We start from the raw sequence: 56,462 nt of genomic DNA, 5'->3' as shown, positions 1-56,462 counted from the left end.
TCTCAACCAACCCGGTCAATGCGATAGTGGGCTTGGTCATCGTGGTTTCTCTGGTGAGTGTTTGGTCTTCGCAAACTCAACGTAAGCCAAGAACCACGATGACCATCCTCTTTCACCCTCAGGGCGCCTTCGGTTGGTTCAGTTACACCACTCCCCGGGACACGATCACCAGTTCTGTCAGATACGCAGCAGTTCCGCGGGATCTGGTTAGCAGCCAATGCTCTATCAGCTACGTGGAATGCCTCATACGCAGATTTTCTAACGCCAGAATGGGTAATACAACCAAAGCAACACCAATAAGCTGCGACTCGTTCAAGCGTTCACTCAAAAAAATCATGCCAAGCAAAACTGCCGTGATTGGGGAGGACAGCTCTAACACAGATGCATAGCTTGCCGATACGTGTTTCAGGCCTTTATAAAAAGCCCATGTGGGAACGGTGACTGTGACAAACGTTAGGATGAATACTGTAGGGAGGAAAGGTGTCCGATAGGGCCACTGCGCGACAGTTGAACTATAACTCGAGAAATCAACTAGTGGTATTAGCAACGACGAGCCTATAAAATACCTGAAGAAGGTCATTTGAGCAGCCGAAGGCGAGGCATCCATGATAGTTAGACGCCTCCCGATAACGCCACTAAAAGCCCACCCAAGCGCACTAGCTAACGCTGCCAGCAGACCAATGATAGTCATGTGCGCAGTCTCAAAGATTTTCATCGGCTCTGGCACCGCCACCAAGAACGCACCCAAAATGCTTACAACTGATAAGAGTATCTCCGTCCGCGTAAGGCGTTCTTTAAGGAAAACATAAGCACATATAATGACAAATACGGGCTGCAACTTTCCGACGACGCTCGCAACCGAGAGGCTCAGGTGGTCTATCGCAATATAGAGCATGCTCGTCCCAATTGAGTTTCCGAAAAAGGCCATAGCTATGAGAAGATATGGGGCTTCACGAAAGCTGTTCCACAATTCAGATGGCCTGAACCAAACAGAAACTAGGCTTATACATACAAAGGCCGAGTTAATCACGTTAAGAAACAGTGGATCGACATACAGCAGAAGATATTTTTTCGTAAACGCTGAAAATCCCCAAAGAATTCCAGACAATATTATTAGGGTCGGCCCCCACGAACTGTTCATCGGCATCCTTCTTTTCATTGGCTGTGTATGTGCCTCCCTGATTGAAGGCACATAGTATGGTAATCGTCCGGGACATATGAAATTAATTATTTGCCAACCAGTTCTGAGTTTTCCCGCAGAACATTCTGTATAGAGCCAAGGTGCAAATAACGCTCGACAGTTCTCTGTGCTTGCGTAATCCGTTGGTCGCGAAGAGCCCAAAGTGGATTAAGTAAATCCGCGTTGAAGCCGTTCCGCGTAAGCGCTGCGGCAGCTGCCCCAAGAACCATCGAAACAGCATCCGCGGGATTGAATTCTCCGAAATTTCTGTCAACTAATACAGCGTCGTAACCGAACTGCGCTACTCTTCGGATGTTCTCCTTCGAAAACCTGTCTGGTAGGATCGGGAATTCCGCATCCGACAAAATAATTCCAAGACTAAGCGCGGCGTAGGCCGCGTGCATCCTTAGATCATTGGTAGCGTCAAATAGGGTTATTTCTTTTCTGTGATGTTGGTCGTCACGGTAGTAGATTGTATTGCGTGTGAAAGTCCTACGGTAAGATCGCTCTGAGTGAGCCTGCACACCCATAGGCGTCCACAGTTCGCCCAACCGAAATGGAGTATTCGCCGCGAGGATAACCATAACCGGTGCTGCGTATGAGAAACGCAGATCCAAAGCAAGCCTATCCAGCGCGTTTTCGCGATCGTCTGGCATGCTAATATTTATGGCTAGCCCCTGAGTGGTCATAGCCACTTCAGCCGATGACCACCCGATTAGATCCCGCTCGCCTTTTTCACCCACGTAAGCGGGTTGAAAAGGGTGATTTCCGTGGCAGCAAAGTCTAAGTCCGGCTTTAGAAACTTTTGCCTGCAAGCTGTTATAGAGCCTCTCGAAGGATTGAACGGATTGCTCAATCGAGAAATCAATCGGAGTCCTAATTTCGACCCCTTTGACGTCAACACGAGACGCAACCTTGCCACTTGTCTCTGTATCGTATCCTTCTAAGTAATAGGGGCCCTGCCCGGATCCAGTGTATTTTTCCACTAGGTAATCAGCGCTCTCATTTGTAATTGAGTTAACACTGTCTCGGAGAATTTCAAACGGCATCTTATCCCCGAATAGCGGATTATAATCATGATCGGTAACCATGACCTCCGCTTCCCATCCGAATTTAAACTTGTCGGAGTTTAGCTCATAAAATGTCGACATTTGTTGAACCTCGAGCAAATAAGGAAAATTTAATTAAGTGAAAATGACATACGTCAAATGGCGCTGACCTGATCAATCCAAACCGAATATACTGTCGCCGCCCAAAGCGCGAAGGATGCGTTTCTGCTAGGATTGCTTCCCTGTTCGGTTAAAAGGCTAGACAAACGCTCGGTATCGAACGGTGTATCCTCACGCATGCGCTTAGTTTTCACTGCTTCATTTACGAAATCATAGAGGCGGCTTCCTTTGTGCATGAGACTTGTAATAGGGAGCGTGAAAGGCTGTTTTGGACGATCCATTACCGAGATCGGGAGAACGCCCTTAGCAGCCTCGTATACAACAGCCTTTCCTCTCGCGGCGTTTCGTAAGTTGATATTATCTTCAAGCCTTCGCGCAAAGTCGACTACGCGAGGCTGGCAGAATGGAATTCTTACTTCCACACCTGACGCCATAGCCAACGGCTCCGCGCGATGCAGAACATAATGGCAAAGGTTGCGGTTTTGCTCAAAAGTTTTAACAGCCTTCTCCCGCGTCCCTGTGAAGGACAATAACTCGTCGGTGAACTCCCGATCAATCTTTTCGTTGTGATCTGATAGTGATCTGAGGAAGTCAGCCTTAAAAAGAGACGCTCGCGTCTCCCGCGAGCAGGGAGCCATGCCGTCGAGATATGCAGTGGGCCAATCACTACCCTCGTGGGATATGGATTTAACCATCCTCGTGTAACCGCAAAAGAGTTCGTCGGCGCCTTCACCAGTTAGCGCTACGCGATAACCACGATTGCCAACTTCTTGAAACAGGCAAAATGCACTCAGTGCGTGCGGAGCGGCATTTGGTTGCCCAAGATGGTAAACCATTTTAGGCAAAAGGTCTGGTATACGATCAGGATCAAGTACGGCGTCGTAATGGTGTCCGCCACTAATTCGAGCCACGTCCCTTGCATAACTGCGCTCATCGAACGGCCAGTTTCCTTTACAAGAAACATGAAACGATGGAAGGGGCTGCGGGGATCTGTGATTCGCAAGGATTGTTATTAAACTTGAGTCTAACCCGCCGCTATTCACTGAGCATACATTGGCATCGGCGATTTTGAGACGATTGACTTCCCAAGCAAGAAGTTCTTTGAGCGCCTGGCCTGCCTCAGGTAGTGACTTCGGAATGCTTTCTCCATAGACTATGCGAGATTGATAACGCATTGTGCGAAGAGGCTCACCTTGTCTCTGCGAAACTATAGTAGAAGGAGGGATGCTTGAAACGTTTTCGATGAAAGTCTGTCCATCGCTAATCGCTCGAACAGTCATGTATTGGTTCACCAAATCGTGACGAATGCGAGTTGGATTTAAGCCGAAACGCAGGAGGGCGAGCAACTCAGTTGAGAATACGACACTGTCACCACCCGGCGAGCGACCGTAGTAGACTGGTTTCATTCCAACACAGTCAGTAGCTAATATGAGAAGCGGCTTATCACTCCTTTTATCGAGAACAGCAATCGAGAACATGCCATCGAGATATTCAACGAATGAAGGGCCATATTCGACGTACATAGCCGGTAGAATTGATCCATCGCATTGATCGCCAAAGCGATAACCTTTATGCTCGAGTTCCCGCCGAAGATCATCATGGTTATATATTTCGCCATTTAAACAGACATAAATGTTTTGAATGCTCGCATAGGGCTGACGACCGCCGCTAGGGTCAGTAATCGCTAGGCGGTTGGCTCCAATGCCGCAATTTGGAAAAGACACATACGATTGCGCATCTGGGCCCCCGTGCTTTTGAGCCTCTGAAACACTTTGCATTCGGTATTGAAGGGAATTGTTGGAACTTGTCAAATAACCGAAAATCCTACACATATAAACTCCAGCTAATTAGTAAAATATCTGCATTCAATGCTCGGTCAATTGACCAAATAGTTTGGTCAAAAACTCATCATTTCATGCGCTTGTCTCGAACTATTGGCCGCGCTGTAACCAGCAATGCGTCCAAAAACCGTGCCTGACGTGAGGCCGGCTCCACTTGGGTATCCATTGAAAAAAACGCCACCGACGATCTCACCGCAGGCGAAAAGTCTCGGAATTATAGCGCCGTCTCGATTAACAACCGCACCATCTGCGTTGATCTCAATGCCGCCGTATGTGAAGGTAATCCCTCCAGTAACAGGATACGCTCTGAATGGCGGTGTATCTAAACATTGAGCCCAATTGGTCCGTGGCGGGGTCAACCCGCGCGCACCTTTCCCGTCTTTCACGCTTGGATCGAAGACCACAGCGTCATCGACCGATGCATTAAATTCAGAAATAGTTTTCAATGCAATTTCGGCATCAATATTATTAATTTGACTTATTAGATCGTCCAGGGACTCACTTTCGAAGTAATCAATTTTGGATAAATTATATTCATCATATAGATGCGGTATACTCTTAGCATCAAAAAATTGGTAAGCGACACTGTCGCTCTGGAGCATTATATCGCGACCATATTGAGCATACGTGCTATTGCGAAAGTCGGCACCTTCGTTGACAAACCGGCGCCCCTCTTTGTTCAGCATCACGCCTAAATGATAGCAAACCTTTCTAGCTCTTAAGCGTTGTTTCTTAGAGAGACCTTCGAACGACCCATTCTCTACGGTAATTCCTGTTGGCACTATATGGCATCCTTCATAAATACCGAAGGGATTAGCGCCAGCCTTAAATGCTATCCTTAGTCCGTCGCCAGTGTTGTGCCTGGTACCGCGTACCAAAGCATTGCTGACATCCGCTCCAACAAACTGAGAAAGCATTTCTTTGTTAGCTCCAAAGCCACCTGAAGCCAAAATTATCGAATGTGCCTTCAAAACGCTTTCGCTTTCATCACTATTTTTGACTCGAATTCCCGTTATCCGACCGTCAACGATAACGAGATGCTGTGCAGAACATGAATAACGCACTGCCCCACCCTTTTCCAAAAATGCGAGGCGTTGAGACTCAGCTAATCCCAAACCTTCACCAACACAGCGAAAGATAGAGCCTCCCCAAAAAGAATATCCGCCCTCAGTTTTTGTAGCTTGAGCATCGTAATTTGGCTCAAAAAGAACCCCCTTCGAACGCAGCCAAAGTAGCGCTTCGTACGAAGCGTCGACGAGCTTGAGCTGATTGGAAGTCGGTGGCGAACCGTTGTTGTACTGAGTTAAGTCTGCAAGAAAATCATCGCGTGTGTAAATCGGGAATCGCGTAACTGAAAGTCTCGGATCGGCATATCCATCGATCAACTGGTTTATGGAAGCGGTGTTATCTATCGTGCACCGCATCGACCCAGCCGAATAGGCAGTGTTACCGGACGCATCCTCGAAGCTGGCTTTCTCGATCACAAGAACACGCTCGGTAATTTCTAATGCCGCGAGCGCCGCGCTCATGCCAGCATTGCCTGACCCAACTACAATTACATCATAGATTGTATTCATAAATTTTGCTCCAACATGATATATATCAATGAGCATCGTACTCGATAGCCAAACATAACATTTGGAATCGTATTGGCGATGGCCGATGCCGCCCTTGAAGCCATGACGAGGGAACTCTCGAGAATGGCTCCGGCGCTTCTGAAAACCATGACCCATGATCAAGGCAGCGAGATGGCAAAACACGCCGAGCTCACGGCTCGCACGGGAATCTGATATTTTTTCAGTATCTCTTCAATGCGAATAACTCTGTAAAAATGGCTAACCCTAGAGATTATATCTAAAGGTACCACCTCTCTATAAGCCAGAAGAGCACTAAACTGCTTTTAAGATTCCACAAGCACAACCAATTCATTTAACTCTTCTTGCTCAACATTACTCCCATGGTGCTTATTATTTTCGCAAAGATTAACTCTTCTATTCGTCGTCGATTTTACTTTATCGAGATAACACCTCTTACGCATATAATATGCATTCGCCTAGCCAAATGGCGCGCGCAAAGTCCAACAAAGAATTAATATCAGAAAAAATATCTGCGTAATTATCTGCCTTCACAGAACACATAGAAGTTACTCCATGAAACACGCCTTATAGTAGTTTCACTAATTCTGACTACACCAGCGACCCCTTATAAGGCCTCGCTGGATGAGCGTACAGTTTCAGATCCGAGGGATGTTATGAGCAAAGCCAGTCTTACGTAATAAGAAGAGGCCCGTGCAAGTGATCAATGCTGCGGCGCTTAGATAGTAGGACACCACCATATTGTCGCCGGTCTTGCCGAGTAGAGCGGTGACGATAAGAGGCGTGAATCCACCGAACACAGAAACTCCCAACGCATAGGAGAAGCCTACACCCGTTGCCCGAAAGGCTGTGGGGTACAAGTTGCTTAAGACCGTGGAGGCGCACGCTGCGTGGCATGCGAGTAGCAAGGCAATGACCATTTGTGCAGCAACCAGTGTTGGCAAGCTAGGGTATTTGGTGAGGACGTAGAACAAGGGATAAGCACCTATGACAGTCAAGCCTGCGCCAAAGAGCATAGGCCTGAAAGGTCCCACGCGGTCAGCCAAACGACCCACCAGCGGGCAGGCACAAATCATGACCAAGCTATAGCAGATCTGGCCAATGAAGCTGTCAACCGGGGTCAGATGCAGTTGCCGAACAGTATAGGTTGTGAAGTAATTGGAAATATAAGTCGCTACGGTCCAGAACACCATCACCGACAGGCCGAGGACCAACGAGCGTCGATAGGTGATGAACTGCCCTAACAACGGTAGGTTTCGCTCCTCGGCGGAGGTTTTGCTGAACAGCATCGTTTCAGGCACTGAGCGCCTTATATACCAGCCTACCGGACCGATCAGCAGGCCAAAAGCGAAGGCAATTCGCCAAGCGCCATCGAGTATTTCCTGCTCACTGAAAACCGAATTGAGCGCCAAGCCCATGCAACCTGCCGTTAGCACGCCTGCACCTTGCGCTGCCTGCTGGAGCGAAGCATAGAAAAAGCGTCGATGTGGCGGTGCGTTTTCGACCAGCATGCACACCACGCCGCCTATTTCACCTCCTGCTGAAAACCCTTGGAGCAGGCGTCCCAGAAGAATGATGATAGGGGCTAGTACGCCTAGCGTTGCATACGCCGGACAAATGGCTGGAACGACTGTGCCGGTAGCCATCATTAAGAGCGTGAGGGTCAAAGCCTTTTTACGTCCGACCCTATCGGCATACCGCCCCAGTACCAACGCTCCGAGCGGTCTAGCGAGAAAGCCGGCTGCAAAGGTGCCCATGGTCAACAGTATGGCGTTGAGTTCGGACACAGCGGGAAAGAACACTTTTGAGATGGGAATTGCAAAAATTCCGAAGGCGATGAAGTCATAAATCTCCAGCACATTGCCCACCGTCGCCGCCGTTGCGGCGCGGCGCAGATAGTCTGGTGCAGACTGCTGTTCGAGCGTATCGGCTACTGAATCCATGAACGCTCCTTGAAATGTGCCAATCATTTTAAAAAATCATTCAGCACAAAATATTCCATTATTTCACCCGTTTTTCTGATCCTGAATGTAGGCAAGCAATTGTTACTGAGCAAATACTATTGACATCCCTACCCTATACTTGCCAGGCATACCAAAACTAATTAGTCTTGCGCGATGTTCAGTGGTGCACTTAATCGTAGCAAGCACCAAATGCGGGCGTGTTGGCTGAGTAGCTTCCTTCACGAATTTTTCATATTTAAATTTTCCCAGGGTGATCCATATGGAACTACGTCATTTGCGCTATTTTGTAGCCGTTGCAGAGCATCGAAGTGTGGCTGAGGCCGCACGTCATTTGCATATCGTCCAGCCAGCGCTTAGTCGACAGATTCGCGATCTGGAACAAACGTTGGGCGTGGATCTATTCCGACGAAGCTCCAAGGGCGTAGAGCTGACCCTGGCTGGCCAGCACTTCATTCGTGATGCTCAAGCCATCCTATCTGACCTGCAAAGAGCACGTGAGCGTATTACCCGAATCGCCAATGGCCAGTCTGGCGCACTGCGTATCGGTATCGCACCCAATTACAGTTGGCACCCATCAGCCCTTCAGCCATTGCGCGAGTTCAAACGAGAGCATCCCGATATAACCCTCATGCTGGAGCCAGCTCTTTCGGCGCGTCAACAAGTGAAGATAGCCGAAGGCACACAGGATGGTGGTTTTCTGGCTTGGCGTGATCCGAAAGATCCGGCATTTTCCGGGCTGGCGATGTTCTATTGCCGACTTGTACTGGCGGTGCCTCGTGGCAGCGAGTTGCATTTGAGTCCGCCTACGCACCTGGCCGACCTTCAATACCAGCAGTGCGTCTGGTTCTCCCGGGATCAGGCGCCGAGCTATTACGATTTTTTGATTCACAGCTGCCATGTCGCTGGCCTATCCCCGCAACTGGTTCACCTGGGAGCGGATATCAGTACGGTGTTGGGCCTGGTGGCAGCTGGCATGGGTTATTCAATTGTGCCGGATTCTTCACAGTTCAATTGCCCCAACGATGTGGTGCTGTTGCCGCACCCTGATCTTACGGGACTCTATCCCGTCGAGTTCGTTTGGCGCAGTGATTCGGACGACCCGGCGCTAATGCGCCTGGTCGAACACTTCAAAATAGCTGCCGGCGCAATCTAACCTGGTTGGTCCAGAAAAGCCTGCACGAGACGTACGAAGTAGGTGGCACCTACCGGGAGCAATTCGTCATTGAAATCGAAACTGGCGTTGTGCAGTTCGCAAGGCCCGTTGCCGTGCTCTTGGCCACGATGCTCGCCGCTTCCGTTGCCCAGAAAGGCATAGCAACCCGGCACCTTCTGTAGCAGAAAAGAGAAGTCTTCCGAAGGCATGACCGGCTCGATTTCCCCTATGACCTTATCCGCGCCGAGCACCTCCCGCGCTACATTGGCAGCGAATGCAGACTGGCTGGCGTCGTTGATCGTTGGTGGATAAACGCGGATGAAGCTAAGCCGAGCAGTACAGCCAAAAGCCGTCGCCAGGCCGGTGGCTATTTCTTGCATGCGCCGTTCAATCAAGTCGGTTACTTGATCATCAAATGTGCGCACCGTACCGCTCAGCCAAACGCCTTGGTCAATCACATTATCCGAGCTTCCAGCGTGGAACTGGGTAACGGAAAGAACAGCAGGATCAATTGGCCGCTTACTTCTGGTCAGGATCGCTTGTAGCGCGGTTACGATCTGCGCGCCGGCCAGCAACGGGTCATGCCCCTTATGCGGCATGGCAGCGTGAGCGCCGACTCCATCGATATCGATACGGAACCGGTTGCTTGAAGCCATCAAAGCCCCGCCGCGGGTAGCCATAGTGTTGGCTGGCATTCCGGGCCAGTTATGAACGCCAAACACCGCATCGATCGGAAAGCGTTCGAGCAGCCCTTCGTCGAGCATAGCTTTGGCGCCTGCGCCACCCTCTTCGGCGGGCTGGAAAATGAACTGCACCGTGCCATGAAATTGCCGATTCGCCGCGAGGTATTGCGCCGCACCGAGCAACATCGCGGTATGACCGTCATGGCCGCACGCATGCATAACACCGGCGTTGCGGGAGGCGTGGGCAATGGTATTGATTTCCTGGATCGGCAGCGCGTCCATGTCGGCGCGCAAGCCAATGGACCGGGCACGCGAAGCGCCTTCTAGCGAGCCCCGCAGGGTACCAACTACACCGGTTCCCCCAACATTGCGGGTGACTTCGATGTTCCATTTCTCGAGAGTTAACGCGACCAGTTTCGCGGTTCGATGCACTTCATACCCGAGTTCGGGGTGCGCATGGATATCGTGGCGTATGCGGCAGATGCCGGCGCTATCTGCTTCGATCTGGGGTATCAGGTTCATCTTGCCCTCGTGCGGTTATGGCATGGGTTCATTGCCTTAGATGCGCACGTTAGATAAAAGTCTCCAACCTCTCAAATACAAACGAGTGTCCTTGGTAATGCCTAAAAGGTATAGGCAGAAAAATGAATGGTTTTATCGCACGCAAGGTCGATGAATCATGCCGTTGTTTAACTAAAATGCTCTAGGCCATGGCCAGATGATTCCAAACTGGTTGTCCACATATTTTTTTTCATTATTAAAGCTGGGCGGCCTCAGGTTTCAAGTGCAACAGTCAGTTAACTGTATTTAGCCGGTTTGTCGCCAGCAGCTGCAAGTGATCCGTCAATATCTCCACAGGAAACTTCCATCCCAGTGTCTGGCGAGGCCGAGTATTCAACAGGTCAGTAATCTCATCCAGACGCTCCTGAGTGACCGAAGACAAATCGGTGCCATTGTGTTGGCGCCGATGCCTAGTTAACCCAGTTGCCGAGAATTCACTGACCCAGTCTGACTCCTAGTCAATCATTGTCTGCGCTGGATGTTTTGCAGGTTTGGAGATGGGGCAGTCTTGCATCGGCAACTGGGTCAGTCCTGGGTCAGCACCAACAGAGAAACCACTCAATGTGGTGAGTCGGTTCTTAGGCGATGGTCGTGCCTGAGTTCAGGCGAGCGGTAAATCCGACTTTTTCAACAGAATCGGCCAAAAGCAGCCCTTCGAGGTTTCTACACAAGTGGGGATGATTCATCTACCCACACAAGGCGGAGCTCGAAAGAGTTCTAGCTCATCGCGACTTTTAATCGGTGGCATCTCCCCTAGAGGCCACGCAACCCCGGTATCTAATCCATAAGTAGATGCAAGCTCGCTCTGCAAGTCGACTAAAGCCGCGATGTCTTCCATTTCATAGATACCTACACATGACATATCCATTCGGTCCCCTGGACCGTCATGGTTAACATCGCCTAGACCATCGATCATACCTAGTGCCTTTTCATAAGCCAGGTCTCTATCAGATGCAACGAACAGCGATGCATTCAGAAAATACCTGACTACAGTCCGCTGTGTTTCGAATGGAGGTTGCTTCGCAAGCCAGCGGTCTTCTATCTTGATGACGAAGTGGACACTATAGACACGCATCATTAGCACTCAAAAAGATGATTTTAGGGTATTTCAGCTGTTGGCCGATTGATGCCCTTGCCGAGCGGCGACTCACGCCAATGACTACCGGCACCAGAAGCTGTTGAACATCCCCCAGTCATACCAGCCGAGCGAGCGATCCGACGGGCAATGCGTTTGTCGCTTCCAGTTCAGTCAGGTGCTGAATAGTCTGCTGGCGCTCACTCTTCGGGGTGATCGGGTCAAAGATCATGTAGTGCGCCTCAATCCAGAGGCGTATTTGCTCAAGCCAATAACTCGCATTGGCCTGCTTCTGGAACTGCACCAGCAGAAATTGCACCTGGCCCCACGTGGGCATAACCCTGTGAAGAGCTCGCCTGCGAGCCGGTTGCAGTGTCTCCCACTCGCGCTCAAGCCTGGAATCGCGCCACACCAGTAAATGAGCCCCTTTGACGGCTACATCGAATACGCATTGGGACGGGTCATTGAGCCCCGCCACCAGAAGCTCCGGCCTGTGGCTGCCCTCAATGGCCAGTACCAGCGAACGAACGGCGCCACAACGTTGGTTTATCCCAGGGCGGACCCACTGCTCAGGTACTCGCACACTCAGGTTTTGCGCAAGACCCAGCCCCCCCAGCCATTGTGCTTTGGAGACTGGCATGTCACCGGCCAACCGCTCGAGAAGAGTCTGGGAAGGATCAACGCCGTGCTGACTGGCAGCCCACAGTGCGGCAGACCTTGCCGCCGGCGACGGGTCTGTCAGAAACTGCTGAATTAAGCGAATACGGCCATTCTGAAATCGCATTGCCGCACGGAACGCTTGGGTCCTGAGGATACCGCTTGCGTTGTTCAACCCGATCGCAATGACCCTTTGTGCAGGTCCTTCGGCAAGGTCCTGAGTTTTGGCGATCGCCATCTGCCGAGCCGCCAGATCCGGGTGGCGCATGGTCTCGACCAGAAACAGGGTGAGATCATCCTCCACCTTGGTTTGAACCAAGACATTGAAGAGGAATCGAGCCGAAGCGCCTCGGCTCGCCCAGAAGGCCTCATTGCAGTGAGCGAGGCACTCTTTCATCGCCAGCGCCGTTTCAAGCTTCCTGATCGTCGGGGTGTGATCGGCGCGCTTTCGGTTTCCTAACGCCATGATGGCGGGCATTTGCGCAATGAGCGACTCGGCATGCTGCGGCGTCAAATAGTCATCAAGCGCCGCCACCGCTGCGACACGGACTTGAGGCACCCAATCGTTGAGACGCTCGAGGACAGCGGCCAACCGTATCGTCGACTGGGATGATCTGATCGCCTGCAGCCCGGACTCACGGCGGAAACCATCCCAACTGCTAACCAGTACCTGCCAGTCTGTCGTGGGGAGTGGAGGCGCCTGCTCTGGCGGTAGGGGGACATTGGGCTTAGCCACAACAGCATCTTGACGATTACGAGTGAGTCCTTTCAGCCAAAACTTCCACATCAACACTGTCCCTACATATGAATTCTCCAAGCATATAGGCCTCTATCACGACGGCGCCACCCAGGTTCTTTTGGTGAGCTACAGACGACCCTACGTGGAGTCGACCATACGGCCCATTGCACTCGCAGCCCTCACGGAAGCCTGCCATTTCAGCGACCCGCAAGAGAACTCTCTTTCCCTTGAGTGAAATTTCCTAGAAAATCCTGACCGCTTGTTTGCGCCTGATTCCACCGCTAGGCTTTGACTCGTCACTGCTCATCAGTGATCGGGTTTAGTCGCCCGGTATCTTCACATTGGGCGCACAAGCATCACCCTCCAGTTGGGCACGTTTTTTCATGCCCCTCTTTATGGTGGCTGTGCGCAGGGCGCTTTCGGGCGCGCCGGGTTCCCAATGTTCCGGTCGACTAACCTGCGTACAGCTGCCACCCCTTCGTTTAGTCGCGATATCTGGCAGTTCCACTTAACATTGGAAGTGCATAATTATGTTCAAAGTAACCCCCAACCCACCGGCAACGCCCAACGTCGAATCTATCGACCCTCGCATCGTCGACCGGGCTTTGTCTCACTACAACCTTGGTCCAGACGCAGGCTCGAAACCACCCCCTGCCATCGCGCGGCATGATCCTCTGAATGAACCCCTGAATCAGGAAGACGCCCTCGTCAACGTCTACTCCATTCTGAAATCCGCCGCTGCAACAGCCTATGAAAACGCAGACAACCAAACAGGCTCGAATCGCCAGGTGGCGATGGGTGTGGTGCACCTGATTGAGCTGGCGCAACTGAGGATGGACTCGGTGCTGGATAGGCAGGCCGTCAGCGTCAACGGTTGACCGCACACCCATGATCAAAGAACGGGAAGTGAGGCTTCCCGTTCATTTGAGTATGAAACGCTACAGCCGTGTCAGCCTCCCCCTCAGGCGATTGCCTGACACCTGCTCAGACCCAGATAAGAAACCCAGCCCAGTTGAGCCACAACACCTCTCTGGCCTTGAGATGTGAACGTCATCGTTCAGCACAGGAGCATCCGCCTAGTTGGCGAAATGCGTGCAAAGAAACGCGACGAAAGCACTCACTTTAGGGCTGACGAGACGACGTGAAGCATGCAGCACCCAGCCCTCAATAGCAGGGGCCTGTGCAGCCCCCCACTCGATCAAACGACCTGAAGCAAGTTCTTCGGCGACGGCAGATCGAGGCACGAGGGCGGCGCCGGCGCCCGCAAGTACCGCATCACGCACCAGCAAAGGCGTCGATAAGCACAGCACGGGCTGCGGGAGATAGGTGCGTACACAACCCTCGGCGTCGACGATGGTCCAAGGAGCAACGTCTGTGCGACCCACACGAACGACCGCCGGTAATTTTGACGGTGTATTGGCGGGCGGCGGGCGGCATAGGTGTGGTGGCGCGACAAGCACGAGTTGATCGCTCAAAAACTTGCGGCCGACCAGCGTTTCGTCCGGCCGTGGATTGAAGCGCACCACGACGTCGTAGCCATCACCTATCAAGTCAACAACGCGATCCTCTGCAGTGACGTCGAGTAGTACATCAGGATATGCAGCATGGAAGGCCGCGCTTAATCGACCCACCGAGACGTGAGCAAATAATAGCGGCGCACTAACGCGCAGTACGCCACGCGGCTGGCCGATTCCAGCTTTCAGTTCTTTTGCCGCCTGCATGATTTCGCCGAAGGGATCAACGGTGCGTGCGTGCAGGATTGCGCCTTCAGGAGTCAGACGTAGTTCTCTGCCGCCACGCTCTATGAGGCGAGTTTCCAAGTACTCCTCCAAAGCTCGTACCTGGCGCGACAGCGTTGCCTTCGGATACCCACTCGCGCGGCTCGCCCGACCAAACCCACCGTGAGTGGCAACGAGATTGAAATGGGCTAGCGCGCTGAGATTCATTCGCTGTTCCGATATTGAGACGATATGTCCATTTTTTGATGACTGTACATCATATCTGGATCAGTTGAGCATCAGCATTTCACCCAGCATCTGGCAAGGAGTTACCAAATGAAAGCAGTACGTTTTTATGAATACGGTGGGCCAGAGGTCTTAACACTCGAAGACATCGATCAACCAACGCCCGGCGCAGGTCAGATACGGATTGCGGTTAAGGCAGCCGGTATCAATCCGATCGACTGGAAAATTCGGGCTGGATACATGCGTGAATTCATGCCGCTAACGCTCCCTGCCGGGATCGGTATCGACGCGGCGGGCATTGTCGAGGCCATTGGCAAAGACGTAACGGGCGTGTCGGTAGGCGACGCCGTATTTGGCAAAGGAAATGCCACCCTGGCCGAATACGCGATCCTCCACGAGTGGGCTCAGAAGCCCGAAACCCTCTCGTTTGAGGAGGCAGCGGGCTTCCCGGTGGCGGTCGAGACGGCGACCCGGATCATCGATGAACTTGATGTAAAATCAGGCGAAACACTGCTGGTAAGCGGTGCAGCCGGTGGCGTAGGGTCTGCTTTGATCCAGTTGGCCAAGGCCTCTGGTATTCGAACGATCGGTACCGCCAGTGCTCCAAAACATGCTTATCTGCAATCGTTGGGTGCGATTCCGACGACCTATGGTCCCGGCCTTGTCGAACGGGTTGCGGTGCTGGTTTCGGGCGGGGTACAGGCAGCGGCCGATGTTGCCGGATCCGGGGTCATACCCGATTTGGTGGCGATCACCGGCACCCCCTTAAAGGTCGTGTCAATCTCTGACTTCCATGCGCCGGAATATGGAGTCAGGACTCTGTTTGAAGAGAAAAACTCTACGCCCGCCCTGGTGCGCGCAGCAACGTTGTTTGTCGCCGGTGCATTCACTCTGCCCGTAGCGCGCACTTTTACACTCAATGAAGTTGGCGCTGCGCACGAACTCAGCGCGCAAGGTCATGTCACCGGACGGCTTGTCATTACAATGGATTGAATTGGAAGGCTGGAGGTCGCTGGGAAGCAGAGCGAACTCGAAGATTCGCATGATGGGTGCATTGTTTTCAGTGGCCATCGCATCCTACCCCGCACCGAGCACCGTCAATAGGCGGGGGGTTTGCTATGAGTCGGCTGAGGCTCAGATGCCGCAGGCCATGCTGACGGCAGGCACTGCGGCTGTCAGTCGATTTTTGTTGTCTGCCATGTGGTCTCTCCCTTGGTTGATGAGTATGGATGTCCGGTGTCGTTCGCATGTGAACTTCCACCACGGGCGCGACGGACTCAGGCTCCCGGATAGTTCTCCAGTTCCATGGCAAGCAGGTCGATCGCAAGACGCGATCGGAGTGGAAGATAATGAGCGGCGGGCCAGGCCGCATAGCACTCCATAGCGGCGATCGGCCGATCGCCCCATATTTCGACGAGTTCACCTTGCTGCATCCGCTGCCGTATAAGCCAATAGGGAAGCCAGGCTAGGCCCATGCCCTCGGCGGCAGCATCCGCGATCACCTCCAGGTCGTCGAAACGCAGGCGCGAGGTGACCGGGACGTCAACAAGTACACCCGTCGCATCGGGAAGCTGCCAGACCATACCGTGATCGTTGCGCCAGTATGGAAGCCGATCATGGTCAGTGAGGTCGACGAGCGAGCTGGGCTCGCCCCGTGCCGCCAAATAGTGCGGCGAGGCACATAGCACTTTTCGTTGGCTGACCAACCGTCGCGCACGCAGGGTCGAGCTATTGCCAAAGCGGCCGTTGCGGACCGCGAGATCGTACCCCTCGGCGATCAGGTCCACCTGGCGATCGCTGAAATTCAATTCCAGTTCGAGCTTGGGGTGTTGGCGCGCATAGGATCGCAGGATAGGCGCGACGCAGTAGCGGCCGAACAGAACAGGCAGAGAGACCCGCAGCTTGCCGACCACTTCTCGCCGACCGTTCTCCAACAGGGTCTCGCCTGCGCGCATTTCGTCGATCGCACGCAGACAGTGCTCGAAGTACTGCTGGCCGTCCTCGGTCAGGCTCTGGCTTCTTGTGGTTCGCTGAAAGAGCTGGACGCCAAGTCGTCCTTCCAGACGTGCGATCGCCTTGCCGACCGCCGAGCGCGTCAACGAAAGCCGTTCGCCGGCCTTCGCAAAGCCACCGGCTTCGACGACCTCCACGAACAACTGCACGCCATCGAATCTATCTCGCACGTTAACACTCGCAATTGTAGAAAAAAATGATGCATTGAGTTGAATTAATACCGTCAATGCATAAATAAATTCTACTTTAAAGTAACCCGGCAGCAAGTCCTTTCTGCAAGCCAGAGCAGGGTTCTCGCCTGAGGAGAACTGCGTATCTCGGGCTTGCGCGATGTCCCAACAAACCAAGGGCAGAGAGATGTTGATTTCAATTGTGTATGACAGTGGTTACGGCCATACGGCACGCGTGGCGCAAGCTGTTGCGCAAGGGGCCAAAGAAGTTGAAGGGGCCGACGTCAGGCTCATTGCTGTCGCCGACGGGCCTATTGACTGGGCGCTGCTGGAGAAGAGCGACGCGATCATCTTCGGATCCCCGACCTACAACGGCATGATCAGCGCCCGCTTCAAACAGTTCTTTGAGGACTCCACCAAGACTGCGTGGCTCGAACTCAAATGGCGCAACAAACTCGCGGCGGGCTTCACCAATTCCGGTGCGCAGCATGGCGACAAGTTGAACGCTCTGGTTTCTATGGCGCTGTTCGCCGCCCAGCACGGAATGCTCTGGGTGGGTCTAGACCTAATGCCTGGCAACAGCAGCAGCACCGGCAGCGAGAACGACCTCAATCGCCACGGCAGTTGGTTGGGGGTTATGACCCAGTCGAACAATGACCAAGGCGCCGACCTTACACCGATTCGCAGCGATCTCGACACCGCAGCCTACCTGGGCAAGCGCGTGGCGCTGACTGCAGCCCGCCTTCTACCCAACTAGCGTTTGCCCACATGCCTTCCCAAGGGGTCTGACCATGAAATTTCTTTGTCTCGACGTACCACAACCGGACGCGACGATGGATCAATACGCGCCGCACATGCTAGACGAAGTCCGGCACGCCTGGCAGTTGTACAAAGGCGGAATCATTCGCGACATTTACTTTCGCCAGGATCGTCCAGGCGTGGCTATTTTCGCTGAAGCCGAGACGATCGAAGACGCCAAGGCTGCACTAGACAAGTTTCCACTTGCCAAGGCTAATCTGATCGGTTGGGAGATTATCCCGATAGGCCCTTTTACCGGTTGGGAAGCGCTGTTCGCTGCAAGCAACGATTAAGTCCTGCCTCTATTGCGGAATAACTTCAGCGGCTGAGTGGTGGACGCTCAGCTGTTTCACCCACTGCATGGGACAGGAACGAGAAGTCCGGCGCGATAAACAATGGAGTACGCCTTTATATGAATGCATTCGGATTTGCCGCTCAATCAGCTAGCAGCCCCCTGGAACGCGTTACTTTCGAAAGGCGACCTGCGCGAGAGGACGATGTCGTTATCGATATTCTCTACTGCGGCGTTTGCCATACTGATTTGCACCTGGCCCAGAATCACGGTGGTTTCACCACGTACCCGATTGTCCCCGGCCACGAGATCATCGGTCGTGTGCGGCAGGCCGGAGCCGGTGTTTCCAAGTTCAAGGCAGGCGACATGGTCGGCGTAGGTTGCATGGTTGATTCCTGCCAACACTGCGAGCCTTGTCGCAAAGGCTGGGAGCAGGATTGTCTGGAGGGAGCTACCTTCACCTACAACAGCATTGATCGTAACGATCATAGCGTCACTTATGGTGGCTACTCCGACTCGATCGTTGTTCGCGAAAAGTTTGTTCTCTCGTTGCCCGACGGCCTCGATCCGGCGGGTGCTGCGCCGCTGCTATGTGCAGGTATCACCACATGGTCGCCGCTGCTCCACTGGAACGTTGGTAAGGGCAGCAAGGTTGCGGTGATCGGGCTCGGCGGGCTCGGCCATATGGCCCTCAAGCTTGCCAAGGCCCTGGGGGCGGACGTCAGTCTCTTCACGCGCTCTACAGGCAAGGAAGAAGACGCTTTTCGTTTGGGGGCGGACCACGTCGTGCTCTCAAGTGATGTGGAGCAAATGAAGGCCGTCGCCGGTCGCTTCGACGTGATCATAGACACCGTCCCATATGACCATGACATCAATCCCTACCTGTCGACGCTGACGTTGGAGGGCGCACTCGTGCTCGTCGGCTATATGGCGCCATTGAGTACCCCTGTCAATGCGGGTGCCGTCGTGCGTGGCCGTCGCGTGATCACCGGTTCGTTCATCGGGGGCGTCCCCGAAACCCAGCAGATGCTCAATTTCTGCGGTGAGCACGGAATTGTCTCGGACGTCGAGATCATCCCCATCCAGAAGGTTAATGAGGCATACGAGCGCATGTTGAAGAGCGATGTGAAGTACCGCTTCGTCATCGATATGGCCTCGATCAAATCCTGAGGAGTTGAAAATATGATAAGCGCGACGAAACCCATCCTGTGCGTGGTGACCAGCCATCCCATCCGTGGCGACAGCGGCGAGCCCACTGGTTTTGCCATGGTAGAACTAACCCATCCGCTGGAAGTCTTCGAGGCCGCCGGCATTCCGGTCGAGATCGCCTCCATCCGTGGTGGGCACCCGCCGATCGATTTCTTCGACCTGTCCGACCCGGCCAATGCCCACTATTGGAAGGACAAGAGTTTTCGCGACGCGCTCGCCCACTCGTTGGTGCTTGGCGACCTCGACCCATTGCGTTACTCAGCCGTTTTCTTCGCAGGCGGCCACGGTACGATGTGGGATTTCGCCGACAGCGAAGCCGTGCAAGAGGTCATCCGCGAGATTTGGGAGGCTGGCGGGATCGTCTCGGCCGTCTGCCATGGCCCGGCGGCATTGGTGAACGCGACCTTGTCAGATGGCAGCTACCTTGTCGCCGGTAAGAAGCTTGCTTCTTTCACCGATGAGGAAGAGGCCGAGGTTAAGTACACCCAAGTTGTTCCGTACCTGCTGGCGAGTACCTTGAAGGAACGCGGCGCGCTGCATCAGCCCGCCCCCAACTGGTCGGAGAAGGTGGTCACGGATGGTCGCCTGGTCACCGGACAGAACCCGGCCTCGGCGCGTGGCGTAGGGGAAGCTGTTGTCGCTCAATTGAAGGCGGCAGCCTGACGGAGGACGTGGAGTTGGCTACGGCTCAACAAGGGTGTGTAACAAGCCCCGATTTTTCGGGGTCGCTCGCGCCGTAAGGCTGAGGTGCACGCCAGGCACGAGACACCGTCGGCAGATGCCTGCCGACGGGACGCGCCTGATTCTCTATTGACCCGCCAGTTCCTCACAATATGCCTGCAACGTGCGCGGTTCACGACCGAGTATCGTCTGCAAGGGCAGGAACGATCAACCCTGCGGTCTCGCCTGCGGCACCGACGACAAGGATTGTCATGTGCATGCTCTCCACGTTCGTTCATCGATTTCATTATGGGGGCCAGCACGAGTCGTGCCCGGATATGGGGCGCAAAAGTGGCCGTGATCGGTCACGGCCACCTTGTGTGCGATTCAGTCGCGGCTGTTCATTCGTTCGAACAGGGCCTCTCCCAACTCGCGTGTCTTGGCCGAAATACCCACCAATATTTCCTCTTTGCCTTCGGCAAGCTGTGCAAGCGTTTCCTTGGCAAAGTCTTCAGGCGTGACCCTCATGCGATTGATAGTGCCTTCGCTGCGGGCGCCATCGCCAAGGCCGGTATCGACTATCGGCGGAACGATCTCGATAACCCGGACGCTTGTCTTCTTAAGTTGGTGGCGCAGGCTAAGCGTGAAGGAGTGAACCGCGGCCTTGGTCGCGCTGTAAACCGGCACGTCGGCCATTGGAGAGAAGGCCAAACCCGAGCTGACATTGACGACATAGGCCAGGGCCTGCTGCCTGAGCATAGGCAGCAATTCGGCGATCAGGTGGATGGGGGCGGTGAAGTTGATCGCCACTTCCTGATCCAGGCTGCCCATTGCGGGATCGGTCGTAAAGTCGCGATGTGCTTGGATGCCAGCATTGTTGATCAAGACATTCAGCGCCGGATGGTTGGCCTTCAACCACTGAGTCATTGCACGGCGATTTGTCGCATTGGCCACGTCGCAGCTGTACGTGATCAGCGCCGGCGCTTCGGCCTTCGCCTTTCGCAAGGTGGCCTCGCTGCGGCCGCAGATGATGACCTGATTGCCTTCGTTCGAGAAACGCTTGGCAAGCGCCAAGCCTATGCCTGTTGCGCCGCCAGTAATGAGGATGGTGTTACCTGTGAGCTTCATCGTCGTGTGTCCTTCCGTATATTGATAGAGAAGGGGCGCCGACGATTTATGAGGGAATCAGCGGGCACACCTTCGCAACCGGCAAGCCGGGCTAGGTGTCGCGGATACCCAGGGGGGAGGAGTTGCCGTTCCGTGGAACGGTGACCGGGCTACCATCCGGCCAGCACTCTTTCGACGGTTAGAACTTTATCGGTTTGATTGGCCGTTCACAACCTTTTGCCGAAGTTGGCAGCGGGATGGAAACGCCCTGCTGACCTGAGCTGCGCGATCGATGCGGTGCTGGCTCAACCGAAGCAATTTGGCGCGGTCGAGAACCACCGGATTGCCGTAATCGGTCATTCACTCGGTGGCTGGGCCGCGCTGGAAATCGCCGGTGCCCGCTTCGACCCGACCGGTTCAACCGGGACTGCAACGCACACCCGAAGTTGGCGGTTTGCATCGCCTACCCTCCAACACGATGCCGGCTTCGCGGGCACGACCGCTCCCATAGAGACAGCATGTCGCACTCAAGCCAAGGCCTTTAGATGCACCCGTTACAAACCATACTTTTTTGTCGCTCATTAGAATCAACCTTTAATTAGAGCGCTCAGCTTTTCGGACCCAAATGGCACAAAGCAAACATCCAATCCCGCAGACCGCTAATACCCAGCCCAGAGGCCAAGGAGTGTCATCGGAAAACACCGCCACCAATGCCGACCCCAACATGGCAGAACCGTATTGAAATGCGCCAACGAGTGCGGAAGCAGAGCCACTGGCATGCGGGAAACAGTTCAGTGCCCCGCCAATTGAATTGGCCAATACGAGCCCGGTGGCAGAAACGAACAGGAGGCAAGCGCACATCATCATCGGCAACCCACCCCAGTTCGCCCAAGTGTTGATGGCCAAGAGTAGCCCCGCACATGCAGACATGAGCGCACCCACTGTCATCATCACCTGGGTGTCGTAGCGGTTGAGAAGTCGGGCATTGATTTGCGCTGTCACCATCATGCCTACGATGCCCGCGGCGAAAAGCAGTCCATACACCTGCGCGGATACATGGTGATAGGTGATGTAGGCAAAAGGTGAGGCTGCGATATAGGCAAAAGTTCCGGCGTAGAAAAATGCGCCCGTAGCCGTGTAACCAACAAATCGGCCATCACGAAGAAAACCGCCGTAGCGAGCCATGATTTCTTTCAGCGATGCTGGACTGCGGCGGGCCTTGGGTAGCGTCTCAGGCAATAGCAGCAGGCTCACAAGGGTCGCCAACGCAATCAGGACCAAGGTCCAGAAAATGGCTTGCCACGAACCAAACCTAAGAATTTGGCCACCCACTGTCGGACCGACTAGAGGGGCAATGGCCATGATCGTCATCAACGTCGACATCTTTTGAGCAGCCTTACGACCTTGATACAGGTCTCGCACCATGGCCCGTGCCAGCACCACGTTTGCACATGCTCCCAGTGCCTGCACGATTCTCCACCCAATGATCTGCGTGCCGTCTGCCGCCATGGCACAACCTGCCGAGCCGATAATGAATAGTATCAACCCAATGGCCACCGGCATTTTGCGACCAAACCGATCACTGAACGGGCCCCAGAACAACTGTCCAGAACCGAATCCAATCAGATAACCCGTAACGGTAAATTCCAACGTGCCTCCACTGACGTGTAACGCAGCAGCCATCACTGGCATTGCGGGCAGATAAAGGTCGGTTGAAATTGAGGCAAACGCCATCAGCATGCTGAGGATTAGCAATATCCGCAGGCCGTGGTTCTGGTCGTTAACCTCCGTCTCCTTGCTGATCGCACGGTGCTCCGGGGCAGTAGCATTCATATCATTCATGGTGGAATTCAAGTGCCTCCATCGTCGGGTTCCCATCTCTAAAATCACACTATTTTCCACTGTAACTATGCTGGCCCCTAAGCGAATACAGGCTCAATATGGATGATCTTATGAGCGCCGCTCACAAGTGTGAGCCCAGGCCCGCCGAAAAGACGTAAAACCATCGGCTCTGTGCTGTTTTTTATGACTGAGAAAGGCTCATTGGTTCATGTGATTTTCAGCGGTAGTCGGTAGGTGGCCCATGAACTAACTTGCTGGAGACCACCACGCAAGCAGGAGCTACTGATGAGAATGTTCGTCGCCTTATCGCCGCTAGCGATGCTCATTGCATCGGTTACCGCCCACGCTGAAAACTCCGCAGGCCCTCCAAAGAACATTGTCAGGAATGGTGATCAGTCCAGAGGATGTCATCTGCACCCCGCCAGGTGTAAAGCATTGGCACGGAGCAACGGCCAGCACCGGTATGACCCATATGGCTATCCAGGCGTCTGTGGAAGGCAAGAATGTCGAGCGGCTGGAAGCAGTCAGAGACCTCTGAAATGCTCACTCAACTGGCGTTCTATGCCGGTTGGCCCAATGCCTTTTCAGCGGTCCCGGTTTTTAACGAAGTCTTTACCAAACGGCTAAAGGCATAGCGTTTTCCTTCCCGGTTTGTGTGACCACCGTCTCCACCATTGTTCCTGGCAGAACGCTGTCGAACTGAAACGGCTGTTAAACAGGCCGCTGAGCAGCTAATCGCCGAGGGATACGCGGCACTGGCAATAACGTGCAATGTTGCTGACGACGCTCAAGTGAAGGCCATGGTCACCCGTACTGTGGCCGTTTATGGTCGGCTGGATTTCGCCTTCAACAACGCAGGCGTTCAAAGCCCGGTTGCCGAAATGGCCGACGCGACAGTGGAGGCATTTGACGCGGTTAATAACATAAACATGCGCGGTGTCTGGAGCTGTATGAAGTACGAACTCCAGCACATGCGCGAGCAGGGAACCGGTGGCGCAATCGTCAACTGTTCATCGCTTGGCGGATTGGTGGGCATCGCCGGGCGCGCGGCCTATCACGCAGGCAAACACGGTGTTTTGGGGATGACCAAGAGTGCAGCCCTGGAGTATGCCGCGCGAGGTATTCGTATCAATGCGATCTGCCCTGGCATTATCAATACGCCGATGGTCGGCGACATGCTTGAAACGCAACCGCAGGCGATGGCCGAACTGATGAAGTTGCAGCCTATCGGGCGTCTGGGTGAGGCGTCGGAAATTGCCGACGCTGTGCTCTGGCTGTGCGGCCCGGGCTCAAGCTTCGTGATCGGTCATTCGCTTGCTGTGGACGGCGGATACACCGTAGCTTGAACCGGATGAATTGAACATCCACTCAGGACAAATGTGCGCCGCTGCCGCGCACACCGAGATCACGCTGAGACGCTTGCTTCCCGCCACAGCATCAAGGTAGCGGTCCCATGGGTTCCAGTTCGCGAATCAGGTCGATCAGCAGTCGCAGGCCCACTGGCAATTGCCTGGAGCTGGAGTAGTAAACATGCAAGCCTGGGTCGACATGGGACCAATCCTCCAGCACAGCCTTTAATACTCCGTTCGCTATCTGTGGGGCAATCACGGCCTCAGGCACATACATCAAGGCCGCGCCACGGCTAGCCAAGGCCATGCCGATCCGCGATTCGTCGATGGTGATGGCGCCGGGCACATCCACTTCCAATACTTGCCCATCCTTAGCAAATTGCCAGTGGTAGATCCGTGCATTTCCCAGTCGAACTCGAAGGCATCGGTGATCCTTCAGGTCTTCTGGATGCTGCGGGATACCGAAGCGCTCCAGATATTCTGGGGTGCCGACCACGCTCCAGCGAATATCGGGGGATAGCCGCTGAGCAATCATGTCCTGCGCAACGGTGCCGCCAAAACGGATGCCTGCGTCGTTGCCTTCTCCGATCACGTCGACCATCTTGTTGGATACAGTGAGGTCAATTTCGATACCCGGATACCGGTCGACGAAGACAGGTAGCACGGGCCCCAGCAGCAGCTCTGCTCCATCGCTGAGCACGTTCAGTCGGATCCGTCCGGCGGGCTCGTCGCGCAAGCGGTTGAGCTTTTCCAAGGCTTGGTTGATGTCGTTGACCGGGTTTTTGATCAAGCCTTGTAGCTCTTCACCGGCAGCAGTCAACGTCACACTGCGAGTGGTGCGATTCAATAGTCGAACACCCAACCGAGCCTCAAGCCCCTTCATTGCATGGCTAAGTGCAGAAGGACTAATGCCGACTTCCAGGCCCGCCCGACTAAAACTTTGATGTCGGGCAATGGCGAGGAAATAGATGATGTCTGCCAAGTTGGTGCGACTCAACTGCATGGGAACTCCATTGGTGATTGGGGAAAGCATACTGATCGGGTAAGTGATCGATGAGCTTATCCAGCGTAATGGGGTAATCCCGCACCCGGACGCCGGTGGCGTTGTAGATGGCGTTGGCCATCGCCGCCGCTTCAGGGGTTGAATGCTTTCAAAGCCTGGACCACCAAAGAGACTGCTTGTGAAGCTTGCCGACGACTTGGATAGAATAAATGGTAGCCGGTGTAGGTAGGAAACCAGTCTTCCAGCACACAAATCAGTTTCCCCGAGTCGACGTGAGGCTGTGCAAGATCCAGAGGGATATAGGCGAGGCCAAATCCCTCAAGCGCGGCATCCAGCATTTGGTATGTGCTGTTGAATACCAGTTGCCCGTCCACACTGACCTTCAACTCACGACCCCCTTTGCTTAACTCCCATTGCATCAGCGAATCGCGCGTGGGCAAACGCAGATTGATGCAATTGTGGTGGATCAGGTCCTGAGGTGTTTCACATGAGCCGTTCTCTGACAGATAACCTGGTGTTCCGACGATAGCCATCGTCAAGTCCGGGCTAATGCGTGCGGCGATCATGTCCTTCTCTACCTGATCACCCAGGCGAATGCCAATGTCGTAGCTTTTCTCGACGATGTTCGAAAGGCCATAGTCGTTTATCAATTCGACACGGATATCCGGGAATTCTCGCAGCAAAGGTTTGAGGCGAGGCCAGACGTAAGCCTGGGTCGCATAATCGGTCGTCGTAATGCGCACTGTGCCAGTTGGACGGTCGCGCAAATCGCTAAGCGCTTCCAGTTCCGCATCGATCTCTTCAAAACGCGGCGCGATGGCTGCCAGGACCCTACGTCCTGCCTCGGTCGGCGAAACACTCCGGGTGGTTCGAGTCAGCAGCAGCAAGCCCATTCGTTTTTCCAGAGCGCTGATGGTTCGGCTCAATGCCGACTGAGACACACCCAACTGTGCAGCGGCGCGGGTGAAGTTTCGTTCACGGGCGACCGTCATGAAGGCGAGCAGGTCGTTCAGGCTTTCTTTGATTATTAATGCTCCAGTGCATAAGTGCATCCCGATTCTGCCGACTAATCATAGGTCCGATCAGCCTATACAGTAAATGCACTGTGAAGCTTCAATGTGATTGAGGCTTCGTTCTAAACCAAAACCCAAAGGTACATGGCAATGGAACTCAAACGAGTCGGCTCACAACCTTCAGTAAAAGGCCCGGAAGCGTATTTCACCGGCACGGTTCGTATTGATCCACTTAACTTCCCGCCCGAACCCGCGCGCGTTTCTGTAGCGGCGGTGACCTTCGAGCCCGGCGCCCGTAGTGCCTGGCATACACATCCGCTGGGCCAGACGCTGATAGTGACCGCAGGTTGTGGCTGGACTCAATGCGATGGCGAGCCGATTGTGGAAATCCGGGCAGGCGATGTTATTTGGTGTCCGCCCGGCCATAAGCACTGGCACGGAGCTTCGGCAACTACAGCAATGACGCATATCGCCGTGCAGGAAGCGCTGGACGGCGTGAACGTAGTCTGGCTGGAAAAAGTCACTGACGAGGAATACTCGGTCGGCCCGACCGCTGACAGCCACGAACACAGCCACTGAGCACTTGGTCCTTCTGGTCGATTGAAACGCATCGGATTGGCCAGCACTGAATTGGAGAACCGAAATGACTGAATCGACTTCCGTACCGACATTGCAAGACCTGGAGTCTGTCGCCCCGGCTCTGCGTCAGTTCACGGAACAGGCCATTCATGGCGCGCTGTGGGCGCGTACTGAACTGTCAGCACGCGACAGGAGCATCGTGACACTTGCTCTGGTGATTGCGCGTAATCAGGCCGTGCAGCTCACCCCGGCTTTGGAGGCAGCATTGAGCAACGGCGTTCAGGCCGCAGAAATTTCTGAAATGATCACGCACCTTGCTTTCTATGCCGGTTGGGGCAATGCCATGGCGGCGGTCTTACCGACAAAGGCTGTGTTTGAGCGAAACGGGATTGATCTGTCGGGGTTGCCGCCAGCACAAGATGCGTCGCTGCCGCTCGACGAAGAAAGCGAGGCCAAGCGTGCAACTGCGGTGGCCGGCAACTTTGGCGAAGTAGCTCCAGGTGTGGTGCAAAACACCACCGACTACCTGTTCCGCAATTTGTGGCTGAGGCCAGCCCTGGCGCCGCGTGATCGGAGTCTGATCACGGTTACGGCCCTCGTCGGCGCAGGCCAGGTGGCACAAATTCCATATCACCTCAATCGCGCCATGGACAATGGCCTGACTCAAGCGCAGGCAGCAGAAGTTCTGACACAGCTGGCGTTTCATGCAGGATGGCCAAATGTATTCTCGGCAATGCCGGTGTTCAAAGATGTTTTTGAAAGTCGGCGCTGACAGTTGATGAGCGTCAGATAACTGTTATCTGGTGTGCTCATGAATGCCCTCGGAGCTAGCACTGTAGCATTGCGAACATTAGAACCCTCACAGGATTGATCTCAATGCGAAGGCCTGTTTTTTTGGGAGCAATAGCAATGTCCTGCTTGTGGGCAGGGACAGCGTTTTCCGATGAGCCTACGGACAAGGTGGTGCGAATTGCACAAATTGTCATCTCCCCGGCACAGCTCACTGCTTACCAAGCGGCTGTCAAAGAAGAGATGGCAGACTCTATCCGCCTTGAACCTGGCGTTTTGGCGATTTACTCGGTAGCGGAAAAGGACCACCCGAATCGCCTGCATTTTTTTGAGATATACGCCAATGATGCCGCTTACCGCAGTCATATTACGTCCTCACATTTTCAAAAATATGTCACAACCACAAAGTCGATGATCGTGTCCAAAGAGCTGATTGAAACCCAGCCGGTGCAACTCAGCAGCAAGGTTTCACAGTGAGTGACGCGGGGCCACATGAGGGTAAACCCAGCGGGGCCAACCAGGTAACTACGGTTCCGAGGAGGCTGCTGTTTGTGCTTGCGATTTGTGCGGGTGCTTCAGTCGCTAATCTTTATTACGCACAGCCCCTGCTCGCGTTGATTGCTCAGAGCTTCGACGCCGCGTCACACATCGGTTGGGTGGCTGTAGCCCCGATGCTCGGCTACACACTGTCACTGATAAGCGTACTGCCAATGGGCGATCTCGTAGACCGTCGGAAGCTGTCGATCATACTCGCATGCACCATGGCGCTGGGGGCCATGGCCTGCGCAGCGGCGCCATCGATAATGACCTTGACTCTGGCGTCTGCCGTTGTTGGATTTGGAGCCGTCATCACTCAACTATTGCTGCCGATGTCGGCGGATTTGGTACCAGACTCCCAGCGTGCCCGTGCTTTGGGCATTGTTTTCAGCGGCGTACTGGCGGGGATCCTTGTTGCCCGCACGGTCAGTGGCGTCATCGGGCAAGCGTTCGGTTGGAGAGCGATGTTCGTTGTCGCCGGTATTGGGGCAATAGCCCTGGCGTTGACGCTGGGGAAATGCCTGCCAAGGCTGGCACCGAAGACCGGACAAAGCTACCTCTCGCTCTATACGTCAATGTGGCAAATGCTCAAACGCCACCCATCTTTGCGTGCAGCCTGCATTATTCAATCGTGTGTGTTTGGTTTGTTCACTGCATTCTGGTCAGTGCTCGCGTTGCTGCTCGCCAAGCCGCCTTTTGAACTGGGGGCGGCGGCGGCGGGTGCATTTGGCATCGTCGGGATTGTTGGTGTGTTGGCCGCCAATTTCAGCGGTCCGTTGATAGAGCGCTTCGGGAGTGCGAAAGGAAGGCTGCTCGGTATCGGTTGTTGCCTGGTGGCGTATCTGGTTTTCAGCTTCGATGTTTCGCTTCGTGGCTTGGTCATTGGCGTCGTACTCATGGATTTCGGCATGTCGATTGCGAACGTCTCTAGTCAAAACACCATTCTCGGACTGGAGCCTGAGGCACGAAACAGGCTCAACACCCTGTACGTAACCAGCATCTTTTTGGGCGGCTCGATGGGCGCATCGATAGCGAGCTTGGGATGGGCCCATCTAGGCTGGCCAGCGGTCTGTGCAGTTGGCCTGATCCTTTCGCTTGTGGCTTTAGCAGTACATCTGCTGGGGCAACGCGGGGCTTGAACCCGTTCGTTTTTCAAGAGAGGTAGAGAAGATGAAAGCCAAGAAAATAATGTCGGGTGCGCTTGTCGGTTTGGCGCTTTTTATCGCAGGAAATTCGGTTGTCTACGCAGGCGAAAAATCGTCCGCCGTTGCCCCTGCTTATTACGTCGCCGAATTCGAGGTGACGGATCCTGAGGGCATGAAACCTTACAGCGCGAACGTTGAGTCAACCTTCACGCCGTATGGTGGCCACTTCATTGTCCGTGGCGGTCAGACCATTTCACTTGAGGGTGCTGCTCCCAAGCGGAAGCGGGTGGTCATCGAATTCGATAGTATCGAAAAGGCCAAGGCCTGGTACAACTCACCCGAATACACTGCACTGCGAAAAATTCGTCAGCGGTCAGCCAACACGGACGTGTACCTGATCGAGGGTATAACGGCCAAGTAAGAGAATGAATCCGGGGCTTGGGCTAATGAGTGCCCCGCATCAGTGCTGTTCGTTACGGGCCGGTTATCCAATGCTTGGCTCCATCTCTTCCCCCGCAACGGCTCTGGTGCATATGTGCCTTGGTAGTTCGGGCCATAGACCTTGTGACGACCCTTGCCTGCGCATACGTATGGGCAGGCTACTGGCGCCGAGTCGACGGATCAGGTTTATATTGAAGGGCCTCGCATGAAAGTCCGTATCACGGTCCATGGAAAATCGGTGCTCGCCTCCCCCGCCGACAACCCCACGGCAAGGGACTTCGCGTCTCTGCTGCCGATCACGTTAAGCGTGAACGACTTATACGGTCGCGAAAAATTTGCGGGGCTGCCCGGTCACTTTCGACGGCTGGGCCACGATCACCCGGCGATGAGATGGGTGATGTGATTCTTTGGTCGCCAGGACCTGATCTGATGAATTAGCAGGGCTACCCGCGCACAAATGCGCAGCGGCCAGAATGAGCTGAACGTTTTAGTACTCTGTTAGTGGATGCTGAAGCCGGGAAATCGATTGTGGGGAATATGGGATGTTGCGTGAGAATGCGAATGACCTTCTGGCCTTTATCGCGGTAGCACGAGAGCGGAGTTTTACCAAAGCCGCTGCACAGTTCGGCGTTTCACAATCTTCGCTGAGCCACGCAATCAAAGCGTTCGAGACACGGCTGGGTATGAGACTGCTAACGCGCACTACACGCAGCGTCTCCCTGACTGAAGCAGGCGAAACCCTATACAAGAGCATGAGCCCGCACTTTGATGCAATGGAGGCACATTTTCAAACGCTTCTGGGTCTACGGGATAAGCCTGCGGGCACGATTCGGATCACTGCCGCGGACTTTAGCTTCCATACCGTGCTTTGGCCGGTCCTCGTGGATTTTCTCGGCCAGTATCCAGACATCAAGGTTGAGGTCATCTGCGAGTACGGGTTAGTCGATATTGTCTCTGAGCGCTACGACGCGGGTGTGCGATATGGCGAGATGGTTGCTGATGGAATGATCGCTGTGCGGATAGCGCCGGACATGCGCATGGCCGTGGTTGGATCCCCCCTCTATTTTGAGCATCACCAATCTCCGGTTTCTCCGCGCGAGCTGGTTGACCACAACTGCATCAATATGCGATTTCCAACTCACGGTGGCCTCTATGCCTGGGAGTTCGAAAAGGGTGGGCAGACACAAAAAGTGTCCGTTAGTGGCCAATTGACTGTCAATGGTGTGTACCAGACGCGCGACGCTTGCCTGACAGGAGTGGGACTGGGGTATCTCCCTGAAACCTTGGTAGAGCGATCCTTGGCTGATGGACGCTTGATCCGAGTACTGGAGGATTGGTGCCCGGAATTCCCCGGGTTTCATCTTTACTATCCCAGTCGTCTTCAGGCATCGCCGGCGTTCACCCTGCTGGTCGATGCCTTGCGTTATCCACGCGATCAAACGAAAGTCGCTAATCAGGCCCTGGAGAGAAAGCGGCATTAATACTTCGGGCCAAATTGGATTGAACATACACTTTCGGCCGAAGGCTTTTACATTACCGCGCCGACCATGGCTGGCTGCCGCGAAGCGGCTGATTACGGGACCGAACACCTAGCGTAACGCTTTAGGTGGTTAGCCAGATGCCACCTGTGTGCGACCACCTGATCAGTTTTACTTGCCCGCTGCCACCCGTTTGCCACTGCATAACGAGCCAGCGAACACCCGTTCGAGCGCCCACGCCGAATCTGGTTCGACCTGATTGTTGTCTATATACCCATCCCTATCGTCGAGGTTCGGTGAGCCGCGCGCAAGCGCCAGCGTCATAACGACGCGTTTGCCGATTCCAGCCAGCGCTTGCCCTTAGCCACGCTCAACTCACCCGGCAAAACGATGCCATTCTTAGCCGCGAGTATCTCTGCCATGACGCTGACCGCGATTTCTGCCGGAGTCTTGCTACCGATGTAAATCCCGATCGGGCCACGAAGGCGCTTGAGCGAAGCTTCGGTCTCGCCAAAATGTTCGATAAGGCGTTCACGGCGAAGTTGGCTGTTACGACGCGAACCAATGGCGCCGACGTAGAACGCCGGACCTTGTAACGCCTCCAGCAGCGCAAGATCATCAAGCTTGGGATCGTGGCTCAACGCAACGATACAGGTTCTCAGGTCGACCGAAAAATCACGAACCACGTCATCCGGCATGCCCACCAGGCATTCCACGCCGTTGACCGCCCACGTATCCATGTATTCGGGTCGCGGGTCGCAGACCGATACGTTGAACCCGTTGAACAGGGCCATGGTGGCCAAATACTCAGCGAGTGCTCCTGCGCCGATCATCAGCAATCGATAGCCGGGCCCCAGCGTGTTGAGCATCTGTTGTCCGTCGAATTCAAACTGTTCCGGCGTCGGAGTCGGTTCAAGCCTGACTTCGTTAGCGTGAAGAATCAGACGACGACGCACCAGACGCCCAGCATCCAGTTGGCTCAGCAATTCACCCAGCGACTGCCAGGAGGGGTTGAACTCAAGGATCAACTCCAGCGTACCGCCACAAGGCAGCCCAAAGCGATGCGCTTCATCGGCGCTGACGCCGTAGCGCACCACCTCGGGCGGCCCGTCGACCAAGCCAATTGCACCATGGGCCGTGGTGTAACAGTGAATCAAGTCATCCTCGATGCATCCACCGGAGACACTGCCGACAACGCGCCCATCGTGACGCAACGCCATCATCGAACCCACCGGTCTCGGCGAAGAGCCCCAGGTGCGGGCTACGGTCGCCAGCAGTACGCGGTGACCAGCAGCAAGCCAGTCTCGGGTGGTGCGCAACACCAGCAGGTCGATGCTTTCCATCACACGCTCCCCTATCGCATTTGCAAAATGATCGGACTGCTGCTCGCCGAGTCGGTGTGCTCACGCAGCTTGGCCACGGCCTTCGAGTCCACCGCTGCGCCCTGGTTGCCCCACGTGCCACGCACGAACGTCAGCACTTCGGCGATCTGCTGATCCGACAGCTGTTGTCTGAACGCCGGCATGCGGTATGCGTCTGGTACTCCGTCAGCCACGACACGCTGCGAACCGTTCAAGGTAATGTTGATCGCAGACGCAGACTCTTTCGCCAGCGCCGATGTGGCCCCCGCCAATGGCGGCATCGATTCGGGCTGACCTTGGCCTTCCAGCCCATGGCAAGACGCGCAGCGGGTGACATACGTACCTGCGCCGGGGGTGTTCAGTTGCGTGGCGGCCGACACCTGCTGGTACTGCCAAGCGGCGCCGTCACGTTGACTGTCGCCGGGTAGCGATTTCAGATAGTGGGCGATGGCGGCCAGGTCGTCACCGCTCATGAACTGCGTGGAGTTGTTGAACGCCTCCGTCATCGAGCCGAACACCACCGCATGTCTATTGCGGCCCGTTTTGAGGAACTGGATAATTTCTGGCTCGCCCCAGCGGCCCAGCCCAGTATTGTGGTCCGCACGCAAACTCGGCGCGTACCAACCGTCGAGCAAGGCACCAGAAACAAACGGCGTGCCAGATTCGTCCAATGCTTTCTCGTTGAAGGCCAGACCCCGAGGGGTATGACAGCTGCCACAGTGACCAGCGCCCTGAACCAGGTAGGCTCCACGGTTCCACAACGCATCCTGATCCGCTTTCGCCACATAAGGTTGGCTGTCAGTGAATACACCGTTCCACAGTGCTATCGGCCAGCGCATATTCAGAGGCCAAGGGATCGAGCTGGGTACATTCGCCTGTTTGACCGGCGCCACGCCTTTCATGAAGAACGCGTATAGCGCGCGCATGTCGTCATCGTTCAATTTGGCGTAGGACGGATACGGCATCGCCGGATAAAGACGTCGCCCACCCGGTGCGACACCGTGGCGCACGGCACGGTCGAAATCCGTTAGGCTGTAATTGCCGATACCGGTCTCGCGATCGGGCGTGACGTTGGTGGCGTGGATAGCCCCAAGCGGCGTGGCCATCTCCAGGCCGCCCGAAAATGGCGCGCCGCCCGGCACGCTGTGGCAAGCCACACAGTCACTGAGTCGGGCGACATATTCGCCTCGGGTGACGAGCGCCGGGTCGATGTCGGCGACGGCGACATGATCCTGTTCCAGTCGCGAGTAAGGCTCGCGGGTGACATACCAGGCCAGCAGCCCGGCCGCGACCAGGCACGGCAAGGCCAACCAGCCAGCGGTTCTTGCGAATCGGCGGTTCTTCATGGGCACTCCAGTGCAGGTCAGGTGAAAGAGTGTCGGCTCAATGGCATGCTGCGCACACGCTTCCCGGTCAATGCCGCCACGGCGTTAGCCACCGCTGGCGCTACTGCCGGCAACGGTGGCTCACCCACACCGCCCATTTTTTCACCGCTCTCGATGATTTTAACGTGCACCCGCGCCATCCGTGACGGCGGCAGGATCGGGTAAAGATCGTAGTTGCGCGCACGGGGTTTGCCGTCGACGTACACCGCTTCCTCCAACAGCGTCTGGGACAAACCGAGTGCCACCGCACCATTCACCTGAGCCTCGACAATCGCAGGGTTCACGATGCTGCCAGGATCAATCGCCTGCCAGATATCGTGTACCTTGACCTGACCCTTTTCGATCGACACTTCGGCAATCACAGCAGTCTGTGTGCCGAACGGCGAGGCCATTGCCACACCACGCGCCCGCTTGCTCCCGTCTTCAGCGGTAAACGGACCACGCTTCCATCCTCCCGAGAGTTCGCCCACCGCTTGCAGCAGTGTCGTCAGGCGCTGGTTGTCACGCAGCAAGTGCAGGCGCAACTCAAACGGGTCTTTACCGCCCTTGTCCGCGAGCTCGTCGAGGAAGGACTCATAGAAAAAATCATTCAGCGAATTCCCCACCGACCGCCAGTAACCGAGCATCACCGGTCCTTTGACATAGATCTGCGCGATCCGCTTGTTGGCGATGGCGTACGACTTGCCTGCCAGCCCTTCTAGCGCGGTCGGGTCTATTGTTTCGCCCTGTTTGCCTGCCAGGGCTTCTCTAGGCCCCTCCGTGGCGCTGACCGCTTCGATTGCCACCGGCCAGCCGTCGTTGTCCAGCGCCCCCCGAAAGTTGACTGCCGCAACAGGACGCAATACGTCGCGCAGAAACTCCTCTTCGCGGCTCCAGATCAACTTGATCGGGCGCCCTACTGCCTTAGCTAACGCAATGGCCTGTGGATATGGACTGGCTGAGTCATAGAGAAAATGCCGACCGAAAAAGCCCCCTAGAAGCGGCGAATGCAATGTGATTTGCGAGGTGTCAAGGCCGGTCCGCTTGGCGATATCTCCACGGAACATGTCCGGCGCCTGGTTAGGTAGCCATACTTCAAGTGTGCCGTCGGGGTTGAACCGAGCCAGTGCAGACGGCGGCTCAAGCTGGCCGTGATTTAGGTACTGGTTGTGATAGGTGGCTTCTATTTTCGTCTTGGCGTTGCTCAGCGTAGCCGCTACATCACCTTCGTTTTCAGCGTCACGGCTCGGGCCTTTCTCAGCGGCTAGTTTTTTGAAGTACGCGTCACTGGAGAAATCCGCTGGCATGGATCTTACCTTGCTGTCGGCCTTTGGCTCTTGCCAGTCGACCTGAACCGCCTCCACCGCACGCTTCGCATGCCACCAACGCTCGGCGACCACTGCCACGGCGCCGGGTAGACGATGCACAGAGTGCACGCCTTTCATCGCCTTGACTTGTTCTTCGTTGCGCACGTTGCCAACGGTCATGCCCAGACGCGGAGCATGCTGCACCGCAGCGTGGAGCATGCCATCAACCTTGAGGTCGATGCTGTAGATCGCCTTACCGGTGGACTTGTCGTAGGCATCGAGACGCTTCACCGGTTTGCCAATCCAGCGGAACTGGGCGGGATCGCGCAGTTGTACGCTGGCCGGATCTGGCACCGGCAGGTCCATAGCGCGCCCGGCCAGCTCACCATAAGAGAGGGAGCGACCCGAGGCAGCGTGCACCACTTTGCCGGGTTCGGTGGACAACTCGTTCACTGGCACGCCGAGCGTCTCAGCGCCCGCTTGCAGCAACATCGCGCGGGCCAAGGCCCCAAGGCGGCGCATGGTCGGATAACTCATCCGCACCGACATGCTGCCGCCGGTAATGCGCATGCCATTTGCCAACACAACGTATTCGTCGCCCGCTGGCGCTGCCTCCACCAGGAAGTGCGTCGGATCGACGTCCAGTTCTTCACCGACGATCTGCGCCATGGCAGTGAATGTACCCTGCCCACCTTCCATGAATGGGCACAAGAACCGAACGGTGTTGTCAGGGCGAATTTCCAGGAAGGCCGGCACCTGCGTGCCGCGCTCGACCGTCTTAGCGGTAGCAGCCTGCACGCGGGCAGAGCCCAGCGGCAGGCCGAGGCCCAGCACGAGTGCGCCCACGGCAGTACCGGTCAAAAAGCGGCGACGAGAGAGGTTGACCGGATCGCTCAGCGACAGGGGCGGCGTGTCGTTCGCCGCATCGATAACTACGCCCATCACACGTTCTCCTTCTGCTTGGCCTGACCCGGCGCAGACTGACCTGCAAGGTCGTGAACGGCCGCGTGAATAGCATTGTAAGTACCGCAGCGGCAAAGGTTGACCATCGCAGCTTCGATCTCTGAATCACTGGGTCTGGGGTTGTGTTTGAGCAGCGCCGTAGCGGCCATGACCTGCCCGGATTGGCAATAGCCGCACTGAGCGACTTGTTGCTCCACCCAGGCTGCGACGACACGCTTGCCCACGTCATCCGACTCGATGGCCTCAATCGTGGTCACCTCATGGCCAACCACCCCGGCCACGGGGGTCACGCAGGAGCGCACCACATTGCCGTCCACCAGCACCGAACAGGCGCCACACTGGGCCAGGCCACAACCATATTTGGTGCCGGTCATGCCCAGATCATCGCGGATCACCCAGAGCAAGGGTGTGTCCGCATCGGCATCGACCTGGTAGGTCTTCTGGTTGATTCGTAATTCCATCACTCACCCGCTGATCATCGGTTGATAGGCGTTGTTATAAGCAGTGCCATGCAGCTTGGCGCAGCACCGTTGAATGGGTTTCAAACCTGGCTTATCGCATTGCCGACAGCGTCACTGTCGAACGGCTGGCCTCGTACTCCAGCCATGTCGCGGCTAGGTGCGATTCCGAACATCCGCCCGTACTCACGGCTGAACTGCGACGGGCTCTCGTACCCGACCGCAAAGGCCGCCCGCGATACATCCAGATGTTCATTGAGCATCAGTCGGCGCGCTTCATTTAGGCGCAGCCACTTTTGGTATTGCAGCGGGCTCATGGCGGTGAGCTGGCGGAAATGATGATGGAATGTGGGTGCGCTCATTTGTACTTTTGCCGCTAGATCATCAATACGCAGCGGCTCGGTGTAATTGAGTTTAAGCCAGTCGATGGCTTTGGCAATTCGATAGCCTTGGCCATCGACGGCAGCAATCTGTCGTAGCCTGGGTCCCTGACCGCTGCCCAGCAATCGGTAGTGAATCTCGCGCAGAATGAACGGTGCGAGTACCGGGATCGCCTCTGGCTCATCGAGCAAGCTCACGAGTCGATCGACAGCGTTTTCCAGCGCCGAGCCCATGCTGGCGATACCCACCCCAACGCCCACGGCTCGGTCACGCGTGCTTGGCAGACCGATGCTGGCGAGCACTTCAGCCAGCATCGAGATGTCCAGCTTCATCACCAACCCGATGCAGGGACGCTCGGGGCTGGCGGTCAGAACTTCGGAGTTGGCTGGCAGATCCAGTGACGTGATTACAAAACACGAAGGATCGTAGCTATAGCCCTCGCCACCGACCCACAGCCTCTTCTCGCCACGAGCCACCAGAATCAGGCTCGGTTCGATCATGCAGATCGCGGGCGGTGCCGGCTGATCGCGACGAAAGAGTGAGAGACCCGGTATCGGGGTCTCGAAGTCGCCGGCCCTGCTTAAACGTAAATCGATGTTCAATGCCAGCGTCGAGATCTGGCTATCACGGGTATGACTCATGGTGACGAACTCCTGATAGCCAAACTGTAGTCCCGGACGGCAGCCTTTCCTACCTGTCAACCTGCATCCTCATAGGATTGGGCAAGCATTCAAGAGGAATGCACTAGGGCAGGTAAGGCATGACCGGGAGAATGGTCCGAAAGGTAACAGGAGATATCAAATGCCAGTGCTAGCCTATGGTGCCCATGCGGGTGACAAGCCGCTCGAATCAATGCGTATCACTCGACGCGAACCAGGCGCTGAGGACATCCAGATCGACATCGCCTATTGTGGGATTTGCCACTCGGACCTTCATCAGGTGCGAGCCGAATGGGAAGGCACACAATTTCCCTGTGTTCCCGGCCATGAGATCGTCGGCCGCGTCTCGGCAGTCGGGGTGGGCGTCACCGATTTTTCACCCGGTGACCTGGTCGGCGTGGGCTGCATCGTCGACAGCTGCAAGCATTGTGAGGAATGCGATGCGGGTCTGGAAAACTACTGCGACGGCCTGATGGGCACTTACAACTTTCCGACCCCAGATGCACCGGGCTGGACACTCGGTGGCTACTCGCAAGCGATCGTGGTGCACCAGCGTTACGCATTGCGCATTCGCCATCCCGAAGCGCAACTGGCCGCCGTAGCGCCATTGCTGTGTGCTGGAATTACAACGTGGTCGCCTCTGCGTCACTGGCAGACGGGTCCTGGTAAAAAAGTCGGTGTAGTCGGTATTGGCGGCCTCGGCCATATGGGCATCAAACTGGCTCACGCGCTGGGTGCTTATGTCGTGGCCTTCACCACGTCTGAGTCCAAACGGGAGGCCGCCAAGGCATTGGGCGCCGATGAAGTCGTGATCTCTACCGATGCGCAACAGATGGCCGCGCACCTTAAAAGCTTCGACCTGATCATTAATACCGTGGCCGCGCCTCACGATCTGGACGCCTTGCTGGTGCTACTCAAACGGGACGGCGCAATGACACTGGTCGGCGCACCGGCTTCGCCACACCCATCGCCCAATGTATTCAACCTGATCATGAAGCGTCGCACCCTCGCCGGGTCGATGATTGGCGGCATTCCGCAGACCCAGGAGATGCTGGATTTCTGCGCCGAACATGGCATCGTTTCGGACATCGAACTGATCCGCGCCGAGCAGATCAACGACGCCTACGAGCGTATGCTCAAGGGCGACGTCAAATACCGCTTCGTGATCGACAACGCCACGTTGGTGGACTGACGCTTTCGTATCAGGGCATCGCGTATTTGTATCGCAGCGGCATAAGTACACGATGCCTTTCTCGTCGAATATTCATCGCATGTACCGCCCTCTCACCTGGGCAGCGGCAAGGCCGCGCTGCCTTCACTGCAACACAGGATTTTCCATGACCCACCCTTCCACTGCCCAGCATGGCTGGAGCGCAGTGCTGGGCATGTCTTTGGCCGCATTCGCGCTGGTGGCCTCCGAATTCATGCCCGTCAGCCTGCTGACCCCAATTGCTGCCGAGTTACACATCACTGAAGGCCAGGCCGGCCAGGGGATCTCTGTTTCGGGCGCGTTTGCATTAATCACGAGTTTGATGATCGCGACTATCGCGGCACGGGTGGAGCGCAAGCGATTGTTGCTGTGCCTGACCTTGCTGATGATCGTTTCGGGGACAGTGGTGGCATTCGCTCCAGGCTACCCTTCCTTTATGTTCGGCCGCGCCTTGATCGGTGTCGCCATTGGGGGGTTCTGGGCTTTATCCGCCGCCACCGCCATGCGTCTTGTGCCATCCGACCAAGTACCGCGAGCCTTGGCCATCGTCAATGGCGGCAACGCGCTGGCGACGGTTGTCGCGGCGCCGCTGGGCAGCTTCCTCGGTTCATTGATTGGATGGCGAGGCGCGTTTTTCTGCGTCGTGCCGGTGGCCGTCCTCGCCGCCCTGTGGCTGCTGATCAGCCTCCCCACATTCAAGGTTGAGCCCCGCGCCGCAAGCAACAGCGCCTTGCGCTTGATGACGCGAATACCCGTTGCGCTGGGCATGGTCGCGGTGAGCGTATTTTTCATGGGCCAGTTCATGCTGTTCACGTACCTGCGACCGTTTCTGGAAGCCGTGACCGGGGTCAGCGCGGGAGGGTTGTCGCTAATGCTGTTGGTACTGGGCGTCGCAGGCTTCATCGGCACGTGTCTGATCGAGCGCGTCATCGGCAGAGGCCTCTATCGCACATTAACGGTGATCCCTCTGATGATGGCGGTCATCGCATTGGCGTTGGTCAGCCTAGGCTCATCCCCCGCTGCGACGGCAGTGCTTCTGGGGCTTTGGGGCCTGGTCGCGACCGCCGCGCCGGTAGGCTGGTGGACATGGCTGGCGCGCACGCTTCCGAGCGATGCAGAAGCCGCTGGCGGAATGCTAGTAGCGATCGTTCAGCTGGCGATTGCGGGAGGTGCAATCGTCGGCGGCCTGACATTTGATTTCAGCGGCTATCAAGCAACATTTGAATTAAGCGCGGCCGTGTTGGTTATCGCGGCTTTGCTAGCTTGGCTGACAGGTCACGTCGCTTTAGCTGAGCATGTGGGCGCTTCAAACGCGACACAATAATGTGTCTCTTTCAACGTGTTGGGTGGGTCCGAAATGAGCGCTTTGGGTCGGGTGCAGGCGACCCTACGTGGGATCGACCATACGGCCCATTGCGCTTGCAGCCCTCACGGAAGCCTGCCATTTCAGCGACCCGCAAGAGAACTCTCTTTCCCTTGAGTGAAATTTCCTAGAAAATCCTGACCGCTTGCGCCTGATAATTTCGGTGGTTAGTCTCGATTCGTCACTGCCAATTCAGTGATCGGGTTTAGCAGCCCATTGTGATCAGGCGCACGGCGCCACCTTCTACGAGGCGCTTTTTTCAGCCTCCGTTTTATGGTGGTCGTGCGCAGGGCACTTCGGTGCGCCGGTTTTCCTGATCACCGGTCTGCTAACCTGCGTACGGCTGCCACCCCCTCGTTTAGCAGCGATGTTGGCGGCTCCCTCAACAGATCGGGAGTACCCACTTTATGTTCAAGATAACCCCCAACCCACCGGCAACATCCAACGTTGAAACCATCGACCCTCGCATCGTCGACCGGGCCTTGTCTCACTACAACCTTGGTCCAGATGCAGGCTCGAAACCACCCCCTGCCATCGTGCGGCATGATCCTCTGAATGAACCCATGAATCAGGAAGACGCCCTCGTCAACGTCTACTCCATTCTGAAATCCGCCGCTGCAACAGCCTATGAAAACGCAGACAACCAAACAGGCTCTAATCGCCAGGTGGCGATGGGCGTGGTGCACCTGATTGAGCTGGCGCAACTGAGGATGGACTCGGTGCTGGATAGGCAGGCAGTCAGCGTCAACGGTTGACCGCACACCCATGATCAAAGAACGGGAAGTGAGGCTTCCCGTTCATTTGAGTATGAAACGCTACAGCCGTGTCAGCCTCCCCCCGGGCGATTGCCTGACACCTGCTCAGACCCAGATAAGAAGCCTAAGGTAGTGCCCGGCTCAGATGAGCCACAACAGGATGCCCACACAGGGGAACGACAGCGGGATTATTGAGCGGTAGCGTCACAAGGGCCTTGTGGGGCTGCCTAAGCACAACACCTTAGTCCGTAAATCGAACAACAGGCTTCAACTAGATTTTCGGATAGATCTTTTTGAAAAAATACGCCATATCAAATACTGCATATTTTAAAACTACGGAATAAAGACAAGTTGGCATCATGCCCGCAAAACAAAAATATATAGATATCAAACAGGCATTTAATACATCACCACGAGCGACTGCAAAAACCCACCAGTGAAACACTCCATTTAAGAGGCATGCCGTCAAAAACACCCCAAGAGCACTTACACCCACATACACATAGAAATGCAATATGAGCCAGGTTTTTTTCGCCCCCCATTGCTTTCGCTTCATTAGTTTTGCGTGAGCATCAACGCAACTTAAAGCTGCACCCCTCCTATGCACAATCATATATACGAATGATGCCAAATTATATGTAGATGCGCCAATAAAGGATAGCCCGCTCAAGTTTTTATAAAAGACATCATCAAGCGGCCCGACAAGTATAGGAGCAATTTTTATACCCACAAATCCAAGCCCATTGACTATCGGGGTTAAACACCCAGCCAAGACTTCATTAAAACGGTGAAAGTAAAATCCCGAAAATGCGTAGACTATGATAAGCACCAAAAATACAACATATATCGGGGCGGAGCTAAACCACTGCTCGCGAGTTTGGTCTATAGGAAGACTCGGCGAAATCACCTTATTGTTTATACCTTCGTCCATTACGTCTCCTCGACCGGATCAACGTTTTACGCGTAAGGGGTGCTTCGAATCATAACGAGCCCGCCCCTTCTGAACTAAACTAGCGATTTCGGCTTTATGTAGATACTCAACAACCAGTGCTCCATCTAAGAGCTTTTGCCCCTCACTGAAAACCACCTCCTGCCACTCAGCCAAAACTTCCACATCAACGCTGTCCCTACATGTGAATTCGCCAAGCATATAGGCATCTATCACGGTAGCGCTACCCAGGTTCTTTTGGTGAGCTGCAGGCGCCTCTACGTGGGATCGACCTAAGTCCCAAGCCCAGAACACCACCCAACTGCGCCTGCCACTTCTCCGCGCCATGGCCGACAGTTTGCTGAGGGTCTTGGCCATGGCAATGCTCACACCACTCAAGAGCACCTGGCAACGCATACGGCACACCAGACACCGCCCCAGAAGCCCCCCCTCAAGCTTCTCCTTGGCGCGACCCGCTCGGCGCCATGGCAAGAAATCGATGCTCACCACAGCGGACAACCTGGTCAACCGAACGGCCAACAACGTAAACAGATATCGTCCGACGCAAGCCCCTGCATCACCAGCTCAATCTGCTACCCGTAAACTGACTGCATAGATCTTCGAGCGCAATCAGCTCTCCCCTTACCCTTAAAGGGCTTTTAGGGAAGGCGGTGTGTTTTGCTGCACGGAAGGCAATCTGTTGCAGCAGTTGGAAGGATTCGTGTTTGGAGCTCGAACCTGAAGTTACCGGACCAGCACTGGCGTCTGATTGACTGGGCATTGAAATGCCCACTCACGTTGGCCTGCGCCGGAAGAGCATTCAGGAACAGATACAGCTTTTAGGACGGAAAGACCACTGAAGCCTGCTCAATGAGCGGACGTTGAGATGTAGCCCAATTGCTACCGACTCTGTCTGGAGGTGATCAGCTCCTTGCACCTCTCCGCCACCTTCGGGATGGTTACGGCCACTTGAGATAGCACCCGATACATCTGGTGCTCATCTAAAAACGGGAAGACTTCAAGATTGAGCGCGATTTGAACCTTGCGTGTATTGCGGCCTTCAACAAGCCAGCGCTCAACAGTTCGAGTCATCACGGCTCCATTGTCTTCTGTCTGCCAGGCAAGAAAGTCAAAAAGCTTTGCCACCAAAAGAAACGGAACCGATTCTGGTATATGGATAAACAGGCGATCAGCCAAATCTGACTCACCAAACTCGATTACGACTGCTCGTGCCGCATCGAACGCCTCTGAGTATTCGGCTTCATGGATCTCTACTGCGATCACATCCAGCGCTTTAGCAACAACCTGATGCATCGCGATTCCATGCTTTGTGGCGAGATGCTGATGCTACCAGCCTCAGAGTTACCTGTTGAACAATCTGCGTCCATGCGAGCCTCATTCCAACTATCCGAGCACCTCGTGATCCCTAGCAAGCCGCATTGGAAGTGGATAGCGATACGACGCAGGTCGAGGTGGCGCGGGCGCTGGTGTCTTCAATGATGTATTTGGCGAGCTATCAAGTACTGTCTGTTCCTGAAACAGATGCAACCCTATTTCAGGACTAGACAACAACGGAAAAACCTGAACCTTTCTCGGCCCTTTTAGTAGGCGGTAGGAGTCAGGTAAAAATCACCATTCCTTATTGAGATCCTACGATGTACTGACTCACCAGGCTTTAAGTCAATTTCGGACTCGATGATCGGCGGTTTCCCAAATAACACCCAGCTACTCAGCCCAAGTATGTGCTTGCCAGGAGTGAGGCCAAATTTAGCTACCTCGCCTGAATGAAACTCAGCAGCGGGTTTTCCATCAATATGCAAAACTAAGCGAAGCTCCACCCCGACAATGCCGCTGTCTCTGGTTACCACAAGCTGAGATTCATTTTTCGCTATGGATGTATATAACCGCGAGGCTGGAACCGGCTCTGCATTTTCTGCAGATATCGGTGAAGTGGAACACCCAGCAATACCCAATAGAACCAAAGCCGCAGCTAAAAATCGCATGTCGTTCCTTCGAAGTATTTTCACGGGACTCTATCATCAACCAAAAAAGCAGAAAGTGCCCGAATGTATCAAACGTCTACATCGAGTTCTCGGCTTAGGTGTCAGTTTTCAAACGGTGTTGACAGCTAACCAGTGAAGCTGTTGGGTGGCCGTATCCATATCACCTCAGCATAAAATCCAGCGCTGTAGCCAGGACTCGGGCAACGAAGAAGCTGTCAGAGCCCCACATACAGAAAGCATACGAAGGCTTACGATCCAGAAAAAGAAGGCTAGTCCGAAAAAACCTAGGCTACTTGAAAGTCGTTATGACAAAAACAACAAAGCCACCCGAAGGTGGCTAAGTCATCAAAGAATATGGTCGGGACGGAGTGATTCGAACACTCGACCCCTAGCACCCCATGCTTGTTCCTCATCACGCCTAACCTATTGTTTATAAAGGGATAGAGTTGATATATAGGCTAGCAAAACATCAGCATTTTCGTGCTTATGCAAACGAGAGCGCGCGGCCTCCAGAGGAGGTTTTGCGCGCCCTCCATCCTTCCCTGGCGTCCTGCCGAACGAACACAATCCCCCCCTTCTTGCTGATACCATTCCTCCATATCGGAGGAACAACCATGCCCAACACCGACCTGCTGCCCGCGCTGCTGATGAAGCTCAATGAGAACCAACTCGCCTTGGGTGCCGCCATCGAGGAGTTGTCCAACTGGGTCGAACAGCGCGGCTCAACCGAGGTGGCCGACAACATCCGCGCCGCCCTATGGCCGCTCGACAATAACCTCGAGTTCATCACCATGAGCCTGGCGGTGCTCAATTCGCCCGAATGAAGCCTGGCCCGGTGCCAGGTTTTCCGTTTCTAAGCCCTGCCCTTCGTCATGCATTCCGCGGTGCTCGCGAAGGCTGTCCCGGCCTCCTGCACAAGGCTTCGCCACTCATCGGCACCGATCAACCCGGTACACTCCATATGATCGGCCGATATCAAAAGTTCGTAGTAACGAGCCTCCTCGCCCAATCGGTCTTCCGGTCGAGCAAATAGCACGCGCCAAGTTTTCAGCGCCCTTTCCCTCGCGTCCTCTTCCATTCTCAGCCCTCCCCTGAGTTTGTTCGGCAATTCAGTTTAGCCTCTAGCAGAAGCGGCGTTATAGCTATTGGCAATACAGCTTCTCACTCATGCCCACATCCTGAAACGAATGCCGTCAGGACGGAGTTTTCGCTCCTGCCCAGAGGTCATGCTAATTTTTCGACCGTGATTGTAGGTCCGCGAATAATAGCCCTGACGTATGCCTGGCAAGCCCACAGCGCAATCAGACCTTGATCCAGCTACTGGCACGCAGATACAGCCGCGACCAACTCCCGCTCATACCCCATTCGCTGCCGACGCTCCGCCAGCAACGCCCTCACCTTCAGTTCTAGGCTGTCGGACTTCTTCAGGCTTGCCACCGCGAACTCCGGCACAGCCACCACCGGGGCCCGGCACGGAACCGGGACCGGCACCTCCACCCGCACAGTGCGAATCTCGGGCCCACGGCCGGCGCACCCCGCCAGCAGCACCACAACCCCCATCAGCAGCAGCCTCATAGCCCCAACTCCTGATCGATGATTGTCCCAGCAGCCTGGCACTGGTCACCGCCGGTGCGCTCCTGCATCAGTCGGTTCGCCGCGGCGTAATCTGGAGCGGCCTGGTCCCTGGCCTTGGCCACCGCCTGGGCGGCTGCCTGTTCCCGGTCGGCCGCCGCCTTGCTCAGCCTGGCCAATGCCTCGTTCTGCTCGCCGGTCAGCTCCAGCAGGTTGTCCCTGGCGCTGGCGGCGGCATTCAAGTCCGCGTTCGCCTTGTCCAGCATCGGCCGATAATGCCCGGCGGCAACCCAGGCGCCGAACAGCGCAGCCATCACCAGCAGCAGGGCCAACAAATACGGGGCCACGCGCCCCAGCAGGGTCATGCCGCCCCCAGGAAGATCGCCTGTTCAGCCTCCCGGCGCCGGGTCAGCCCGGCCAGGATCTGGCCACCGGCCTTGTTCCAGCGCGGGAACTGGGCGGCGGCACCGGCATAGTCGCCAGCGTTGAGCAGCTTCAGCAGCGTCGACGAGCCGAGGTTCGCGGCGCCCAGGTTGTAGATAAAACTCATCAGGGCATCCCACTGGCCCTGGTTCAGCGGCACCTTGGCCAGTGCGTCGAGTTGCGGCTCGAAGCGGCCGATGTCGTTCTGGAGCATCCGCTGGGCCTGGTCAGTGGTGATGGTCATGCCGGCGGCAATCCCCCGGGTAGTGCCGTAGCCGATGGTCCAGACACCGACCGAATCCTGGTAGGCATTCAGACGCAGCCCCTCAAATGACTTGATCAGCTTTATTCCTTTCTGCGATGTGCGCATTCTTAAACTCCAGGCAATAAAAAACCCGCCGCGGCGGGTTGATAGGTGAGGTTGGTTATGCGTTCTGTTCAAGGGCGGCAAGGCGCGCCTCGAAGCCCGCGGCAATGAACGCCAGCAGCTCGTCCATTCGGAAGCCGTAACGGTCGCCGGCCGGCAGCTGCTCAACCCAGGCTTCTTTCAGCACCGCCTCCTGGTAGGTCACGGCGCCGTCTTCATCCGCCACGGGCACGGTGTGGACCTGGGCCTCATGGTTTACCGTAGATGACGCCCAGGTGTCGTGGCAGACGAAACCGTATTCCATGGGGTCTAGGTCGTGGCTGTTCAGGATCTCGATAGCCCGCTGCACTGTCATGCCGATGTGCGAGCGCGCTTCCTCGCCTTTTTCCCGGACGCAATTGAGGAACTTGTAGGCCCCGATCTCTTTCGCGAGGTCCTTAGCGGCCGCAATCTCCGCACCGGTCAAGGCCCGCACCGGTGTCTTCTCTCGGGCGTCCGAAGTGTTGATAGCGCCAGTGCCTGCGTAAATAACCCTGGCGCGTAGACTCGCTGAGCCGATGTCGTAGACGTTGTCGGAGCCAGGCTGCATATGACCAGCAGCCTTGAATTGCCACACAGTGCGCGGCCCGGTGGCGTCCAACGTTGTCCTGAACTCTACCCGGCCTGGCACATAACTGTTGGCTACCGGTGGTCCGTCCACCAGGGCAAACACCCCGCCGATGGAACCAAACACGTCCCCGCGATAGACATAGAACTGGAACGTTCCCGCAAAATCACCGTCGGCGCCGATGGTAGGCGCGGCAGCTGTACCTCGTGCTTTAAGCAATTGAAGGCGGGGCATCGCCGAAGAAATGTCGCTGTATGCGATAAGCTCGGAGATGACATCTGCGTTTTTTGCCATAGACATCACTGCGCTGGCATTGTTCGGGGTGTGCGTAACGCCCCCGTTTATCAGAGTGGCCGTAGGCGAGTTGAGCACCATCGATGTGAACTGCGCAGATGAAGATGATGTTACCGGGCCGGTCAATGCGCCACCCGATCGTGACAACTTCTGATCAAGTGCTGACTGCTGCACAGTGGATATTGGCTTGTCTGCGTCCGCAGTGTTATTGACGTTGTCGAGCCCGACATCGACCTTGCTCAGAACAACATCGCCGGTTCGTCCGGCTACCGACGACACTGTGGCCTTGCTTGCCACCCACTCTGACCCAATTCGAGTGTAGATAAGGCTATCAGCCAAGCACAGCGCAATGTGCGCGACGAAAAACGACCAGTAGCCGTCCAGGTAGCGGGCGACCATACCGGTCTTGCCAGCCCAGGCACCGGCAGGGTTCGGGCCGACGGCATGCCGATCGCCCTCGGCTGGTGCCGCCGGCGGTGAATTTCCGCCAGCGGTCAGCACCGCAAGCTGCAGCGTGGCGTCGATGGTGTTGATGGCCTCGTTCAGGCCAGAAGCCGGGTCTATCGTGTTCTCCGGCACGAAGGGGATGCCGTTGTTTGCGCTGCTGCTCATACGTTCACCGTGACAGCCGGGCCTTCGCCCGTGATTGAGTTGATCTGCCGGACGCTCAGAGCGCCGGCCGAATAAGGAATTGTCATGGACCGGTTGGGGGTGTCGTAGCTTGTACCCGCCAGAGTGATTCGATATCCAGTGAAGTAGCGGCCCATTCCGACGCTGGCACCGCCGCCGGTCCGGCCAACGCCCTGCCAGGTGACGCGCAGGTCGCTACCGACGCGATGGGCGTGCATGTATGCCGGCTGACGTTCTTGCTGCGATCGGCCAATAAACGTGATGCTGGTGGTTGGCCCATCGGACAGGCCGTAGGATGTGACACGGAACATCAGCGGGCGACCGAGCTCGAATAGCTCTGCGTCGATGAATGTGACATCGATCCTGTCCAGCAGAACAAAGCGCTCGCCGGCGGCATGGCTCGTTATCGCTGACCCTTTCCGCCCCCGCAGCAGGCCACCAAGTTCCCAGGTCTTTTCGCCGACCTGCTCGACGCTTGAGAAATTGATCAGCTCATCGCCGATGATCGCCAGGTTTACCCGGTTCTGCATTTCAGTTTGCGTTGCCGCGATCAGCTCCATATCGGTCCGCAGCAACTCAACGGTGATGACATTGCGGTCATCACGGTAAGCCCGGGTGTGCACAGGAAGGCTGGACAAGGTCTTACCCATGATCGCATTGGCCTGGGTGCCCGATGAGTCGATCCAGTTGGCCCCGCCGTCCTTGCTCAACTCCACCACCGCGCCCGTCCAGTTGTTTGTAAAGCTGGAGACCGCGATGTAGTAACCCAGGGCGTCGTCAGCAGACCGCAAGATGTGCGAGTCGATGAACTCCATCACCGAATCACTGATGACCAGGCTAGGCGGCTCTGGCGGCACTGCCGCCGGAACGCCCTCGATGTTCGAGATGTATGCGGAAGCCCGGTCGAAGGTGGCCTTGTAGTTCTGCTGGCCGTCGTCGATCTCAATGTCTGTGATCCGCAGACGGTCCTCGCCGAGCATCACGATGTCGCTGACAACCAACTCAAGCCAGCTGTCAGGCAGCGAGAACTCAACTTCCCCGCGCTGCTCCTCGATGCTGATCTTGTGGCCGATCACCACAGCCCGCGCTGCGTCGTCGGCGCGCATGATCACTACCGTCTCGGTCGTGCTCTCGGCCTTGCTCCGGTTGTCAAAGCTCCGGTCTGAGGTCTGCTTGTCCGTGGTCAGGCCGCCCTCAGTGTCGTAGTACTCGAGGTTTACGACCCTGGGTACCGTGATGCTGTCCCCGCGGCTGGTGCGCTCCGCCTCCTCGCCGTCGTCCACCAGGTCGGCCTGGGTGAGCATTGCCACCGGCTTTCCGCCACGCGGTATGAAGTGCAGGCGGCCGCCATAGTTTGCGGGGTCGAACGGGATAACGCCGGCCAGCGCCTCGATCGCGCTGGCCGCCGAGTGAGCGTTCGTGGTCGAGAAACCGTCGATATACCCATCCAGCAGGCCAACGTCGATACGGTCAAACGGTACCCCGGCGCGCTCGCAGATCTCCGCAATGATTGATGGCAATGTCCAACCGCACAGCAGGGGCTCGTAGGCCTGGCTCATTTTGGAACCTCGAACATGAACTGCAGGCGAAGCTGCCTGTTGAGCCCGATCTTGATCAAGCCGGTTGTGATTCCGGTGGCCAGCACGCGCTCAACAAGGAACCGCTCCCGCTGCTGCCTGAAGCAAAGCTTCTGGTCTCGCACGTAGGCCAGAATGATGTCGTTGGTTTGGTTGCCGTTTGTGGCGATAACGCGCTTGTCATCCAGCGTGATCCGCGGCGTGGTGGCCGCCGCCCCGATCTCGGTGATAACCATCGAAGATGCGCCGGAGTCGTACCACCAAATCTTCGCAACGCCGGCCTGGATGTAGGCCAACGCCGGGCGCATGTTCTGGTCAAATGTCAGGCTGATCTCCGTCATACCTGGCGCCTCGAACATCACGAACTCGTCGGTGTTCGGGGCATCGACCCAGACCTGGTCGTTGATCAGCCTGGCGCGCCAGCGCTGATACAGCAGGCCCTGGGAAGGGTCCTGAATGGCAATCCCGCCGTCCTCGTAGTCGAGCAGCTTCGTGATGCTGAGCGCTCGCGCACCGGCAAAGCGTGAAGGCACCGCTTTCGATGATAGCGAGTTGCCCGGCATCATATTGTTTTCCGCGCCCAAGTAGTCCTGACCGTCAGCGACAGGACTTTAGAGCCGTCTTTGGGGATGCTGGGTGAAAATCCAATCTGGTAACTTCCAATGCCGTGGCGGTAGGAAATTGCGGAAATACCACCAGCAACATTCCCTTGCACAAGATCAAAGGTCATTGTTCCCTCGCGAGAATAAGTGCCTGGTGAATAAGCAAGAGCTGTGGTGCTGGCACCATATGCAATCGCACCCGCCGGAGTCTGCACAATTGATCCGATAGGTCCGTTGTACGCACAGAAAGTTTCACTATAAACAAGCACTCCAGCTTCTGGTGCTATCCATCCTTGCCGAGCGTTTATGCTATTTACCTGGCTTGCACGCCCAACCCAAGAGTAACTAACGCCAGCGATAACCACGGTGCCCGACGTATCTACCAGCGGCGGATAGCAGCGAAACTGATAAGTTACGTCCAGGGTCTCATCAGCAAGAACAGTTATCGTTGTCGGAGACCCTGCGGTATCGACTATCAGCGCTCGACTGAACAGGCTACCAGTGGCCGCCCAACCTACCCCAACTTCGGAAAGATTCCCCGTTGCCACGCCAGCCGCAAACCGGAATGTCCTCGTTGTTGAGGCAAAGTAAGGCGCTGATGGCTGAGCCGATGGAACATCAGAAATGTAATTTACTCCAGAAATCCTTGATCCAAGAGCTGTATCAGTAAATACCGGCGTAGAAGTTCCACTGCCAACCTGACAAAACCCAAGCCAGTCAGCAGAAACTGCCATTCGATCAAGCCCAATGTTTGTTATCAAATTCTTGAAAGGCGGAACTGGCTGACGGCGCGTTCCTGGAACTTCCACACCGTTACTGTCGACACGGTACAGCTCAACCGAATAATGACCCTCAACACTTCCAACAAGCTCGATCATGCCAGGCTCCCATTTAAAAGTTCAGCACCGGTTACACCCACCGATTCGAGTGGGTAGCGCCGGTAATCAATAATTTTTACTTGCAAAGTTCCAGCGGAAAGCGAAGGGCCCGATGCACTGACAGCCTCGGGCGGCCCGGTATATGACTGAAGAATCGTCCTCATGCTTCCGGATGTCAGACTTGCACCCTCGACACCAATAGCCTCTGTCTCGGTGTAGCTATGCAGTAGCGTTCTCATTGCTGCCGATGTAACGGCGGGGCCTGTCATCTCGACCAAGTCGACGATAACAGCAGCAGGCGCTGGGCGAACGCTCGGGCCGGCTGCCGCAACTCGCTCAACATCTTCTGCGGCGTAGGGCTTCGAAGTCATGACGTAGCCCTCGGCCCGCTCGACTTCGAAAAGCCACTGCGGGACGGCGCCGCCCTGGTCGGTCAGGTCTTCGTTGATCGCCACCATGTAGGCCGTGCCGCGGTACGCGGGCACGTTGCCAGCGCCCCACACCGCCTCAAGGTCTGGTGAAGGCATCTGCGACCACGGCCCCAGGTACAAGCGGTAAGCGCCGAGGAAGACGCCATTGTTCTGGGCGCCCCAGTCAGTGCCGCGGCCGTCATAGACCAGCTTGTTGTTGCGCCAGATCCTGGCGAACGCCGTGATCGGCCCCTCGCAAACGCCTATCGCGTAGGTGCGGTAGACGTGCTGGGTTCTGGTCTCCTGCTGCTGACTCTTCTTGCCGCCACCTTTGCCGGCCGAAGGGCTGTCGCTGTAGGTGGTGATCCAGCGCAGCACCGGTGTCTGACAGTGAATCAGGTTTCCGCCGATCGGCCGCACCCGCCCCCAGATGATTGCCCGGGGCTCGGACTCTTTGGCCGTTTGCTGGCTGAGCTCGCCGATGGCCTGGGACTGTGCCTCGGGGCCCTTGATGCCGAACTTCTTGTCCAGCCACCCGGGTATGCCAAGGCCAAGGACATTCGTCGCCTTGAAGATCAGGCTGTCACGCCCAAAGAGCGTTGCCGATAAGCTCATGGGAACGGCCTGTAGATGCGTATGATCCGCCGCCGCCAGGCCTCATCGATTCCGTGCTCCGTGACGCTGACCTGGCTGTAACTGTGGATCAGCGTCACCCCGTGGTCGCCGGCGCCGATCAGGCCGACGTGCGACGGCTCAAACTGACCATCCCAGGCCATCAGCACAACATCCCCCGGCCGAAGATCCTCGACCGGTTCGCCGAAGTGCTCGAGCATTTCGCGCTCCAGGCCATCCATGTGCGGCGTACGGCTGTAGTCCACCCGGTCGCGCATCTCAAAACCGCCGGCAACCATGGCTTTTACCAGCAACCCAATGCAGTCAATGCCGAACTGGTTGCGGCCGCGGTGCCGCCATTTGCACCCGAGGTAGGTACGGGCCTCGGCCAGGGCCGCGTCAATCGACAATTGCTGATCCACTCAAACCTCCAAATACCTGGGCGCTGGGCGTCATCGTTTCTAGGCCGTCGCCAACCGGGATGTATGGCTCGCCCTTGTAGTTGATGTAGTTGCCATAAGCCGTGCAGAAGCTCGGCGACTTGTTGCAGTCGCGACGAATCTCAAACTGATGGCCGGCGGCGATGACAAATGGCACCGGCTCCAGCAGTGCTATGGTCCCGCTGGCGGCGCTGTAGGCCTCAACCTGGTAGAGGCGCGTGGATTTGTTTGGGCCGCTTGTCCAGCGCAAGCGCCCGGGCACCGGCGGCGGATCCATGGCCAGGGTGGAGTCGGCGAACACGACTCGCGGCTCATCGCTAACTCCGGTGACCTTTCCGGTCTTCCACATCCCATCGGCACTCACCCCACACCCTGTCTGGCTGCCGGCCGGAGTGCCGAAGGTTGCCCGACACCGGCGCGACCAGACCTGCCCGATCGCTTGCTTGAGCCGCATTGCGTAGCTGAGAAGCTCGGGGATATAGATCGACTCGCCCACGACCGACACCTCGCCGATATCGCCGGCATCGATGATCAATCGCCCCATACCCAGATCGGCCCAGTTGACCAGGCTCAGTTCCCACTCGGCGTCATCAAGTTCGCCGGCCAGGGCCATCTCCAGTGTGATGCCAGGAACATCAACAGATAGCAGCGCTGTCGCCTCGGCGTTATCAACGGATAGACCTGTGTCGGTAGCGATAACCGAGGGGTCGAACCCGTTCATTGCCACATAGGTTAAGCCCTCGTAGTCGACATTCCGGTCAAGCGTGGTCAGTCCGAATACCTGACCATTCTGAAGTCTCAGCTTCAGCAGCCGGCAGGTGGTGGTGACCGATTGCTGCAGGTGGGCCTTGAGCGCAGCGGGAATAAGCCTCATAGGCGAATCTCCACAAGGTCAACGTCAGCCGATAGCACATAGTCGCCGTTGATCAGCGCCACCGGGTCAACGTCCAGGCGATCAGCCTCAAACCTCACCGGCACGTCGAACTCTCCAGACCAGGTGATCGGCGACCCTGGCGGGGCCGTCACGGTGATGATGCCAGTCGTGTAATCAACGACTGCGGCAATGGCCTGGCCAGCCTCGTACACCTTCACAGTCCCGACCACCGGTTTCGCGATCGGGCGCTGAAGGCTGACAGGGCCGAATGGGTAGTTCTTGCGCAGCGTGTAAGTGTGCGAGACGCCAGTGCCCACGCCGATCAGTTCCTGCTCAGCCCTGAAGTCGGTCCAGTCTTTGAAGCGAAAGGCGATCGCGCTTCCCAGGCATGCCATGTGGGCGCCGCGCACGGCCATATGATCACCTGGTTTGAGCGCGCCGAACGAAACGCTGTAGCGACCCAGGGGCCGCGTCCAGTTGGCGTTACGGCGCTCATGCCCAGACTTCAGCGTTGTGATGCGGGTGTTGAACTCCTGCCCGAACTGCGAGCCATACGACACGCAGTCAAGGAGACGGGTTTCATTGAACATCAGCTGAGCCTCGATGCCTGGCGCTGCTTGCGAGAAGATGCCGCTGCGATCTGAGTCGCGGTGCGGTTATCCGGCCTGCCCTGCACGGTGATTGTTTGATTGACGACCCCTGCGCCAGCACCAGGCCGGCGCATCCCGTTTTGCTCCATCTGGATGCTCGCCAGCGTCTGGTCCAACTTCGCGCTGGTTTGCGCCGTTGTGACTCGCTCCCCCTTCTGCAGCAGCCAGGTCCCATCGGCCGGAACGGAATCGATACCGTCGTGAGCCATGCCGGTGAGCGCAAGTGTTGCAGCAAGCGTGTTTGTGGAGGCCATCCCAACCATCGCCGGGCCCGAGTTAGCACCGAAGGACGCCAAGGAGGCCATGGCGGCGGCTGGGGCATACGCAGCGGCAATAGCTGGACCGGCTATCTGAGCGGCAGCAATAGCTGCTGTCTCACTCGTCTTCCCGAAAACCATCTGAATAGCCTGGTAGATCAGCCACTGCGCAGCCATCTGGGCCAGCCCATTAACGAGAGAGGTGACCATTGAGCTGACAACGTTCCTGAATGAGTCGCCGAGGCTTTGGTTCTCAAGAATCATTGCTGAAATGTTGGCACTGAAACTTCCGCTCAGCGTGTCAAGTTGGCTAGTTACAAAATCATTCGCTTGCTGTGAGTAGTTTCTTGCAGAGTCAACATAATTTGCCCATGCATCATTAACCCCATCCATCCAGTTAGACTGGGCCTCATCAACATCTTCATAGTACTTATGCTGTATTTCAATACGCTCATCGAGGGACTTTTTAAGCAACTCACTTTCGCGCTTATAAACATCCTCATTTATTTGCTGAGCACTGTACTGATAGTACAACTCCTGCACATCAGAAAGATATTTCTGGTGAATTGCAAGGTCAGCCTCTAGCCTTTCTTTTGTTTTGTCTCCAGATCCGGCCCCGGAAAGTTTAAGACTAAAACTATCCTTTGCAGACTTATTGGCCTCTGCCTGAACCGCCGCAAATGCTGCAACTTTAGCCGAGTCTTCACTAGCTTGTTTTACAAGCTTAAGCGCATCAAGCTCTTCCGCAAGACCCTTAAGCCTTTTCTGCTGTTCTTCATTAATACCTACAAGCCTTCCAGACTCTATCTCAAAAGCAACCTTGGAAACTTCGGTTGCTTTTTTCCTCTTGTCGACACTTGTATTTATCAGCTCTATCTCGCGCTGATATCCAGTCTCGGCAGTTTCAAATGCCTGACGCAACTGGTTCGCCGCACTCTTCGCAGCAGCCTCTGCGGCTTTTTGTGCGCTCTTCGCATTGGCGGCACGCTTGAGCTCGGCTTTCTCAGCGGCGTCGGCGGCATCCTTTGTCTTTTGTTTTGCTACAAGTAGCGATCCCTCGCCATCCTTGAGGCCTTTTACCAAGCCGGCATTTATCCTTGCCTCAAGCTTTTCTGCATCGGTCTTCTTCCCGATTAGAAGAATTTGCTCATCCAGATCAGCAGCCATTTTCTTAAAGACCGCTGATCGCTCGATCCCAACTGGGGCGCCAAGAATTCCGTTCAGGGCCGCGATTTGCTTGCCGTAGTCGGCGACCTTCTGCCGAGCAGTGTCGAGCTCACCCTGAGCAGTGATCAGCGATTCGTTCCATTCACGCTGCCTGGAGTCATTTGGATAGTCCTTCAGCAGGCGCTGATACTGATCAACAGCAGTTGCCGCATCCACAGCAGCAAGCTGCGCATCCAGGAGATCCTTGTTGATTTCCTGCAGGCCCGATGCAGCCTGATTTTTTGTAAACCCATCAAACGACTTGTTCAGCCAGTCAACTTTTTCTGCAAGTTTCCCGGCGCCCTGGTCCGCCTCATCGGTGCGCAATGCAAAGTATGCAACCGCACTTGCCGCCAGGATTGCCAGGCCGACCGGCCCCCCAAGCAAAGCCATCGCGCCGGCGGCGGCGCGCGCCGCCACAGTCAGTCCAGTCAGCCCAATCGCAGCAGTGCTTGAAACGCCAGCCATTCGTGCGAGCGCCAGCTGGTACTTCACAGCCTCAATCTGCGCAGCAACGAATGATATGGCGACAGCCGCAGCCGACGCAGCCAGGCGCGTCACCATCACCACGGAGACAGCGATGGCGGCCTTTGCGGTTAGCTCCAGCGCCGTCTTCGCCGCAGGAGATGAAAGCGCCTTATTCAGTCCTTCTACGGCCTGGCGAGCAAGATCAAGGCTACCTTCACCAGTGAGTAGTCCGGAGATGGTGTTATTCAGCGCTTCAAGCGACCCACCAAAAGTGTCGCGGGCGGCGGCGGCCGCGCCACCATATGACTCCTCAAGGGACTTGAGGATAATGCCCTGGGCGCCGGCAACATTGCCGGTCGACTCCATGGCCTCAGCCAAGGCCTTCTGATCATCAGTGAATCGAAAACCCTGCTTGCTCAGCGCAGTCAGGCCTTTCGATGGCACATCAAGTGCCCGACCGATCGTCTCTGCCGCCTCGACAACACCCGTGCCAGTTCGAGTGGCCATGTCAGTGGCAGCCTGAAGAGCCCGGGTAAATTCATTTCCAACAATGCCGGTAAAGGCAAGTAGTGTTGTTTGAGCTTTGTTTATTTCACCGCCAGAGAAAGTGCTTGTTTTCTCCATGGCGTCAGCCATTTCATTTAACTTGTCGCGGCTAAATCCGGCAGACTCTCCCGTTGATTTAAGAACCGCCGAAAGTTGAGCCTGTTCCTTTTCTGCGTCTCGCGTCTCAGTAATAAATCGAGTAAACACTCCAGCCACAGACAGTCCGGCGAATGCGCCGGCCGCAATTCCTCCAAGTTCTTTCCAGGCAGCAGATGCCAAGTCCGCAGAATC

General features: G+C 55.9%; 53 protein-coding genes and 5 pseudogenes (2 of these 58 only partly in view). 22 read left to right on the top strand and 36 right to left on the bottom strand.

Annotated features, from left to right (window positions below; translation table 11 throughout):
* The 5 genes and pseudogenes from HX866_RS11730 to tcuA all read right to left on the bottom strand — a co-directional run.
* Positions 1–40, bottom strand: a pseudogene (locus HX866_RS11730) (transposase); its annotated part reaches 215 nt to the left of the window's first position; the annotation flags it as partial.
* A 189-nt stretch (positions 41–229) separates the two neighbouring features.
* The gene (locus HX866_RS11725; protein WP_177105162.1) at positions 230–1,141 is read right to left on the bottom strand and encodes a DMT family transporter; all 912 of its coding nucleotides are present in this window, start codon (positions 1,139–1,141) and stop codon (positions 230–232) included.
* 86 nt (positions 1,142–1,227) lie between these two features.
* A complete protein-coding gene (locus HX866_RS11720; RefSeq protein WP_177105163.1) occupies positions 1,228–2,331 on the bottom strand; it encodes a glutamate-cysteine ligase family protein in 1,104 nt (367 codons plus the stop codon).
* A 53-nt stretch (positions 2,332–2,384) separates the two neighbouring features.
* A complete protein-coding gene (gene asnB / locus HX866_RS11715; RefSeq protein ID WP_256344906.1) occupies positions 2,385–4,181 on the bottom strand; it encodes an asparagine synthase (glutamine-hydrolyzing) in 1,797 nt (598 codons plus the stop codon).
* A 65-nt stretch (positions 4,182–4,246) separates the two neighbouring features.
* On the bottom strand, positions 4,247–5,767 hold the full coding sequence (tcuA, locus tag HX866_RS11710) for an FAD-dependent tricarballylate dehydrogenase TcuA (protein ID WP_177139693.1): 1,521 nt from the start codon (positions 5,765–5,767) through the stop codon (positions 4,247–4,249).
* A gap of 81 nt (positions 5,768–5,848) precedes the next feature.
* Between tcuA and HX866_RS34300 the strand changes: the two are divergent.
* Positions 5,849–5,977: pseudogene (locus HX866_RS34300) on the top strand (IS30 family transposase); the annotation flags it as partial.
* Positions 5,978–6,423: 446 nt separating this feature from the next.
* On the opposite strand, the gene HX866_RS11705 reads toward HX866_RS34300, so the two are convergent.
* Entirely contained in the window at positions 6,424–7,755 is a 1,332-nt protein-coding gene (locus tag HX866_RS11705) for an MFS transporter (RefSeq protein WP_256344905.1), read from the bottom strand.
* Between the two features lie 253 nt (positions 7,756–8,008).
* Here HX866_RS11705 and HX866_RS11700 point away from each other — a divergent pair, with 253 nt between their 5' ends.
* Positions 8,009–8,902 (top strand): LysR family transcriptional regulator, encoded by an 894-nt coding sequence (locus HX866_RS11700; RefSeq protein ID WP_177105167.1) that lies wholly within the window; start codon positions 8,009–8,011, stop codon positions 8,900–8,902.
* Here HX866_RS11700 and HX866_RS11695 read toward each other — a convergent pair.
* The 3 genes and pseudogenes from HX866_RS11695 to HX866_RS11685 form a co-directional block, all read right to left on the bottom strand.
* Positions 8,899–10,107, bottom strand: coding sequence for a M20 aminoacylase family protein (locus tag HX866_RS11695; RefSeq protein ID WP_177105168.1), 1,209 nt, complete (start codon positions 10,105–10,107; stop codon positions 8,899–8,901). The two genes, HX866_RS11700 and HX866_RS11695, sit on opposite strands and share 4 nt — an antisense overlap.
* Positions 10,108–10,378: 271 nt before the next feature.
* A pseudogene (locus tag HX866_RS11690) lies at positions 10,379–10,537 on the bottom strand (IS30 family transposase); the annotation flags it as partial.
* 802 nt (positions 10,538–11,339) lie between these two features.
* Positions 11,340–12,665 (bottom strand): hypothetical protein, encoded by a 1,326-nt coding sequence (locus tag HX866_RS11685; protein ID WP_177139691.1) that lies wholly within the window; start codon positions 12,663–12,665, stop codon positions 11,340–11,342.
* 482 nt (positions 12,666–13,147) lie between these two features.
* Here HX866_RS11685 and HX866_RS11680 point away from each other — a divergent pair, with 482 nt between their 5' ends.
* Positions 13,148–13,495: a DUF6124 family protein gene (locus tag HX866_RS11680; protein ID WP_177124569.1), complete on the top strand. Its 348-nt coding sequence runs from the start codon at positions 13,148–13,150 to the stop codon at positions 13,493–13,495.
* A 198-nt stretch (positions 13,496–13,693) separates the two neighbouring features.
* Here the strand turns inward: HX866_RS11680 and HX866_RS11675 are convergent, their stop codons facing one another.
* Positions 13,694–14,563, bottom strand: coding sequence for a LysR family transcriptional regulator (locus HX866_RS11675; RefSeq protein ID WP_177093633.1), 870 nt, complete (start codon positions 14,561–14,563; stop codon positions 13,694–13,696).
* Positions 14,564–14,671: 108 nt separating this feature from the next.
* Here HX866_RS11675 and HX866_RS11670 point away from each other — a divergent pair, with 108 nt between their 5' ends.
* The gene (locus HX866_RS11670) at positions 14,672–15,574 is read left to right on the top strand and encodes an NADP-dependent oxidoreductase (protein ID WP_177093632.1); all 903 of its coding nucleotides are present in this window, start codon (positions 14,672–14,674) and stop codon (positions 15,572–15,574) included.
* Positions 15,575–15,858: 284 nt separating this feature from the next.
* On the opposite strand, the gene HX866_RS11665 is transcribed toward HX866_RS11670, so the two are convergent.
* The gene (locus HX866_RS11665) at positions 15,859–16,860 is read right to left on the bottom strand and encodes a LysR family transcriptional regulator (RefSeq protein WP_256344904.1); all 1,002 of its coding nucleotides are present in this window, start codon (positions 16,858–16,860) and stop codon (positions 15,859–15,861) included.
* A gap of 64 nt (positions 16,861–16,924) precedes the next feature.
* On the opposite strand from HX866_RS11665, the gene HX866_RS11660 reads away from it, so the two are divergent.
* The 4 genes from HX866_RS11660 (at position 16,925) to HX866_RS11645 (ending at position 19,726) form a co-directional block, all read left to right on the top strand.
* Positions 16,925–17,521 (top strand): flavodoxin family protein, encoded by a 597-nt coding sequence (locus HX866_RS11660; protein ID WP_256344903.1) that lies wholly within the window; start codon positions 16,925–16,927, stop codon positions 17,519–17,521.
* A 34-nt stretch (positions 17,522–17,555) separates the two neighbouring features.
* Positions 17,556–17,855, top strand: coding sequence for a superoxide dismutase (locus HX866_RS11655; RefSeq protein WP_177124568.1), 300 nt, complete (start codon positions 17,556–17,558; stop codon positions 17,853–17,855).
* Positions 17,856–17,974: 119 nt separating this feature from the next.
* On the top strand, positions 17,975–19,024 hold the full coding sequence (locus HX866_RS11650) for an NAD(P)-dependent alcohol dehydrogenase (RefSeq protein WP_177124567.1): 1,050 nt from the start codon (positions 17,975–17,977) through the stop codon (positions 19,022–19,024).
* Between the two features lie 12 nt (positions 19,025–19,036).
* On the top strand, positions 19,037–19,726 hold the full coding sequence (locus tag HX866_RS11645) for a type 1 glutamine amidotransferase domain-containing protein (protein WP_177093629.1): 690 nt from the start codon (positions 19,037–19,039) through the stop codon (positions 19,724–19,726).
* A gap of 384 nt (positions 19,727–20,110) precedes the next feature.
* Here the strand turns inward: HX866_RS11645 and HX866_RS11640 are convergent, their stop codons facing one another.
* Positions 20,111–20,851, bottom strand: coding sequence for an SDR family oxidoreductase (locus HX866_RS11640; protein ID WP_177139689.1), 741 nt, complete (start codon positions 20,849–20,851; stop codon positions 20,111–20,113).
* 219 nt (positions 20,852–21,070) lie between these two features.
* Between HX866_RS11640 and HX866_RS34295 the strand changes: the two are divergent.
* Positions 21,071–21,297, top strand: a pseudogene (locus tag HX866_RS34295) (dienelactone hydrolase); the annotation flags it as partial.
* A gap of 127 nt (positions 21,298–21,424) precedes the next feature.
* Here HX866_RS34295 and HX866_RS11635 read toward each other — a convergent pair.
* Complete coding sequence (locus HX866_RS11635; RefSeq protein WP_177093627.1) at positions 21,425–22,672, bottom strand: multidrug effflux MFS transporter; 1,248 nt, start codon at positions 22,670–22,672, stop codon at positions 21,425–21,427.
* A gap of 388 nt (positions 22,673–23,060) precedes the next feature.
* Here HX866_RS11635 and HX866_RS34290 point away from each other — a divergent pair.
* Positions 23,061–23,210 (top strand): annotated as a pseudogene (locus tag HX866_RS34290) ((R)-mandelonitrile lyase); the annotation flags it as partial.
* Positions 23,211–23,346: 136 nt separating this feature from the next.
* Positions 23,347–24,018 (top strand): SDR family oxidoreductase, encoded by a 672-nt coding sequence (locus HX866_RS11630; RefSeq protein ID WP_177124565.1) that lies wholly within the window; start codon positions 23,347–23,349, stop codon positions 24,016–24,018.
* A gap of 91 nt (positions 24,019–24,109) precedes the next feature.
* Here HX866_RS11630 and HX866_RS11625 read toward each other — a convergent pair whose 3' ends face one another.
* Positions 24,110–25,024, bottom strand: coding sequence for a LysR family transcriptional regulator (locus HX866_RS11625; RefSeq protein WP_177139687.1), 915 nt, complete (start codon positions 25,022–25,024; stop codon positions 24,110–24,112).
* A gap of 131 nt (positions 25,025–25,155) precedes the next feature.
* Positions 25,156–26,052, bottom strand: a complete 897-nt coding sequence (locus HX866_RS11620) for a LysR family transcriptional regulator (RefSeq protein ID WP_177093624.1) — start codon at positions 26,050–26,052, stop codon at positions 25,156–25,158.
* Positions 26,053–26,187: 135 nt separating this feature from the next.
* Between HX866_RS11620 and HX866_RS11615 the strand changes: the two genes are divergently transcribed.
* The 7 genes from HX866_RS11615 to HX866_RS11585 all read left to right on the top strand — a co-directional run bounded on the left by HX866_RS11615 (position 26,188) and on the right by HX866_RS11585 (position 31,009).
* A complete protein-coding gene (locus HX866_RS11615) occupies positions 26,188–26,616 on the top strand; it encodes a (R)-mandelonitrile lyase (protein WP_177124563.1) in 429 nt (142 codons plus the stop codon).
* A 64-nt stretch (positions 26,617–26,680) separates the two neighbouring features.
* On the top strand, positions 26,681–27,388 hold the full coding sequence (locus HX866_RS11610) for a carboxymuconolactone decarboxylase family protein (protein ID WP_177093622.1): 708 nt from the start codon (positions 26,681–26,683) through the stop codon (positions 27,386–27,388).
* A 137-nt stretch (positions 27,389–27,525) separates the two neighbouring features.
* A complete protein-coding gene (locus HX866_RS11605; protein ID WP_256344902.1) occupies positions 27,526–27,882 on the top strand; it encodes a putative quinol monooxygenase in 357 nt (118 codons plus the stop codon).
* A 74-nt stretch (positions 27,883–27,956) separates the two neighbouring features.
* A complete protein-coding gene (locus HX866_RS11600) occupies positions 27,957–29,081 on the top strand; it encodes an MFS transporter (RefSeq protein ID WP_177139682.1) in 1,125 nt (374 codons plus the stop codon).
* Between the two features lie 31 nt (positions 29,082–29,112).
* On the top strand, positions 29,113–29,508 hold the full coding sequence (locus tag HX866_RS11595; protein ID WP_177093619.1) for a DUF1330 domain-containing protein: 396 nt from the start codon (positions 29,113–29,115) through the stop codon (positions 29,506–29,508).
* A 225-nt stretch (positions 29,509–29,733) separates the two neighbouring features.
* On the top strand, positions 29,734–29,931 hold the full coding sequence (locus tag HX866_RS11590) for a cyclophilin-like fold protein (protein ID WP_177124560.1): 198 nt from the start codon (positions 29,734–29,736) through the stop codon (positions 29,929–29,931).
* A gap of 139 nt (positions 29,932–30,070) precedes the next feature.
* A complete protein-coding gene (locus HX866_RS11585; RefSeq protein WP_177139680.1) occupies positions 30,071–31,009 on the top strand; it encodes a LysR family transcriptional regulator in 939 nt (312 codons plus the stop codon).
* Positions 31,010–31,326: 317 nt separating this feature from the next.
* Here the strand turns inward: HX866_RS11585 and HX866_RS11580 are convergent, their stop codons facing one another.
* From HX866_RS11580 to HX866_RS11560, 5 genes are all read right to left on the bottom strand, one after another.
* Positions 31,327–32,349: an XdhC family protein gene (locus HX866_RS11580; protein WP_177139678.1), complete on the bottom strand. Its 1,023-nt coding sequence runs from the start codon at positions 32,347–32,349 to the stop codon at positions 31,327–31,329.
* A gap of 11 nt (positions 32,350–32,360) precedes the next feature.
* Positions 32,361–33,713 (bottom strand): c-type cytochrome, encoded by a 1,353-nt coding sequence (locus HX866_RS11575; protein ID WP_177139677.1) that lies wholly within the window; start codon positions 33,711–33,713, stop codon positions 32,361–32,363.
* A gap of 17 nt (positions 33,714–33,730) precedes the next feature.
* Positions 33,731–35,980 carry a xanthine dehydrogenase family protein molybdopterin-binding subunit gene (locus HX866_RS11570; protein WP_177139675.1) on the bottom strand — a complete coding sequence of 750 codons (2,250 nt, stop codon included), beginning with the start codon at positions 35,978–35,980 and terminating at the stop codon, positions 33,731–33,733.
* Entirely contained in the window at positions 35,980–36,462 is a 483-nt protein-coding gene (locus tag HX866_RS11565) for a (2Fe-2S)-binding protein (protein WP_177139673.1), read from the bottom strand. Before HX866_RS11565 ends, HX866_RS11570 begins: the two co-directional genes overlap by 1 nt.
* 80 nt (positions 36,463–36,542) lie before the next feature.
* Positions 36,543–37,481: an AraC family transcriptional regulator gene (locus HX866_RS11560; RefSeq protein ID WP_177139671.1), complete on the bottom strand. Its 939-nt coding sequence runs from the start codon at positions 37,479–37,481 to the stop codon at positions 36,543–36,545.
* A 160-nt stretch (positions 37,482–37,641) separates the two neighbouring features.
* Here HX866_RS11560 and HX866_RS11555 point away from each other — a divergent pair, with 160 nt between their 5' ends.
* From HX866_RS11555 to HX866_RS11545, 3 genes are all read left to right on the top strand, one after another.
* Positions 37,642–38,691, top strand: a complete 1,050-nt coding sequence (locus tag HX866_RS11555; RefSeq protein ID WP_177139670.1) for an NAD(P)-dependent alcohol dehydrogenase — start codon at positions 37,642–37,644, stop codon at positions 38,689–38,691.
* Between the two features lie 145 nt (positions 38,692–38,836).
* Complete coding sequence (locus tag HX866_RS11550) at positions 38,837–40,033, top strand: MFS transporter (protein WP_177139668.1); 1,197 nt, start codon at positions 38,837–38,839, stop codon at positions 40,031–40,033.
* Between the two features lie 446 nt (positions 40,034–40,479).
* A complete protein-coding gene (locus HX866_RS11545) occupies positions 40,480–40,827 on the top strand; it encodes a DUF6124 family protein (RefSeq protein WP_177139666.1) in 348 nt (115 codons plus the stop codon).
* Positions 40,828–41,098: 271 nt separating this feature from the next.
* Here HX866_RS11545 and HX866_RS11540 read toward each other — a convergent pair whose 3' ends face one another.
* The 4 genes from HX866_RS11540 to HX866_RS11525 form a co-directional block, all read right to left on the bottom strand.
* Entirely contained in the window at positions 41,099–41,758 is a 660-nt protein-coding gene (locus tag HX866_RS11540; protein ID WP_177093608.1) for a hypothetical protein, read from the bottom strand.
* 18 nt (positions 41,759–41,776) lie between these two features.
* Positions 41,777–42,133 carry a hypothetical protein gene (locus tag HX866_RS11535; protein ID WP_177139664.1) on the bottom strand — a complete coding sequence of 119 codons (357 nt, stop codon included), beginning with the start codon at positions 42,131–42,133 and terminating at the stop codon, positions 41,777–41,779.
* 522 nt (positions 42,134–42,655) lie between these two features.
* Entirely contained in the window at positions 42,656–43,069 is a 414-nt protein-coding gene (locus tag HX866_RS11530; protein WP_177139663.1) for a hypothetical protein, read from the bottom strand.
* 287 nt (positions 43,070–43,356) lie between these two features.
* Positions 43,357–43,758: a hypothetical protein gene (locus tag HX866_RS11525; RefSeq protein ID WP_177139661.1), complete on the bottom strand. Its 402-nt coding sequence runs from the start codon at positions 43,756–43,758 to the stop codon at positions 43,357–43,359.
* Positions 43,759–44,372: 614 nt separating this feature from the next.
* Between HX866_RS11525 and HX866_RS11520 the strand changes: the two genes are divergently transcribed.
* Positions 44,373–44,582, top strand: a complete 210-nt coding sequence (locus tag HX866_RS11520; protein ID WP_177124789.1) for a hypothetical protein — start codon at positions 44,373–44,375, stop codon at positions 44,580–44,582.
* Positions 44,583–45,075: 493 nt separating this feature from the next.
* On the opposite strand, the gene HX866_RS11515 is transcribed toward HX866_RS11520, so the two are convergent.
* The 12 genes in view from HX866_RS11515 to HX866_RS11460 are tightly spaced (at most 55 nt apart) and all read right to left on the bottom strand, a layout consistent with a single transcriptional unit that may run on beyond the window.
* On the bottom strand, positions 45,076–45,333 hold the full coding sequence (locus HX866_RS11515) for a hypothetical protein (RefSeq protein WP_177139660.1): 258 nt from the start codon (positions 45,331–45,333) through the stop codon (positions 45,076–45,078).
* The gene (locus HX866_RS11510; RefSeq protein ID WP_177139658.1) at positions 45,330–45,695 is read right to left on the bottom strand and encodes a hypothetical protein; all 366 of its coding nucleotides are present in this window, start codon (positions 45,693–45,695) and stop codon (positions 45,330–45,332) included. Before HX866_RS11510 ends, HX866_RS11515 begins: the two co-directional genes overlap by 4 nt.
* Positions 45,692–46,123, bottom strand: coding sequence for a lysozyme (locus tag HX866_RS11505; protein ID WP_177139656.1), 432 nt, complete (start codon positions 46,121–46,123; stop codon positions 45,692–45,694). The genes HX866_RS11510 and HX866_RS11505 overlap by 4 nt, the downstream gene beginning before the upstream one ends.
* 55 nt (positions 46,124–46,178) lie before the next feature.
* Positions 46,179–47,633, bottom strand: a complete 1,455-nt coding sequence (locus tag HX866_RS11500; RefSeq protein ID WP_177139654.1) for a DUF2793 domain-containing protein — start codon at positions 47,631–47,633, stop codon at positions 46,179–46,181.
* Positions 47,630–49,210, bottom strand: coding sequence for a phage tail protein (locus HX866_RS11495; RefSeq protein ID WP_177139652.1), 1,581 nt, complete (start codon positions 49,208–49,210; stop codon positions 47,630–47,632). Before HX866_RS11495 ends, HX866_RS11500 begins: the two co-directional genes overlap by 4 nt.
* Positions 49,207–49,794: a hypothetical protein gene (locus HX866_RS11490; protein ID WP_177139650.1), complete on the bottom strand. Its 588-nt coding sequence runs from the start codon at positions 49,792–49,794 to the stop codon at positions 49,207–49,209. The genes HX866_RS11495 and HX866_RS11490 overlap by 4 nt, the downstream gene beginning before the upstream one ends.
* Positions 49,791–50,708 carry a hypothetical protein gene (locus HX866_RS11485; protein WP_177139648.1) on the bottom strand — a complete coding sequence of 306 codons (918 nt, stop codon included), beginning with the start codon at positions 50,706–50,708 and terminating at the stop codon, positions 49,791–49,793. The genes HX866_RS11490 and HX866_RS11485 overlap by 4 nt, the downstream gene beginning before the upstream one ends.
* Positions 50,705–51,733, bottom strand: a complete 1,029-nt coding sequence (locus HX866_RS11480) for a hypothetical protein (protein WP_177139647.1) — start codon at positions 51,731–51,733, stop codon at positions 50,705–50,707. The genes HX866_RS11485 and HX866_RS11480 overlap by 4 nt, the downstream gene beginning before the upstream one ends.
* The gene (locus HX866_RS11475) at positions 51,730–52,152 is read right to left on the bottom strand and encodes a C40 family peptidase (RefSeq protein WP_177139644.1); all 423 of its coding nucleotides are present in this window, start codon (positions 52,150–52,152) and stop codon (positions 51,730–51,732) included. The genes HX866_RS11480 and HX866_RS11475 overlap by 4 nt, the downstream gene beginning before the upstream one ends.
* Positions 52,130–53,044 (bottom strand): DUF2163 domain-containing protein, encoded by a 915-nt coding sequence (locus HX866_RS11470; RefSeq protein WP_177139642.1) that lies wholly within the window; start codon positions 53,042–53,044, stop codon positions 52,130–52,132. The genes HX866_RS11475 and HX866_RS11470 overlap by 23 nt, the downstream gene beginning before the upstream one ends.
* Positions 53,041–53,634 (bottom strand): DUF2460 domain-containing protein, encoded by a 594-nt coding sequence (locus HX866_RS11465; RefSeq protein ID WP_177139640.1) that lies wholly within the window; start codon positions 53,632–53,634, stop codon positions 53,041–53,043. The genes HX866_RS11470 and HX866_RS11465 overlap by 4 nt, the downstream gene beginning before the upstream one ends.
* Positions 53,634–56,462, bottom strand: partial view of a phage tail tape measure protein gene (locus HX866_RS11460; RefSeq protein ID WP_177139638.1) — the 3' portion only. It continues 114 nt past the right edge of the window; 2,829 of the gene's 2,943 nt are visible here — the last part of the coding sequence; its start codon lies off the right edge, out of view; it ends in the stop codon at positions 53,634–53,636. Before HX866_RS11460 ends, HX866_RS11465 begins: the two co-directional genes overlap by 1 nt.

Source organism: Pseudomonas gingeri (assembly GCF_013386165.1).
In the GTDB taxonomy this organism is placed as follows: Bacteria; Pseudomonadota; Gammaproteobacteria; order Pseudomonadales; family Pseudomonadaceae; genus Aquipseudomonas; species Aquipseudomonas gingeri_C.
The sequence above is the reverse complement of the archived record's forward strand: the minus strand, read 5'-3'. Positions and strand labels throughout refer to the sequence as shown.

Bases quoted from the DNA above. Each gene is read 5' to 3' on its own strand.
- HX866_RS11625 (WP_177139687.1), bottom strand. From the start codon at position 25,024: ATGCAGTTGAGTCGCACCAACTTGGCAGACATCATCTATTTCCTCGCC.
- HX866_RS11525 (WP_177139661.1), bottom strand. From the start codon at position 43,758: ATGCGATTTTTAGCTGCGGCTTTGGTTCTATTGGGTATTGCTGGGTGT.
- HX866_RS11540 (WP_177093608.1), bottom strand. From the start codon at position 41,758: ATGGACGAAGGTATAAACAATAAGGTGATTTCGCCGAGTCTTCCTATA.
- HX866_RS11645 (WP_177093629.1), top strand. From the start codon at position 19,037: ATGATAAGCGCGACGAAACCCATCCTGTGCGTGGTGACCAGCCATCCC.
- HX866_RS11705 (WP_256344905.1), bottom strand. From the start codon at position 7,755: ATGATTGGCACATTTCAAGGAGCGTTCATGGATTCAGTAGCCGATACG.
- HX866_RS11685 (WP_177139691.1), bottom strand. From the start codon at position 12,665: ATGTGGAAGTTTTGGCTGAAAGGACTCACTCGTAATCGTCAAGATGCT.
- HX866_RS11575 (WP_177139677.1), bottom strand. From the start codon at position 33,713: ATGAAGAACCGCCGATTCGCAAGAACCGCTGGCTGGTTGGCCTTGCCG.
- HX866_RS11515 (WP_177139660.1), bottom strand. From the start codon at position 45,333: ATGAGGCTGCTGCTGATGGGGGTTGTGGTGCTGCTGGCGGGGTGCGCC.
- HX866_RS11695 (WP_177105168.1), bottom strand. From the start codon at position 10,107: ATGAACCTGATACCCCAGATCGAAGCAGATAGCGCCGGCATCTGCCGC.
- HX866_RS11470 (WP_177139642.1), bottom strand. From the start codon at position 53,044: ATGAGGCTTATTCCCGCTGCGCTCAAGGCCCACCTGCAGCAATCGGTC.
- HX866_RS11595 (WP_177093619.1), top strand. From the start codon at position 29,113: ATGAAAGCCAAGAAAATAATGTCGGGTGCGCTTGTCGGTTTGGCGCTT.
- tcuA (WP_177139693.1), bottom strand. From the start codon at position 5,767: ATGAATACAATCTATGATGTAATTGTAGTTGGGTCAGGCAATGCTGGC.
- HX866_RS11670 (WP_177093632.1), top strand. From the start codon at position 14,672: ATGAAAGCAGTACGTTTTTATGAATACGGTGGGCCAGAGGTCTTAACA.
- HX866_RS11590 (WP_177124560.1), top strand. From the start codon at position 29,734: ATGAAAGTCCGTATCACGGTCCATGGAAAATCGGTGCTCGCCTCCCCC.
- HX866_RS11680 (WP_177124569.1), top strand. From the start codon at position 13,148: ATGTTCAAAGTAACCCCCAACCCACCGGCAACGCCCAACGTCGAATCT.
- HX866_RS11530 (WP_177139663.1), bottom strand. From the start codon at position 43,069: ATGCATCAGGTTGTTGCTAAAGCGCTGGATGTGATCGCAGTAGAGATC.
- HX866_RS11520 (WP_177124789.1), top strand. From the start codon at position 44,373: ATGCCCAACACCGACCTGCTGCCCGCGCTGCTGATGAAGCTCAATGAG.
- HX866_RS11560 (WP_177139671.1), bottom strand. From the start codon at position 37,481: ATGAGTCATACCCGTGATAGCCAGATCTCGACGCTGGCATTGAACATC.
- HX866_RS11635 (WP_177093627.1), bottom strand. From the start codon at position 22,672: ATGAATGATATGAATGCTACTGCCCCGGAGCACCGTGCGATCAGCAAG.
- asnB (WP_256344906.1), bottom strand. From the start codon at position 4,181: ATGTGTAGGATTTTCGGTTATTTGACAAGTTCCAACAATTCCCTTCAA.
- HX866_RS11660 (WP_256344903.1), top strand. From the start codon at position 16,925: ATGTCCCAACAAACCAAGGGCAGAGAGATGTTGATTTCAATTGTGTAT.
- HX866_RS11725 (WP_177105162.1), bottom strand. From the start codon at position 1,141: ATGAACAGTTCGTGGGGGCCGACCCTAATAATATTGTCTGGAATTCTT.
- HX866_RS11615 (WP_177124563.1), top strand. From the start codon at position 26,188: ATGGAACTCAAACGAGTCGGCTCACAACCTTCAGTAAAAGGCCCGGAA.
- HX866_RS11605 (WP_256344902.1), top strand. From the start codon at position 27,526: ATGTCCTGCTTGTGGGCAGGGACAGCGTTTTCCGATGAGCCTACGGAC.
- HX866_RS11640 (WP_177139689.1), bottom strand. From the start codon at position 20,851: ATGAAGCTCACAGGTAACACCATCCTCATTACTGGCGGCGCAACAGGC.
- HX866_RS11505 (WP_177139656.1), bottom strand. From the start codon at position 46,123: ATGCGCACATCGCAGAAAGGAATAAAGCTGATCAAGTCATTTGAGGGG.
- HX866_RS11485 (WP_177139648.1), bottom strand. From the start codon at position 50,708: ATGATCGAGCTTGTTGGAAGTGTTGAGGGTCATTATTCGGTTGAGCTG.
- HX866_RS11585 (WP_177139680.1), top strand. From the start codon at position 30,071: ATGTTGCGTGAGAATGCGAATGACCTTCTGGCCTTTATCGCGGTAGCA.
- HX866_RS11720 (WP_177105163.1), bottom strand. From the start codon at position 2,331: ATGTCGACATTTTATGAGCTAAACTCCGACAAGTTTAAATTCGGATGG.
- HX866_RS11490 (WP_177139650.1), bottom strand. From the start codon at position 49,794: ATGATGCCGGGCAACTCGCTATCATCGAAAGCGGTGCCTTCACGCTTT.
- HX866_RS11655 (WP_177124568.1), top strand. From the start codon at position 17,556: ATGAAATTTCTTTGTCTCGACGTACCACAACCGGACGCGACGATGGAT.
- HX866_RS11565 (WP_177139673.1), bottom strand. From the start codon at position 36,462: ATGGAATTACGAATCAACCAGAAGACCTACCAGGTCGATGCCGATGCG.
- HX866_RS11500 (WP_177139654.1), bottom strand. From the start codon at position 47,633: ATGAGCAGCAGCGCAAACAACGGCATCCCCTTCGTGCCGGAGAACACG.
- HX866_RS11465 (WP_177139640.1), bottom strand. From the start codon at position 53,634: ATGTTCAATGAAACCCGTCTCCTTGACTGCGTGTCGTATGGCTCGCAG.
- HX866_RS11650 (WP_177124567.1), top strand. From the start codon at position 17,975: ATGAATGCATTCGGATTTGCCGCTCAATCAGCTAGCAGCCCCCTGGAA.
- HX866_RS11580 (WP_177139678.1), bottom strand. From the start codon at position 32,349: ATGGAAAGCATCGACCTGCTGGTGTTGCGCACCACCCGAGACTGGCTT.
- HX866_RS11610 (WP_177093622.1), top strand. From the start codon at position 26,681: ATGACTGAATCGACTTCCGTACCGACATTGCAAGACCTGGAGTCTGTC.
- HX866_RS11545 (WP_177139666.1), top strand. From the start codon at position 40,480: ATGTTCAAGATAACCCCCAACCCACCGGCAACATCCAACGTTGAAACC.
- HX866_RS11535 (WP_177139664.1), bottom strand. From the start codon at position 42,133: ATGGCCAAGACCCTCAGCAAACTGTCGGCCATGGCGCGGAGAAGTGGC.
- HX866_RS11700 (WP_177105167.1), top strand. From the start codon at position 8,009: ATGGAACTACGTCATTTGCGCTATTTTGTAGCCGTTGCAGAGCATCGA.
- HX866_RS11555 (WP_177139670.1), top strand. From the start codon at position 37,642: ATGCCAGTGCTAGCCTATGGTGCCCATGCGGGTGACAAGCCGCTCGAA.
- HX866_RS11495 (WP_177139652.1), bottom strand. From the start codon at position 49,210: ATGAGCCAGGCCTACGAGCCCCTGCTGTGCGGTTGGACATTGCCATCA.
- HX866_RS11510 (WP_177139658.1), bottom strand. From the start codon at position 45,695: ATGACCCTGCTGGGGCGCGTGGCCCCGTATTTGTTGGCCCTGCTGCTG.
- HX866_RS11480 (WP_177139647.1), bottom strand. From the start codon at position 51,733: ATGAGCTTATCGGCAACGCTCTTTGGGCGTGACAGCCTGATCTTCAAG.
- HX866_RS11675 (WP_177093633.1), bottom strand. From the start codon at position 14,563: ATGAATCTCAGCGCGCTAGCCCATTTCAATCTCGTTGCCACTCACGGT.
- HX866_RS11550 (WP_177139668.1), top strand. From the start codon at position 38,837: ATGACCCACCCTTCCACTGCCCAGCATGGCTGGAGCGCAGTGCTGGGC.
- HX866_RS11570 (WP_177139675.1), bottom strand. From the start codon at position 35,980: ATGGGCGTAGTTATCGATGCGGCGAACGACACGCCGCCCCTGTCGCTG.